Below are 57671 nucleotides of genomic sequence, written 5' to 3' on the forward strand. Positions count from 1 at the left end.
ATGCTGAGTATAAGGCCTGAAATGTTAATGTTTCCATTTGAAGCAGAAAGCATCTCCTATGCGGTCTGCAAGTATTTTGGCATCGAGACCGGAGAAAACAGCTTCGGCTATATTGCAAGCTGGAGCCAGGGCAAAGAGCTGAAAGAGCTGAGAGCCAGTTTGGAGACCATCAACAAGACCTCCGGCACTTTGATCTCCGACATTGAGCGCCACTATAAGGAAATCTGCAAAGAGCGTGGAATTGACCCCCATGCAAAGGCAGAGCCGGAAACCGCCCCGATAGAGCAGCCAACCGGCAATCTGACTTACTATGTGGCAGAGTGCATGGAGTTTCCAAACCTCGGAGAATACCACGATAACCTGTCTTTGGAGGAAGCGGTCCGCATCTATCAGGAGATTCCGGCAGAACGAATGAACGGGATCAAGGGCATTGGTTTTGAGCTGAAAGACGGAAGCGACTATGAAGGACCTTTTCCGATTTTGACCGGGCAGACCATTGACCTGGACACTATTCAGGCAATCGACTATTACCGTGACAATCCGCTGGTACAGAAAGCGGTAAAGGAACTGGCTGCGACCATGCCGGAAATGGAGGTACTGGGGGCGGATGCCAACCAGCAGGAGGCTTTGTTTCTGATCAACGATACTACCTATCTTCATATCCAACCTTGTGACAGCGGATGGGACTACACTCTTTACGATGCTGCGTCCATGAAAGAGCTGGATGGTGGTCAGCTGGATATGTCGGAGCTTTCCTGCATGAAGGCAGTTCTCCAGATTTGTGATGATAACGATCTGGACAGCACTTCGCTCAGACGCGCTCCCTTGTCTATGGTTGAGACCTTGCAGGAAGCGGCCTATCAGCAGATGCAGGCAGAGACCAGTCAGATGACTGCCTCTTCCCAGCTGCCGGAAGCGCAGGAGCAGGCACTGGATGAATACCCCATGCCGGATGAGCAGGTATCCACACCGGATATGCAGGAATATGGCTACACCTATGATGGGATGCTCCCTGTTACCAGAGAACGGGCGCTGGAACTGGATGCCGCCGGTTTGACCGTCTATGTGCTGTATGAGGACAATACGGAGAGCATGGTGTTTGACCCGCAGGAAATCATGGATCATGGCGGTCTTTTCGGTGTGGACCATGAGGAATGGGAGAAAAGCCCTCAGTTCCACGAAAAGGTCATGGAGCGTCAGGAACATCAGCAGGAACGCGAACAGGCATTTCTCTCCCAGAACAGAGATTGCTTTGCCATCTATCAGGTAAGTCGTGACGATCCGCAGAATGTGCGCTTTATGAATCTGGACTGGTTAAAGTCCCATAACATTTCCATAGACCGCAGCAATTATGACCTCATTTACACAGCTCCTCTGAGGGAGTCTGGCACTGTGCCGGAGCAGCTGGAAAAACTCTATCAGCAATTCAATCTGGAAAAGCCCGTGGACTTTCACAGTCCCTCCATGAGCGTCAGCGACATCGTTGCGATCAGACAGGACGGTAAGGTATCCTGTCATTACTGTGACAGTGTTGGTTTTACCCAGATCCCCGGATTCCTGCCAGAAAACCCGCTGAAAAATGCGGAAATGATGCTGGAGGACGATTACGGCATGATTGACGGTATCATCAACAATGGCGCAAAAGAACCCACGGTGGCAGAGCTGGAACAGCAGGCCCGAAGCGGTCAGCCCATTTCCCTGATGGAGTTGGCAGCCGCCACCCATCGGGAGGAACGGGAAAAGAAAAAGTCCGTCATGGAGCAGCTGAAAGGCCAGCCCAAGACAGAACACAAAAAGACAGCACCCAAAAAGAGTGCGGAAAGGGAGATTTGATATGGGAAACTTTACTTTTGAGGAAATGAACCTGATGTGCATTTACAATACCGGCAGCCGCACCGGGCTGATTGACAGTCTGCGTGAGATGCGCGGCGAGCTTTCGCCGGAGGAAACAGAGCTGAGAGAGTTGACCGACAGCGCCCTTACGAAGCTCTGTGCGATGACCGATGAGAAGTTTGCCGAACTGGAGCTGTACCCGGATTTTGACCAGTAAACAACATAACCGCAGGGATGGGGTGGCGATCTGCCACCCCACCTTTTTACCCCAAAACTGAAAGGAGGACAGAACACTATGCCAACCAAAGCTGAACTATATGCACAGATGGCGGACAAAGTGGCAACACAGCTCACGGGGAGCTGGCAGGAATGGGCAGGGTTTCTCACTACTGCTTCCCGCCTTTACAAGTACCCGTTCCATGAGCAGCTGATGATCTATGCCCAGCGACCGGACGCCACCGCCTGTGCGGAGTACGATTTGTGGAATGAAAAGATGGGCCGTTATGTAAGGCGCGGTTCCAAAGGGATTGCTCTGGTGGATGATTCCGGGGACAGACCTCGCCTGCGTTATGTCTTTGACATTTCCGACACCGGAACCCGTGAACATTCCCGCACTCCCTGGCTGTGGCAGTTGAAGGAGCGCTATCTGGATTCCGTGCAGGCCATGCTGGAGCGCACCTATGATGTTTCCGGTGAGGATCTTGCCGGACAGCTCACGGAGGTAGCCGGAAAACTGGCCGAGGAATACTGGACGGAGCATCAGCAGGACTTCTTCTATATCGTTGACGGTTCCTTTTTGGAGGAATATGATGAGTATAACATCGGAGTGCAGTTCAAGGCAGCCGCCACCGTCAGTATCACTTACGCTTTGATGTCTCGCTGCGGACTGGAGCCGGAACGCTACTTCGACCACGAAGATTTCATGGCGATCTTTGATTTCAACACCCCGTCCACCATCGGGGCGCTGGGAACAGCGGTCAGCCAGATCAACCAGCAGGTGCTGCGGCAGATCGGCGTTACCGTCCGAAATGCAGAGCGCGAAGCCAACCAAGAAAGGAGCAAGCAAGATGAACAATCCCATGACCTACATCCAGAACGGAGACTATCAGATTCCCGACCTGAAGCTGAGCCAGCAGCCGGAGAAACCCCTGGGCAAGTACGGCAGGATGAGGAAAACCTACCTGAAGGAACACCGTCCCATCCTCTACAACCAGATGTTGCTGAGCGAGAAGCTGTACCCGCACCTCATCGAGATCGACGAGACCGCCCAGAGCAGACTGGAACAGATGATGCTCCAGCTGGCGAAGGAAGCGGGAGCCACCGAGGAACTGAAAGCCAGCGATCCCATGAAGTGGGTGGGCCTGATGAACACCTGCAAAGCCCAGGCAGAGGAGATCCTGATGGCGGAGCTTATCAACAGCTGACCCTAAACCTGTTCCTCTCCGAAGCGGAGCAGATCCAATCCATAGATGAAGCAGAGAATGTAGCGCATACATCCTCTGCTTTTTCTTTTGCCCAAAATGATATTGACCATGTGCTGCGTTTGGGAGGCAATACAGATCGTCAGAGGGAGCGTGTGGTTGCAGCCTTTGAAAAGCAGAAAACCACCGCTGAGATTGCCGAGATACTGAAAACGCTGTACCACGGCGGCAACGGCCTTGGCAGCGTGAGCGTATGGTATGCCGAGGATGGCATCCATCTTTCCCACGGGAAGTCTGTCCGTTATGACAGGTCTGCCCAGGTCATTTCCTGGGAGAGTGCCGCAGAGCGCATCGGGGAACTTTTGGAAAGTGGCCAGTTTGCCTCCAATGTGGAGCTTGCAGAAGCGGCAGGCTATGAACGCTCCCTCCTTGCAGAAAAACTTTGGCATCTGTACCACGATTTCAGCGATAAAGCCAGAGATTCCGGGTATCTGTCCTGTCTGTCCGGTATTCAGAGAACCGGGTTCCCGGAAGAAACTGCATGGCTTGCCGAGCAGCTGAGTGACCCGGCTTTCCGCCAGACCCTCAAGGAAGAATACGCCGCCTTCTGGACTGCCTATCAGCAGGACCGTGACCTGTTGCGCTTTCATTACCATAGGCCAAGGGAAATTTGGGAGAACCTGAAGGATCTTGACCTGCCACGCAGAACTTTTTCTTCGGACCTTTCCCAAGTGCCAACCGTCCAGCATTTCATTACCGAGGATGAGATCGACGCCGCCATGACCGGCGGCAGCAGTTTTGCCGGAGGAAAGGGCCGTATCTATGCGTTCTTCATGGAAAACCATACGGATAAGGAAAAAGTGAGATTCCTTAAAGACGAGTATGGCATTGGCGGACGCTCTCATGCCCTGTCCGGTGCAACACACAGCGGCGAAGATCACGATGGGAAAGGACTGCACTATAAAAAGCAGGACTGCCCGGATGTTCACTTGAACTGGGAAAAGGTTGCCAAGCGCATTACTTCACTTGTCCAGAAAGGCCGCTATCTTACCGAACAGGAACAAGCGCAGTATGACAAGATCCAGGCTGAAAAGGATCTGGCAGAAGAAGATGCCATTCATGCCCAGCAGCCGGAGATAGAGGAAGAAACGCCAAAGCCTACCCTTCGGGAGCAGTTTGAGCAGTATAAGCCTGTGGTGACTGCCGCCATATCTGAGGATGTGGCATATCGAAATGCCTGCGGTCATTCCGACCGTGAAAATGCTGTCATCGAGGGCAATGCCGCTGTGCGCCGTGCGGTTCTTGGCTCTAAGGATATGGAGCTGATTCGGCTCTATTCCGATGTGCCGGAGTTCCGTCAGCGTCTGCACTGGGAAGTGATCGACGAGACCTATCCAAAGCTCCATGAGCTTCTGCGCCCTCTTTCTCAGGAGGATATTGATACCGCCCTTTGTGCATGGAACGGCAATATTGAGAGTAAACACGCTGTTGTCCGCTATATGAAAGACCATGCAAGAGAAAAAGATACCGCCGCATGGCTGGCTCAGGAATACGGCGGCAGTAACAGCAACAGCCTGTTCGTTGTCCGTGCCGGCAGCCCGGAGGAAACGCAGCTGCCCTGGCCGAAGGTACAGCGCAGGCTTGCCCAGCTCATTCAGGAGGACCGGTTCTATACCGAAGAAGAACAGGACCGTTTTGACGACATCGACCCAATCGCCATCCGGGAAGCTCTGGAAGAAAGAGGGATCGTCAACGGACAGGTGGCAGACCCGGAAAAACTGGACAATGCCCCGTTTATCCAACAGGTGATGTCAGATGCCGAGCAGATCGCAGATGCCGAGATAGAGCAGACTTCCGAAGTTTCCATTTCCGATGAGGAATATGACGCAGTTCGTCGCCCAATTTTGCAAAGAACCTCTTATGACCCAGCCGCCCCGGTCTATGCCGTGGGCGATACCGTGTATATCGAGGATGACGCCTATCAGATCACCGAGCTGCGGGAGGACACCGTACAGCTTCTGCCAACCGGGATGGTATATCCCATCTACCGGGCAGAGCGCAAAGAACAGTTCGAGCAGCTGCTTCGGGCAGACCGCCGCAATGCTTACTATACCGAGTTTCTTCCTATTGACCCGGACAAGGCAGATCAGGACTTGCGGGATGTATTGGCTCATGGACTGATGGATGAAGCGGATAAAAAGCAGATTTCCACGCTGCTGCAATCCGGCAGGAGCAACAGCGAGATCGCCTACTGGCTGAGCAGAGCCTATTCCGGTGAGATCGAGACACTGAATCTGGAGACCGGCGATATTGCCGATTACCGTACCACGGCACAGGGCATAGAACTGGAAGTCATGGATGCAGAGGAAAAGCGTCTGGCTGTGCTGTATTTCCGCTGGGATGAAGTTGCGCCTTTGCTGCGCGGGATGTATGCCCGTCAGCTGGATGGCTTTGGACAGGAACAGCCCCAACCGGCTGCCGAATCCCCGGCCTTCCATTCCGAGACCGTGGCCGTCTATCCGGGCGACAAGAACCATCTGCCTTATGATGTGGTGGTGGAACGGCTGCATATCGAGGAGCCGGAGCCGCCAGCCCCTGTGACAGAGCCGGAGAAAACCTTTGAGGAAGTGCTGGACGAACACCCGGTTTCCATTCAGGTCAATGGCCAGTGGCAGACCTTCCCCAATGCCAAAGCTGCCGAGGAAGCCTCCTATGAGGAATACAAGGCCAACCTGCGCCGCAATGCACAGAACTTCCGTATTACCGATGAGCATTTGGGTGAAGGCGGTCCGAAAGCCAAGTTCCAGGCAAATGTCAATGCGATTCGTTTGCTGAAAGAGCTGGAAGTTGCCGGACAGCAGGCAAGCCCTGAACAGCAGGAAGTCCTATCCCGCTATGTAGGCTGGGGAGGTCTTGCCGATGCCTTTGACCCGGAAAAACCGGCATGGGCTTTAGAGTATGCCCAGCTGAAAGAGCTGCTGACCCCGGAGGAATATGCCGCCGCCAGAGGTTCCACCCTCAACGCGCACTACACCAGTCCCACGGTAATCCGGGCCATCTATGAGACCGTGGGCCGCATGGGTTTTGAGACCGGCAACATCCTGGAGCCGTCCTGCGGTGTGGGCAATTTCTTCGGTATGCTGCCGGAAGAAATGCGAAACAGCCGTCTGTATGGCGTTGAGCTGGATTCCATCAGTGGACGGATTGCAAAGCAGCTCTACCCCAAGGCCGACATCACCGTGGCCGGGTTTGAGACCACCGACAGGCGAGATTTCTATGACCTTGCCATTGGTAATGTGCCTTTTGGCCAGTATCAGGTTCGAGATAAAGCCTATGACAAGCTGAATTTCAGCATCCACAACTACTTTTTTGCCAAAGCACTCGACCAGGTGCGTCCCGGCGGCGTGGTGGCTTTTGTAACCTCCCGCTATACCATGGACGCCAAGGATTCCACCGTGCGCCGCTATCTTGCCCAGCGTGCCGAGCTGCTGGGAGCTATCCGTTTGCCTAATGACGCGTTCAAAAAGAATGCCGGTGCCGAGGTGGTATCGGACATCATCTTCCTCCAAAAACGGGACCGCCCGCTGGACATCATGCCGGAATGGACTCAAACCGGACAGACGGAGGACGGATTTGCCATCAACCGGTATTTTATCGACCACCCGGAAATGGTGCTGGGCAGACAGGAGCCGGTAAGCACTGCTCATGGTATGGACTACACTGTGAATCCTATCGAGGGACTGGAGCTTTCCGACCAGCTGCATGATGCTGTGAAGTACATTCATGGGACTTATCAGGAGGCAGAGCTGCCGGAACTGGGCGAAGGCGAAGCTATTGACACCTCCATTCCTGCCGACCCCAATGTGAAGAACTATTCCTATGCCATTGTAGACGGGCAGGTGTACTACCGGGAAAACAGCCGTATGGTGCGCCCTGACCTCAACGCCACCGCCGAAGCCCGTGTAAAAGGTCTTGTGGAACTGCGTGATTGTGTGCAGGAACTGATCGACCTTCAGATGGATGCAGCGGTTCCGGACAGCACCATTCGGGAGAAGCAGGCGGAACTGAACAGCCTCTATGACAGCTTTTCTTCCCAATGCGGTCTCATCAATGACCGTGCAAACCGTCTGGCCTATGCAGACGATTCTTCCTATTACCTGCTCTGTGCGCTGGAAGTCATCGACGAGAACGGAAAGCTGGAACGCAAGGCAGATATGTTCACCAAGCGGACCATCAAGCCCCATCAGGCGGTGGCTGTGGTGGATACGGCAAGTGAAGCACTGGCGGTGTCCATCTCGGAAAAAGCCCGCGTGGATATGGACTATATGAGCCAGCTTACCGGAAAAACAAAAGAAGAACTGGCCGGAGAGCTGCAAGGCGTAATCTTCCGTGTACCGGGACAGCTGGAGAAAGACGGCACACCCCATTATGTGACTGCTGATGAATACCTCTCCGGCAATGTACGCCGCAAACTGCGTCAGGCGCAACGGGCTGCACAGCAGGACCCGGTTTATGCAGTCAATGTGGAAGCTCTTACCGCCGCCCAGCCCAAAGACCTGGATGCGTCGGAGATTGAGGTGCGTCTGGGCGCTACCTGGATCGACAAAGAGTACATCCAGCAGTTTATGTACGAGACCTTCAACACCCCGTTTTATCTCCAGCGCAGTATCGAGGTCAACTATTCGTCCTTTACCGCTGAATGGCAGATCAAGGGGAAATCTTCTGTATCCTACAACGATGTGGCAGCTTATACCACCTATGGGACCAGTCGTGCCAATGCCTACAAGATTTTAGAGGACAGCCTGAACCTGCGGGATGTCCGCATCTATGACACCATAGAGGACGCAGACGGAAAAGAGCGCCGCGTGCTGAACGCCAAGGAGACCACCCTGGCAGCTCAAAAACAGCAGGCGATCCGGGAAGCCTTTAGGGACTGGATCTGGAGAGACCCGGAACGCCGCCAGACTTTGGTGCGCCAGTACAACGAAGAAATGAACTCTACCCGTCCCCGCGAGTATGATGGCAGCCATATCACTTTTGGCGGCATGAACCCGGCCATTACCCTGCGGGAACACCAGAAAAGCGCCATCGCCCATGTGCTGTATGGAGGAAATACCCTGTTGGCACATGAAGTAGGCGCGGGCAAAACCTTTGAGATGGTGGCCGCTGCGATGGAAGCCAAACGCCTGGGCTTGTGCCAGAAATCTCTCTTTGTGGTTCCCAACCACCTGACTGAGCAGTGGGCATCGGAGTTTCTGCGCCTCTATCCTTCTGCCAACATCTTAGTCACAACCAAAAAGGACTTTGAGACCCATAACCGCAAGAAGTTCTGCGCCCGTATTGCGACCGGTGACTACGACGCCATCATCATGGGACACAGTCAGTTTGAGCGTATCCCCATCAGCCGGGAGCGTCAGGAAAGGCTTCTCTATGAGCAGATCGACGAGATCACCGAGGGTATCGCAGAGGTGCAGGCCAGCGGCGGTGAGCGTTTTACCGTCAAGCAGCTGGAGCGTACCAGAAAGTCGCTGGAAGCCAGACTGGAAAAGCTGCAAGCCGAGGGGCGAAAAGACGATGTGGTAACTTTTGAGCAGCTGGGTGTAGACCGGTTGTTCGTAGACGAGGCCCACAACTACAAGAACCTGTTTTTATACACAAAAATGCGGAATGTGGCTGGTCTTTCCACATCGGACGCGCAGAAATCCTCCGATATGTTTGCCAAGTGCCGCTATATGGATGAGATCACTGGAAACCGTGGCGTGATCTTTGCCACCGGCACACCGGTCAGCAACTCCATGACCGAGCTTTACACCATGCAGCGTTATCTTCAATATGAACGCCTGCAAGAGCTGAACATGACCCACTTCGACTGCTGGGCTTCCCGATTTGGGGAGACCGTCACAGCATTGGAGCTGGCACCGGAAGGCACCGGCTATCGGGCAAGAACGAGATTCAGCAAGTTCTTTAATCTGCCGGAGCTGATGAACCTGTTCAAAGAAGTGGCGGACATCAAGACCGCCGACCAACTGAATCTGCCTACCCCGGAGGTGGAATACCACAATGTTGTGGCGCAGCCCACCGAACATCAGCAGGAAATGGTCAAGGCCCTTTCGGAGCGCGCATCGCTGGTACACAGCGGAACCGTTGATCCGTCCCAGGACAATATGCTCAAAATTACCTCGGATGGCCGCAAGCTGGGGCTGGACCAGAGGATCGTCAACCAGATGCTGCCGGATGAACCTGGCACAAAGGTCAATCAGTGTGTGGAGAACATCATGCAGATCTGGCGGGATGGCGAAGCTGACAAGCTGACCCAGCTGGTGTTCTGTGATATTTCTACCCCGCAGGCAAAAGCTCCTGCAAGCAAGGCGGCGAAAACGCTGGATAATCCACTGCTTCACGCACTGGAAGGCGCTGTACCTCTGCCGGAGCAGGAACCGGCCTTTACGGTATATGACGATATTCGTCAGAAGCTCATTGCCCAGGGGATGCCTGCTGATCAGATCGCTTTTATCCATGAGGCCAATACCGAGGTGCGGAAAAAGGAGCTGTTCTCCAAAGTCCGTACCGGTCAGGTGCGTGTGCTTATGGGCAGCACCGCCAAGATGGGCGCAGGCACCAATGTGCAGGACCGTCTGGTGGCACTTCATGACCTGGACTGTCCGTGGAGACCGGGAGACCTTGCCCAGCGCAAGGGCCGTATCGAGCGCCAGGGCAACCAGAATCCCCTTGTCCATGTGTATCGCTATGTGACCGAGGGAACTTTCGACGCATACCTCTGGCAGACAGTGGAGAATAAGCAGAAATTCATCAGCCAGATCATGACTTCTAAATCGCCGGTGCGCTCCTGCGATGATGTGGATGAAACGGCGCTTTCCTTTGCCGAGATCAAGGCTCTGTGCGCCGGAGACCCCCGTATCAAAGAGCGTATGGATCTGGATGTGGAGGTATCCCGCCTGAAGCTGATGAAAGCCGACCACCAGAGTAAGCAGTACCGCTTGGAGGATCAGTTGCTCAAATATTTCCCGGAGGAGATTGAAAAGCACAAGGGCTTTATCAAAGGCTTTGAATCTGACCTGGAGGTTTTGGCAGCTCACCCGCACCCGGAGGACGGCTTTGCCGGTATGGAGATTCGTGGAGATCTGCTGACCGATAAGGAGAACGCCGGTGCTGCCCTTTTGGATGCCTGCAAGGAGGTCAAAACCTCCGATCCGGTGCAGATCGGCAGCTACCGGGGCTATGCCATGTCTGTGGAATTTTCCGCTTGGAAACAGGAATATACGCTCCTGCTAAAAGGACAGATGACCCACAGGGCAACCCTTGGTACAGACCCTCGCGGAAATCTTACCCGTATCGACAATGCCCTCGCCCAGATGCCGCAGCGTCTGGAGGCGGCAAAGGCCCAGATGGATAACCTCTATCAGCAGCAGGCTGCGGCAAAGGAGGAAGTTGGAAAGCCGTTCCTTTATGAAGAAGAACTAAAAAGCAAAAACGCCCGTCTGGTGGAGCTGGATACCCTGCTCAACATCGACGGAAAGGGACCGGCACACGATGAAGCTGTCGTTGCCAAAAGCACACGGCCTTCGGTATTGGACCATCTAAAACGCCCGGTGCCGCCCCGCAGTACAGACAAGAAGCCAAAACAGCATGAGGAGGTGCGATAACATGAATACCAACGATCTAAATACAGCCCTTTATGAAAAGATGGCTGCCGAACAGGACAAGTTCCGGGAATGGCTGAAAATCCAGCCCCCGGAAGAAGTCTTAAACCATGCCTATGAGTACACCATCCGCGAGGACATTGTGATGGCGATGGAGGAACTGGAGCTGACTGATGCCCAGGCTCAGGCACTTTTGGAATCTCCCTCTCCGCTGGCGGATGTGTACCGTTATTTTGAAAAGCTGGAGACCGGCTATATGGATGTGATCCGGGACAGTATTGAGAACCGTGCCGACGATGTGTGCAGAGCTAAAGAGGAACTGCGAACAACACCGGTCTATCCCCATTCTGCCGCCTATGCGAGAGAACATGGGGAGTTGGAGCAGTACCGGGCTTCCAACAATGCAAATCTCCAATGCAAGGAGTCCATTGAAGCGGCGGTGCGGGAACACTTCGACGGAATGTATCTCAGTCACGATGCGGCAAAGGGTGTGATCGAGATCTATGGCATGGAGCGTGTGGCTATGGTTCTGGCTAACACCGTCCAGCTTCAGGACTGGGATGGGCGCTACTCCCGACGCAACAAAGAATGGGCTAAGACCATTCCCAACGATAATCCCGAAACTGTCCGTTGTGGTTATGCCTTAAACAGCCACCCTGCTGTGCTGGATGGCTTTATTGATCTGGTGCGTGTAGAACAGCAGCGCAGCCGTACTCAGGGAGAAAAACTGCAACCGTCCCGCCCCTCAGTACGGGATAAGCTCAAACAGGAGCTGCCTGCCCATAAGCCTGCCGCCCCGAAGAAACGGGAGCCGGAGCGATAACTATGGCAAAGCGTAAGCGGGATATGCAATTAAACTTTAGAGTTTCAGCGGAGGAGCTTGCTGTGATTGAGCAAAAAATGTCTCAGTTTGGAACCTCCAACCGTGAAGCCTATCTAAGAAAAATGGCGCTGGATGGGTATGTAGTCAAGCTGGAGCTGCCGGAGCTGAAGGAGCTTGTTTCCCTGATGCGCCGAAACAGCAACAACTTAAACCAGCTGACCCGTAAAGTGCATGAGACTGGGCGGGTTTATGATGCTGACTTGGAGGATATATCCCAGCGGCAGGAACAGTTATGGGAGGGTTTGAAGGAAATCCTTACCCAGCTTTCCAAACTCTTATAACAGGGATAGATACTCCATTTGCGGAGGGAGGAACGGCATTACTTCGCTGCTCCTCTCTCCGCTTTTTCTTTTTATCGGTATCCTTGTCTTTTGCCTGCCCATGCCGGATAATATGATTAGAAAAGATACCAAGAACGCTGCAAGGAGGAAATAACATGAAGATTTTGAAAGGGCTTTTGATGATTATAACTGCACCGGTCATTTTGGTGCTGACGCTTTTTGTCTGGCTCTGCACGGGGCTGATCTACATATCCGGTCTGGTGCTTGGTCTGCTCAGCACTGTAATTGCTCTGCTTGGCGTGGCTGTGCTTATTACCTATTCCCCGCAAAATGGTGTGATTTTGCTGGTTATGGCATTTTTGATTAGCCCTATGGGGCTGCCGTTGGCTGCAATCTGGCTGATGGGTAAGGTGCAGAGTTTGAAATTTGCCATTCAGGATTGGATTTATGGATAAAAAATACGCAAAGCCACAAAATGCCAAACACCGTCTGTTAAATTTGGAAAGAGAAACTATATATCCACGACTTTACTTTTGAACTAATATTGAATATAATATTAGTACGAAAGGAAGTGACATGATGGGACAATTTGAACAGCTGGATCAGATGCTAACAGCACAAGAAGGAATGCTGCGAACATCACAGGTCGTATCCTCTGGAATTTCAAAGCCGGTATTTTATGATTATGTGCGTTCACGAGATTTGGATAGAGTTGCACATGGGATTTATCTGTCCAAAGATTCCTGGGTGGATGCCATGTATCTGCTTCATTTGCGATTTGAACAAGCAGTATTTTCACATGAAACAGCTTTATTTTTTCACGATCTGACAGACCGTGAACCAATAGAATATACAGTTACGGTCAAAACTGGATGCAATCCAAGCAAAATGAAAGCAGAAGGCATTCAAGTTTTTACGATTAAAGCAGACTTACATGATGTAGGACTTACAACAGCGAAAACTCCGTTCGGGCATACTGTGCCGGTTTATGATATGGAGCGAACGATCTGTGATTTGCTCAGAAGCCGTAGCAGAATTGAAATTCAGACCTTTCAGGGAGCACTGAAAGCGTATGCCCGTAGAAAAGATAAGAACCTGCGAGCTTTAATGCAATATGCCGGGATGTTCAAGGTGGAAAAAATTTTACGACAGTATTTGGAGGTACTTTTATGATAAAAACAGCAAGGCAGCTTAAAGATTTAATACGAAACCTTTCCAGAGAAAAATCCGCAGATGCTCAGATTTTAATGAGGAACTACATGATGGAGCGTTTTTTGGAGCGTATTTCTCTTTCTGAGTATCGTGATAAGTTTATCTTGAAGGGTGGTATGTTGGTAGCGGCTATGGTTGGATTGGATGCCCGCTCTACGATGGATTTGGATGCAACCATAAAGGGAGCTAATGTTAATGTGGAGGATATTGAGAATCTAATTTCATCAATCGTAACTGTTCCGATTGATGATGGTGTTAAATTTCAGCTGAAAAGTATTTCGGAGATTATGGATGAAGCAGAGTATCCGGGGATTCGTGTCAGCATGAGTACAACATTCGATGGTGTAGTGACCCCTTTGAAAATTGATATTTCTACGGGAGATGCAATCACTCCAAGAGAGGTTCGGTATTCATTCAAACTTATGCTGGAAGATCGCTCCATTGATATTTGGGCTTATAATTTAGAAACTGTGCTGGCAGAAAAACTGGAAACCATTATTACCAGAACCACAACCAATACCCGCATGAGAGATTTCTACGATATTTACATTTTAGAACAGCTGCATGGAACCACGCTGAACCCGAAAATTTTACATGATGCGCTTCTGGCAACTGCTCATAAACGGGGATCGGAGAAGTATCTTAACCAGGCTGAAGAAGTTTTTGACGAAGTGGAAAATGATTCGGTTATGCAAAAACTTTGGGAGGCATACCGTAAAAAGTTTTCTTATGCTTCTGATTTGGAATGGGATGTGATTATGAAAGCAATTCGCAGGTTATATGTTCTTTGCGAGAAGGGCATCAGCTTATGAAAAAGCATGGACACTATTGTAAAGTTTGTGGTGAATACAAAGCCAACGAAAAATTTTCAGGCAAAGGTCATGCATCCCACATTTGTAAATCCTGTGCTTCGCTACCAGCAGAAAAGCAGGCTGAACTGATGACACTGAATCGTCTTTTGAATCTTCCATGGAGGCTATCGAAAGAGCAGTTGTCCTGGCTGAAAAATCGACTAAAGGATAGGCGGCCTGATGTCCGTGCATTGGCGCAAGAGCAATATGAAATGAGATTTCCACCAAGACACTTAGAAGATGATGAGTTCAATTTTTTCGATGAAGAAAGTTTTATAGAATAGTGAAAGCGGTCTGCTATGGCAGGCCGTTTTCTTTTCGGGAAGGAGGTCTGACCTATGGCAACCACAAGAATCATGCCGCTTCATGTCGGCAAGGGCCGCACAGAAAGTCGGGCGATCAGTGACATCATCGACTATGTGGCCAACCCAAAGAAAACAGATGACGGCAGACTCATTACCGGCTATGCGTGTGACAGCCGGACTGTGGATGCGGAGTTCCTTCTGGCAAAGCGGCAGTACATTGCCGCTACCGGACGAGTGCGAGGTGCGGATGATGTGATTGCCTATCATGTGCGCCAGTCGTTCCGCCCCGGTGAGATCACTCCGGAAGAAGCGAACCGGCTGGGTGTGGAATTTGCCAAGCGATTCACCAAGGGCAATCATGCCTTTGTGGTCTGCACCCACATAGACAAGTCGCACATTCACAATCACATTATCTGGTCATCGGTCAGCTTAGAATATGACCGGAAATTCCGAAACTTTTGGGGCAGCACCAAGGCAGTCCGACAGTTAAGTGACACCATCTGCGTCGAAAACGGACTGTCCATTGTGGAGAATCCGAAACCTCACGGAAAGAGCTATAACAAGTGGCTGGGCGATCAGGCAAAGCCCTCTCACCGAGAGCTGCTGCGTGTAGCGATTGACAACGCATTATCACAAAGTCCTGCTAATTTTGAGGAACTGCTGAAGCTGCTGCAAGAGTCCGGCTGTGAAGTATCAAAGCGCGGAAAATCGTATCGTTTGAAACTCCCCGGCTGGGAGAAAGCCGCCCGAATGGACAGCCTGGGCGAAGGATATGGATTAGATGATTTGCAGGCGGTTCTCTCCGGGAAGAAAACGCATACCCCACGAAAGAAAATAGTTACACAGGCAGAGACGCAGAAGGTCAATCTGCTGGTGGACATTCAGGCAAAATTGCAGGCAGGAAAAGGTGCTGGCTATGCGCGATGGGCTAAAGTTTTCAATCTGAAGCAAATGGCGCAGACCATGAATTACCTGTCAGAGCATAACCTGCTGGAGTATGCGGTTTTGGAAGAAAAGGCTGCGGCCGCCACGGCACATCACAATGAGCTTTCGGCGCAAATTAAGGAGGCTGAAAAGCGTATGGCAGAGATCGCTGTTTTGCGTACTCACATCGTAAATTATGCCAAGACCCGTGAGGTCTATGTGGACTACCGCAAGGCCGGCTACTCTAAGAAATTCCGGGAGGAACATGAGGAAGAAATTCTGCTCCACCAGGCTGCTAAGAATGCCTTTGATGAGATGGGCGTCAAGAAGCTGCCCAAGGTCAAAGAGTTGCAGACGGAGTACGCGAAATTGCTGGAAGAAAAGAAAAAGACCTATGCCGAGTACCGGCGTTCCCGTGAAGAAATGCGGGAGCTTTTAACGGCAAAGGCTAATGTAGACCGAGTGCTGAAAATGGAGGTAGAACAGGATGTTGAAAAAGAAAAAGACCACGGCCAGCGGTAAGCTGGTCATGGTCAAAAGCGTTCGCAGAACGCGCAGCCACAGAATGAAATTCTGTGTTCAAAGGGGCTTGGGGGCGCTGCCCTCAACAAGCAGCTTGTGGCGAAATGGATAGCCACAAGCATTGCTTGCCACAATATGCTGCGCATAAAATGAAAAACTAACGACGGGACGCTTACTGCCTCCTATCGTTAGTTTTCTGTGTTTAAGCGACTTATAAAACCAATCAGCATAATCAGATCGTCATCTGACATCTTTCTCATTCCGTCCAAAGCCTTCTTGATAAGCTGAGGGTTATTTTCCTGTGCATCAAAAAATTGAAGCGGTGTGATTTCAAAATATTCACAGATGTTGAGAAACTGCTTCATAGACGGCATAGAACGCCCAGAAGAAATCGCCTGAATATAGCTTCTGTTCTGCCCTAACTCCATGCTCATCTGATATTCTGAAACGCCTTTTTTCAATCGTAATTCTGTGATTCGATTGCGGATAAATTCTTCGTCCATACGCTCACCTCTCTGCTCTTTTAGCATAGCAGAAAGCAATTCTTGATACTTCGTATGTGTTGTGTTATAATTTTATAATACAACCTTTATACGCATTATTATTTGCGTTATTTTTGCTTTATATGCGTAATCAAGGCAGTTATCAAGGGTGATTTATATGAATCAGTATGCCTGCGCCATTACCGGCCACCGACCAACAAGATTTTGCTTTGGATATAATGAGGAAGATCCCCTATGCCAAAAATTAAAAGAATGTCTCCTGGAGCAGTTTCGGATACTTCATGACGAGAAATTTGTCCGTACTTTTTTTGTCGGCGGTGCTCTTGGTGTGGATATGTGGGCTGGAGAACAGCTGCTGACATTGAGGGCACAAACGGGATACGAAGATATTAAAATTGTCGTTGTAGTTCCCTTCATCGGTTATGACTCTAAATGGCCGGATCAGAGTAGACATAGATTGAAAAAGCTGATCCAAAACGCAAACGATTCCATTGTTATTTCACATTCTGCGGATGTTTCCAGTTATAAAAAAAGGAATTACTATATGGTCGATCATGCAGAGTACCTCATCGGTGTGTTTGATAATCAGAAAAAGCTGCGTTCAGGCACAGCACAGACAGTCAACTATGCCTTACATCAGGGAAAAGTAATCACTCTGATCCATCCAGACACTATGGAGATAACAGCCCCTGCGCCTTAACAAATTCACAAAAATTTTTCATTAGCATTTCCAACAAAATATTTTCATTGAAGGGGTGCTGTGATATAATAAGATATAAAACTACGCTCAGAATAAATGGTGCCGCTATGAACAAATATATTGGACAGCAATTTGCTGCTTTAAGATACGAAAAAAATATTTTGGTTGTTGAAGAAACTACATCTGCTGGTGGATGCGGCTCCTTCAACGCGGCTTCTTCATGTCCTGCGTCAGCCTGTCTTTATGACAGTGCGGCGTGGGGCTTTTTTATTGCCTGAAAGGAGTATGAGAACATGAGTCTGAAATATACCTGCCCCAGCTGTGGAACCCCATTGGGTTATGAGGGATTGTGTTGGAAATGTAAGTGCGAGCAAGAACGGCAAGCTGCTCTGGCCTGGATGCCGGAACAAATTGTCGAAAAACAAAGAAACTTGATACAGAACATCCAGAGGCTGGCTGATATGGAGGACCCAGAGTTCGCCGACTTTTGGCAGCTGCTTGGCTACCATGATGCCATCACCCCGGAGATTCAGCGAGTGGCACTGGCCGCAGAGGTGTTCTGGCCCTGTGAGATCTATTATCATGCTCCCGCCGATGTGCGGGATGGTCTGATCCATGCGCTGTTGTCCGCAGAATATTCCAGCGCGGCCTCCAACCTGATGAGTTGCCTTGCTATGCAAGGAGATGACAAGGCAATGGAGACTCTGCTGGAGCTGGAGCGAAATCCCCGGCCCTGGCGCAAGGGCCTCTATGTAGACCCATCCAGCTATGCGCAGATCGGAGGCTGGACCTTCGACAAGGAGGGCCAGAAAATCCAGCTCAACTTCGATACCTGCTATCCTATGGTCAAAGGAACCACCAGCGAGAAATCTCCCGTCCGCATTGGCCGGGCACGGGAGGACACATGCCCCCACTGTGGCGGACGCATGGTGGACATGCTGGTGCTGGATGGCCGGGATGAGCGGCTGAAATTTCTGGGGTTGGATGGTATTCTGACTGCCACCTGCTGCCCCAACTGTGTGGGATTCTTGAAAGGTCCAGCCTTTAACAGTTTTACCCTGGATGGCGGCGTGGAAGTCTTTCCCTCCGAGCTCTTTGACGGGGCGGAGAAAACGGATTGCTATGTCAGTCCCGAGGACTACAAGGCCCTCACGGAAAATCCCTTTGTGCTGGGCGAAGCGCCCGTGCCCCTGTTTTACGGTGCGGCCTGCCAGGATGTGAACACGGTGGGTGGCTTTGCCAACTGGGTACAGGACGCGGAATATACGACCTGCCCCCACTGCGGGAAACCTATGAAATATCTGGCCCAGATCCAGTGGGATACGGTGTTTGACTGTGCGGAGGGCACGCTCTATGTGGAATTCTGCCCGGACTGCCATATCGTGTCCATGCAGCACCAGCAGACCTAAAAAAGTCGCACGGTATGAAAAGAGAAATACCAGCAGGTATTTGCGTAAGGAGGAAGTAGAATGAACAGCGAACAGATCACAGCATTTTTGCAAGAGCATTGGTACATTGCCTCGGTGCTCATCGGGGCCGTGATTTTAATTGGAGCAATCCGCAACTGGAACTGGCTCTGCGACCCCACTGGTACGCGGGATGCCCACCGCCACAGCAGAGGATACCGGCGGGTGGTGTTCTTTCTGTTGGGTGTCCTCCTGATTGTGGTGAGTATCTGGGGATTTGTGCTGAAGTTGAAATAGGAGGAGCAATCCCATGACCCAAGAAGAACAGATCCGACTCTATCGGCTGATGGAAAAACTCAACTGGTTTTTCCACCAAGAGATGCACTACCTGAATAGAGATATTGCGGAAAAGACCGCACGGGAGTGTTACCCGGAGATTCGGGATTTTACATACGATATTTTGTGGAACGACCTGCCCAGAGAGGTGCAGGGACAACTTATGAACGAGGATGAGACGCTATGAATACTACGATGACTTTAGAACAACTGCCTCCCAAGGGTGTAAAGCGAGAACAGGCCATTTTGGCGCTGGGCAAAGAGGAAGCAAACGGCGAACTGCTTCTCCAGCTTGTGAATACAGAAAAGGGCAAGTGCAAAACGGCTGCTCAAAAGGCTTTGGCGCAGCTGGAGTATGCCCCTGCTGCCCCACTGTGGGCCAAGCTGGTCAAGGGCAAATGGATGGGCAGCCATATCATGTCGGATGCCTGCTCGGATTGTGTATCGGAGCAGATTGCCCCAGTCATCCTGAAAACCCTCTCCCTGCTGTTGGATGAGGCGGATACAAAACCGCTGGAAGAGGGACAGGTGGAACAGATGAATTTCTGTTTTCATTTGATGCTGGGCAAAGCCTCCCCCAAGATGTTGGAGGTGTACCGTTTTCTGGCGGAAAATGCGGAACGGATCGGCCATCTCAAGCACACCCCCTTTTATGATGGTGACAAATGCACTACATGGCACATTTCCCAAGGACTGGGGCTCTATAAAGTAAAGCCAAAGGAAATGGAGAAGATTCCGGCTTTGATTCTGACCGCCTCCTTGATTCGAAACCCGGATACACGACTACAAGCACTGGCCGATGAACTATATGAACGCTATGGCGGCAGTTGGCTGATTCCAGTCTTTATGAAAGCAATTATCACCCAGCCCAAGGAACAGGTGTATGAAACCTATTCGCTCCTGCTGGGCACTCCCAAAGAAATCTACCTGTTCAATGCTCTGGGGATGCTGGATTACCGCTGTTATCCGGAGGACTGGATCTATGAACGCCTGGGGCCTGATGGAATGACTGCGTTCATCTTTTGGGGCTATGACCGCTACGGGTCCTATGACACGACCTTTATGTTTGAACGCTATGTGGAGCTGGATGAGCGGTGGCTTTTTGATCTGGCCAAAGACCCTGAAGGTCGAAAGCCTACGGTGACTTGGCAAAGTTACAACCGGAGTGGTGTTCTGTACGAAAGCTACGACGAAATGTTCATCAGTCTGCTGCCCCGCAAGGTGGAAAACCCGGAACTGAAGTGCGTTCTGCGGGACTACTTCCGCATCCGCAGCCAGAAAAAGAAAGTGGCTAAGAGCATCACCGTTTACCAGGATGCTGCGGAGCGATTCGGAGATTAAGCAGGAATGGAGCGACTGGTATGATCGGAACAGATGAAAACCGGGCAGTGCTCCATGTGGAGGTCATCTTCTGGAGCGGCAAACGAAAAATACCGCCCAGCCTGGTCAGCGGGAAGTAGGAGGACTTGCTATGAACGAAAAACTATTTCGCACCCAATTTAATCAAATGGAAACCACCGAGAAGCAGGCGCTGATGGAAAGCCTGGCTGCTCGTTATGATATGACCTTTCTCGGTCTACATACCTTTGACCGCTGGGGCCAGAACTGCACCACCGGCATCTTCAAGAAAGATGGCCGGGAGTTCGTCTTTGTCCCCGGCGATACCGTCACCCTGGGCTGGGAGCAGTTTGCCGTGGGACTGAATCAGGAGAGCCGGGAGGAATTAGAGTATCTGTTCCGGGAATGGGAAATGGAACCGCAGAACCCGGAGGAGATGATCCGGGAAAGTATGGCTCCCGTTCGGCAGGCGGCCATTGGCCCCATGCTGGTGGGCCGGGAGCTGGAGGAACTCTGCTGGGAGCCAGTCAAGATGGACGATCCCAGGCTGACCGCCCACCCTGACTGGCTGAAGGAATTTCGTGATTTTGCCTGGAGTGACAGCAGCAGTCTTACCTTGCATCAGTCGGCCCGCATTGAGCGGACGGAAAAGGGCTTTCAGATCTGCATCTATAACCGCACAGACTACGATGCGCTTCTTGCCGGGCTGGAAAAGCAGGGGCTTTCGCTGCCTACGGCGGACGAGTGGTCCTACCTGTGTGGCGGCGGGTGTCGGACCCTGTTCCCGTGGGGAGATGGGTTAGACTACTCCATGCGTCTGCGCTGGTTTGAGGACATGGATGAGGATGAGAACCGGCCCTATGACATGGAGGAACCCAACTTCTTCGGCCTGTCCATCGCCTACGATCCCTATATGCGGGAAGTGGTGCAGGCTGATAGACTTACCACCTGTGGCGGCGATGGCGGATGCAATATCTGCGGTGGGCTGGGCCCATTTCTCGGTTTCCTACCCTGTTCGCCCCACTGTAAGCCGGAAGTGCAGGAGGACAATGAACTAAACGGAGATTATGACTTTTATCGGCCTATCATTCGGCTGGAGAACCATGATTGACAATAGAAGCTTGATACAAAATAAAGAAAGAGAGGTGCCGACATGGGAGCATGGGGCATAAAAGCATTAGAGCGTGACGAAGGGCTGGATGTACTGGACATCCTCAAAAATGAATATGTACCGGAGCATCCGGTAATGGATCTGGGCGAGATGATCGAACTGATGAAAGAGGAAGTCATGCTGGGAGCTGACTTCTCACAAATCGACTTCCTCTTTGACAATACTGCGATGGCTCTGGCGGAGCTGTATTTCCAATGGAAGGATAATGGCAAGCTGGACTACGATTATGAAGAAGCTATATGGGATAAAGTCACCGGTTTCACAGCATCCAAAGAAGCCCTTGCTTTCCTGCTGCGGCAGCTCACCGACATCAAAAACGAGGTGCCGGACGAGGACGGCATCCGTGAGATTGTGGATCTTTGGAAGAACGAGGACAGCGGTGAGATCGCTCCTGTGTGGTCAGAGCATTTGGACTGGCTCATCAAGCGGCTGATCTCGGAACAGGAGGCATGACGCATGTATATCAAAAAATACTGGGGCAACTTTATCGGAGGCTCGGACGACAGCCTGAACCTTATGGCATTTTTGGAGGATCAGAAACAAGAGGAGATCCCCCTCAGCGAGATTTTCGCCAAGATTGGTCTGGACAAGCAGAACTGGGACTTCCGCCAGACCGTGGAGTATCTGGAGTTCACCCATTCGGACGGCGTGGAGATGGACTTCCACTTCGCCATTGATGTGGTCACCGACCTGGCCGCCATCCTGCTGGAGTGCAGCGTCAGTGGCAGTGTAAACCTTCAGGATCTGGACGAGTACAACACCCCCGCCCGCCGTATCCGCATCACTGCTACGCCGGAGGAGCACGAGGCCATGGACAAGGCCCTGGCGGACTTTGTCCATGCCCCGCTGGAATACGACATCAGCGAGATGATGGGCGAGGATGAGATCACGGATATGGCTTCTCAGGTGGAGATGCTGCGGACGGAGCTGTACGAAGCCTCTGGCCGCAACCGGAACTACCATGTAAAGGCGGAAGATGTAAAAGATCTGCTCCCCGACTGGGAGGGTGCCGATGGCTGTATCGCCACCAACCGCATCACAGTGGAGGGCTGCAAGGTTGGCTACTGCTACAGGGAGAAGCCGGACGGCGGCTGGGACAGTGGCTGGCGCTTCACCGCTGGTGACGAGAGCGAGGCGTACATGGACGACCCCAACAACGCCGGGATTTACAAGCTGAACACAATTTGCAACGACGATCCCGACATCATTCCTCTGCTGAACACCCCCGCCCCCTGCGCCTTTGAGCGGGATGAGAACGGAGTGTTCCAGCAGATCAAAAACTGGAAACCGGATGAGGACGAGGAGGACCCTGATATGGACATTTTGAAGCAGTGCCAGAAGTGGCATGAGGAGGACAAACACCTGAAAATCGTTGACGCGCTGGAGGCCATCCCCGCCGAGGAGCGTACCCCGGAAATTGATATGGAGCTGGCCTGCGCCTACAACAATCTGGCGGACCCCAGCGAGCCGGAGGGAAGGAAGCTGCTTCACCAGGCACTGGAACTGATGCAGTCCCATGAGGAGGAACTGGGAGATACTTATTCCTGGAATTTCCGTATGGGGTATGCCTATTATTATCTGGATCAGGAGGGCCGCGCTCTGCGGCATTTTGAAAAAGCTCTGGAACTGCATCCCGGTGATGATCCGAAGCTCAACACCCGACAGGACATGGAGGAACTAATTGACTCGTGCAAGAAGGGTATTTCTCTGCCTCAGTTCTCGGAGTGCTTCCGGGAAAGGACAGAGGACTGGTGGGAAACCTTTGCCGAGATGGAAGCAGAGCTGCGCCAGATGATGGACGAGGACAAAGACCATACCCGCGGCGCAGAACTCGTGGCCCAAATGCAGGAAACCCTGAATCTGGTTTTTGATGAAATCTCCTTCGAGATGGGCTTCAACGGCGAGAAGTACGAGCTGATCCTCACTCCGGAGGGTGACAAGGTCAAGCTGTTTGAGCTGGTCTACTTCCAGAAACACGCCTCCAAGGAGGTGCTGGAGCACTGGAACATCCTTGTGGGCCGTCAGCCCCTCCCGAACATCGGCCTGCGTACCGAGGACGGATGGAATATCTCTGGGGATGATGTGCAGATCTGGCTGGAGGAACAGGGTGAAAACAGCTTCGCCATCTCCGCTTACTGTGAAAAGCTGCTGCCTAAGCTTCAAGAGGAAGAAGGCCGGGCCTGGTGGATGCTCACTACCCTCACCGACCAAGTGCTGGGCGAGATCTCCCACATGAGATACATAGACAGCTTTGATGTGCTGGAGGAACCCAAGGCAGAGCCGTCCTTCCTCCTGTCCCAGCTGCCCGACAAACTGCGGGAGCAGGGCCTGGAGCTCTCCACCGACCCGGAAGCCTATCTGGAGAGCTACCTTGGTTACAAAATGGAACCCAAACAGGACCCGGACGCCGATTGGCGGCTGGATGTAATGGCCGGTTCCACCTGCTGTGTGCCGCTCATCAACGGCTATCTGAATGCCGACAATGATTTTATGGACGATCTCCATGCCGACGGCGCGGTGGCGGGCTTCTTCTGCTATCCCCTGGATACCCTGCGTGAGGAGGAAGGCAGTCAGAAAATTTTCGACTTCCGGGACAAACTGGAGGAAGTGCTCACCGGCGGGGATGGTTCGGAAGTGCTCACTCTCACCGGCGGGGCTACCGGCCTCTACTGTGGCTATGTGGACTTCATCGCCTGGGACATCCAAGAGGCGCTGAACATGGCGAAAGAGTTCTTTGAAGGCACGGACATCCCATGGGCCATCTTCCACACCTTCCGCCGTGAAGCCGGTTCTGTACCCCTAAAGCAACAAGATGATGGGACAGAAACTGAGAATCAGGATGACGAGTTGGACGAAACGCTGACGGGCATGGACTATATTCCTTACACCCAACAGAACGCCGAAGCATTCTTCGCTCAGTTGGAGCAGTGGAACGACGAGGATGAGTACACCCGCTGTATCCAGGCACTGAATGCCATCCCAGAGGACTGGAGGAACTATCGCACCGCCTACGCCTTGGCACGGGCGCTGGAAAACTACGCCATTATCGGGGACCATGACGAGGGCACCCCTCGCTATAAGGGAGACAAGGCCCTGTGCCGCGCCATCGAGGTGCTGGAGTCCGTCCGGGAGGAAGGCCAGGACAAGGCGGAGTGGAATATGCGGATGGCCTACGGCTATCAGTATCTCTATGGTCAGGAGGAAAAGGCCATTCCCTACGCCCAGCGGTGGGCAGAACTGGACCCAGAGGACGAAAATGCCTCGGCGGTGATTCAGGAGTGTAAGGCGGAGATCCGGAAACGCCAGCGCAGCCGGAAGAAGGCCAAATTCGTGCCCGGTGATACCCCCTTCGAGGGCTTCGACCTCACCAACTTCTGGGACGACAGTATGTATGCGCTGAAAGAGTATGTCAGCGATCCGCCTTCCGATGAGCTGATCGCCAGCGTGGAGGAGGAACTGGGCTATAAACTTCCTGCCGCCTATATCTGGCTGATGAAGCAGCACAACGGCGGCATTCCGGTGAATACCTGCTATCCCTGCGATGAGCCTACCTGTTGGGCAGATGACCATGTGGCTATCACCGGCATTTTCGGCATCGGGCGAGAAAAGAGCTGCTCTCTCTGCGGAGAGCTGGGCAGCCAGTTTATGATCGATGAGTGGGAGTATCCTGCCATCGGCGTGGCCATCTGCGACTGTCCAAGCGCCGGACACGATATGATTTTCCTGGACTACCGGGCTTGCGGTCCCCAGGGAGAGCCTGCGGTAGTCCATGTGGATCAGGAAAACGACTACAAGATCACCCATCTGGCAGACAGCTTTGAGGAATTTGTCCGCGGACTGGAGCATGAATCCCTCTATGATCCGGATGAAGATGTAGAGGATCTTGAGGATGACGCCGACGAGGAGAAAACTGACCGTAAGGGCTCCTTTGCCGGGTCTGTGCTCCTCTCCAAAGCGGAATGGGACAAGGAGCAGTTGATCCGGAATCTGCGGGAAGAATGGGGCATCGTAGATGAGGAGCCGGATGAGGGCGACGAAGATGATGAGAACAGCGATGACGCTGTGGTAATGCGGGTCGGCGGCATGATGCTGATCGTGACACTCTTCCACGGTCACATCCCGGACAATGAAGCAGAGATCAACGCCGAAAACAACTATATGTGGCCAGAGGCCGTAGAAGTGGCCAAAGCGCACAAGGCCCATATCATGGTGGCTGTGTTGGGCGAGGAGGAAAAACTGCTGGAACGAGGTAAGCTGTTCACCAAGGCGATGGCAGTGTGCTGCAAGCAGAAATACGCCACCGGTGTCTACACCAGCGGCGTGGTATTTGAGCCTCGTTTCTATGAGGGCCTTGCCGATATGCTCAAAAAGGACGAACTGCCCATCTTCAACTGGGTTTGGTTCGGCCTGTACCGGAGCGAGGGGGGCCTAAACGGCTACACCTACGGCATGGATGTGTTTGGCAAGGAGGAAATGGAGGTGTTGAACACCGACGCTGAGCCGGAGGAACTACGGGACTTTTTGGCAAGCCTTGCCTCCTATGTGCTGGCGTGTGATGTGACGCTGCAAGACGGCGAGACCATCGGTTTTTCTGCGGACGATAAGCACACCATCACCCGCAGCCCCGGCGTCTCTCTGCCAGAAGAACAGATGACCCTGAAGATCGGTTACGAGCCTATAAAGGGAGATCCAGAGGATGACAGCTGCGACCACTCAGACAATGATGACACGCAGGATGAGGAAGAATTCAGTAATCCCGAAGTCTACACCGAGGAGGAGATGGAAGCCGTCGAGGGGCACATTGAGCAGTATTTCGGCAAGTTCGAGAATGTGTTCCATGAGCTGGTTTCTCCCGACATCCATGTGGACATCTGCGTGGTGCCGCCCTCTGAGGAGCGGGACTACTGCACCCTGGTCACCATGGGCATGGGCGCTCACCGGATGAATGTGCCGGAGGAACTGGCGGAATATAAGCTGGAGCGGGCGGAGCTGGCCATTGCCCTGCCTGCGGACTGGAAGCTGGATCAGGAGTCCATGAAAGACGAAAAGTGGTACTGGCCCATCCGCCTGCTGAAATCCTTGGCCCGTCTGCCTATCAACTGTGACAGCTGGTTGGGGCATGGTCATACAGTGGAGAACCGGGAACCATTTGCAGACAACACCAAACTGTGTACTGCTACCCTGATCGGTCCTCAGGGTACGGAGGATGGCAGCGAGGTCTGCACTCTGCCGGGCGGCGAGGAGGTCAACTTCTATCAGGTCATTCCGCTTTATGAGGACGAGTTGGACTATAAACTGGAACATGATGTAGACGCTCTGCTGGACAAGATGGCGGGGATCAGCTTTGTGGTGAACCCCACCCGCCAGGATGCAATCACCCGTGGCACCCTTTCCAATGATGATTTTGACGGTGAGATGGACGATGCTTCCTATCATATCGAGAGCATTGAGGAGAAGGAACTGCCTATTGACCCCATCAATGCTTATAACCACATGGCCATCTACCTGCGCTGGTGTATGGAGCACGACCTGATGGGCGAGGACTTCTTGAAAGAATACAGCGAAGTGACCAAACAGGTCAAAGCTGATCCTGCCAATGTGGATCTGAGGGAGTTTATCCGGGATGAGCTGGACGGCTGTCTGTTCTCTGTGCTGTTCAATCAGCAAGGCCGTGCCTTTGCAGGCTATTACTACGGAGAGGGCGACAGCCCCTACTATCCTGCCGATGTTGACGACAACGCCCTCCGCTTCTTCGGCCCGGAGCGGTATCACTCTGATGAGTTCCAGGATGAAGCCTACCTGTTCATCCCCTTTGACGAGGACTACTATCAGGCTATGGCAGAGGTGATCGGGGAACGGTTTGAAAACTGGCAGGGACAGGACTTCGACGAGGACACGCTGGAGCCTTCCGAGGTTGCTCAGGCCATCATGGAGTATCTGGACTGCGAGTGTACCTATTTCCCATCCATGGCAGATGATGACCCCATCATGTCGGCATACAGCTACGCCCAGCGGCTGGGGGTACGGGAGGGCTTTGTTCCCGTGCTCATCAAGGCGGATGATGAAACGCTGTTGGAGTGTCTGGTGATGAACGCCGATCCGGAGCACAATGCGGACTTCTACGAATTTGACCTCAAAACAGTAGAGGAGTATCGAAAGAAGATGCTCTCCGCTCCCATCAAGGACGGAAAGGCGGTTCTGGAGGAATTGACCGGCCAGCGCAAGGAAGAAGCCGAGGACGATGACATGGACTGGGAGGCGGAAGTCCTGGGCGAGATGGAGGGCGGCTATGACAATGACCGCTTCTCCTGCTATTGGGATTCGGATAGCCACATGACCTATCCGCTCATTCTGGCCAAAATTCCGGTCAAGAACCCCTGGGAGATCTTCGCCTATCTGCCCTTTGGAAATTGGAATGAGTGCCCCGACACGCCGGACCTGATGGCAGTGGCGAAATACTGGTTCGAGCAGCATGGTGCCATCCCTGCCGCCATGAGCCACGATGAATTGGAGTTTGAACTTCCGACTCCGATCTCCAAGGAAAGAGCTATGGAAGTGGCTGTGGAGCAATATGGCTTCTGCCCAGATCTGGATCAGAATGAGGATGGAAGCATTGGCTCCTTGGCAGATGTCCTGTGGCAGTCCACTGTCTGGTATTTCTGGTGGGATTGATGGGAGGTGCGACCAATGACAGAATATCAGAAAACCTATATCGAACTAAAAAAACAGTTTGTTGCGACCAATGAAGGTCCAGACAATGTCCGCGCTCTATATACCTTCAAGGAAGAACTTGAGCAGAGTGAGGATCAGCAGGCCAAGGAAGTGCTGGTGGATGTATATGACCTGCTGGACTTTAAGAAGGACGCCTACGAACTGCTCTGCCAAATCGGAAATCGTTCCGATAAAAAGACCCTCAAGCGGCTGGGCACGCTGAAGGACTATGCGGAAAACTGGGGCAATCATTATGCCCTCCCCAAGCCCAAAACGCCGGAGGAAAAGCAGAAAGAGAAGGAACGGCAGGCCCAGCTGGGGCTGCCCGCCTTCCGGTATCACCCAAACCCTCTGGAAACTGGGGCTTTTGAGGAATCCGCAGACGGCGTTGTCTGCGACTGCTGTGGCAAGACGACCCATATTTTCTATACAGCCCCCTTTTACGCCGTGGAGGATATTGCATATCTGTGCCCAGAGTGCATCGCCAACGGCGAAGCAGCCCGGAAATATGACGGCTGCTTCCAGGACGATTGCTCTCTGGATAATGGTGTAGACGATCCAGAGAAGCTGGACGAGCTCATCCACCGAACTCCCGGCTACTCCGGTTGGCAGCAGGAATACTGGCGCGCCCACTGTGGCGACTACTGCGCCTACCTGGGCCATGTGGGTGCCAGAGAACTGCGGGCGCTGGGTGTGCTCGAGGAAGTGTTGGACGATCCCATGTGGGATGACGAACAGAAGAAAATGATTCAGGAATCCGTCAATGGCGGGCATCTGCAATGCTATCTGTTCCAGTGCCTCCACTGCGGAAAACACCTGGTCTGGATGGATTTTGATTGAGGTGGCAACATGGAGAAGAAGGATTTTCCCAAGGGAACCAAGCCCCGTGAGATCTTCGTCTATACCTGTGAGCGGATCGCGGAGCCTTTGAACCCGCTGGGCTACAAATACCGCAAGAGCAAAAATGACATCTACAAAAAAGACGGCATCTTTGTGTTCTCCTTTTACTTTTCCCCCTCCATCCGCTTTGGCTCCACCACTTTTACTGCCTTCTTCGATGTGAGTTCCCCGGTGATTGCCCAGTGGCGCAGTGAGCAGGAAGGGACGGAGGAAACCTATGATGGTATCGTGGGTACCTCCATCGCCCGGCTGACCCACCGGTATGATGACTTCCCCCGCTATGAGGTATCTACTCTGCTGGAGCGGGAACGCTCTATCCAGGAAATTTCCGGGCAGATCCAGGACTATGCACTACCATTCTTTGCCCGGTTTTCCAATCTGCCCAAGCTGCTGGACGATGTGGAACAGGAGGGGTTCTTCCCCCATCGGAAGGGGTTCGATGTCCCTAAGCGGAATCGGGAGTTCATCGAATGCTTCCGGGAGTATCTCCAAAAGCAGTAGGAATCAGCAGAAAGGAAACAACACCTATGTCAAACAGTAGAGTATCCACTTGGAGTGGAATCCGGAACAAATTGGAGAATGACTACCTGTGCCCGGCACTCCGGGGCCACATCCAGTATTTTGCCACCAGTTACAGCAAAAGCGCCGACCATGAGGGCCGGGCCGCCATTCGTGTGGACGGCGTGGAAGTGCTGCGGAGCAACTACTACACCTATTTTGAAAATGTGTGGACGAAATTTCATCACTTGCGCTCCACCACGCTGAAAGATCACGACTCCGCAAAAGAGGCCATCAATCAGGCTCATGCCTATGCGCTGGAGCAGGGCACCTTTGACCAAAAGGTGTTCTATGAGGCGTTTGGGATCTTTGACAACCAGAGCATCGAGAAAAGCCTTGTCAGCGAGAATCCCCTTGTCCGTATCTTTGCCCTTCTGGATCGCAGGCTTGGCAAGCGCCGCCTGCTGGCTTTGGAGGACTCCATGGAGCAGGAACTGGACTGGGTGCGGGCTTTCTATGTGATCCGGTTGCAGGCCGAAGGGCTGATGGAAGCGAATAACATTTAGGAGGAACCACCATGTCACAGATCGCGTCCTTTTATCTGATAAAAAATAACCAGCGGCAGGAGTTGTCCGACGGTGACTGCTCCGGCGCGGTCTATATGGCCATCTGGGACTGGTGTGAGAGCGAACTGGATCTGGATGTCCGTTTTCCTGCTCCCCAGACGGAAGACACCCTGGACTGCGCTCTGCTGGAGGGAGAGCTGGCGTCTCAACTGCTGGCAGCTCTGCGGGAGCAGGATCTCCCGGAGCTGGCCGCTGAAATTGCCCCGGACTGGGATCTGCCCACCGAGGCGGTGCAAAGCGGGCTTAATACGCTGCGCTCCCATCTGGAACTGGTGCAGGGCGATGCTGCTCTGCTGTATGAAATGACATGAGAACGGAGGGATACCATGCTGGCAAAGCGGTTTGAACACATTTTACATGATCTGGGCATGGCTGGGCTGGAACACCCTCTGTTCTACCATGCACCGGTGGGCATTCGTTTTAAGATCGGCGGGGAGGAACCAATCTATCTGGATAGGCGTGCGGCGAAGCTGAAAACCAACCCCGCTTATGTTCAGGGGGCGCTGGACCGAGCCGCCGCGATCTATCGGGCACTTCCGGCGGTGCCGGACCTTCTGCGGATCGACGGGTATCCCGATGAAGAACCCGCCGAGTCCCTGCTGACCGTTATCCGGCAGCGAGTGGGCCTCCCAGTTCCCGATGAACAACTTTCGGCCACAGAGCAGGATGAAGATGGGGATACCCATGCACAAGTGCAGTTTTACTGGGATCTCAGCAAGATCAGCTTTCAACCAGAGCTGCTTCTTCGGGAAATCATTCTGGGGGACATCGGCGGCTGGAACGGCTTTGTGTCCAGCGTCTATCTGGCTGGGCCGGGGCCGTTCCTCTACCATTTGTACGATGACCGTGGGCTGGATGTGCTGGGCGGCTCACAGAAGCTGCTATTGCCTCTCTATCATCAATTTCATGACTGGATTTTGGAATACGATCTGGAGAAGATTGACCAGATGTTCGCTCCAGCAAAAGAATGACTGCATAACAGAAAAGGAGACATTGCTATGGGACTTGATATTTACGCCGGGCCGCTGACCCGGTACTATTCTCACAACTGGAAAACTGTTGTTCAGCAGTGGGCGGAGGAAAACGGATACACCTTTAACCGCATCACCCCGGACGGGGAACCTGCTGATAACGAGGAAGAAATGTCCCCGGCTGAGGTCCAGGCGGCGGTGGAGAACTGGCGGGATCAGATCTTGAGCGCCATTTCTCAGCCGGGCCAGCCCCCCTACGCTCCCTGGCTTGAAGATAATGAGAAACCTTATTACACCGACAAGCCGGATTGGGATGCCTTCGGCGCTATGCTGCTGGTGGCCGCCTGTCGTACATACGAGGAACCGGTGCCTTCCACCGTGGAGAAGGACTGGATCTTCGGGGAGCATCCTCTGGTCGCCCGCCTTGCATCAGATGAGGAGCGGGTGTGGTCCCTGTTTCGTGGGGCTACCTGGTGGCTCCCTCTTTCTGACAGCTTTCTGTTCCAAGGGTCCTTGCCTACCGATGACACCGCCGCTATCGCCACCTTGGGCGGACTGCGGAAGGAGCTGGAAAAGCTGAACCAGCTGGCGTGGCAGGCCGATGAGGACACTATCCTTGGCTGGGCAGACACGGAGGGATACCCGGTAGACGGAACCGTAGACTCAGATGGACAGTACAGCAAGGCAGACATCCCGGAACACACCCAGTATGACACTCAATCCCTTGCCAAGTTTGCCTTCTCCATGTTCTGGCGGGCCATGCGGTTTGCCGAGGAGCAGCAGGTGCCTATCCTGCTTGACTATTAAAGAGAATTCGTCAGGGGGTGGAGACCGTGGAACAAAAACGGCCGGCAGATATAATTCAGGAACTTCTGGACTACCTGTGGAACGGCCTGGGCCTGGAGGAAAAGGGCTGGAAGCGTCTGAAAAAGGGCGACTTCAAAAAGAAAATGAAAAACGGGCTGACCTATCAGATCTGGTTTGACCGGAGCCGCTACAATTACATAGACTACGAAATCGGCCATGGGAATGTGGAGGTGGGCTTCAGCTGTATCATAAAGCAGGGAGATGACTACCTCTACTCTTTCAGAATTGAACCCACAACAGGCGGTTCATTCTTTCGGATGCTGACAGAGGACCTGCGGCTGAACACCGGGCTGCTGGACACCTTTCTGCCCCTGGTCAAAGCCAACTACCTCGACTTCATCGACCGCTTCGAGGCAGACCCCGTGGAGGCATTACAGCCGGTCTGCGCCCCCTTCACCGAGGCGGAGGACTACAGCTGGTTCATCTATGTGCGGGAGCAGATGGTGGAACGGTACGGAACGGCGGAGCAGATGGAGGAGTACCGCCGTCAGGCGGAATTGCGCGGAACGCCTGGACACAAGGCAAAGAACTGGATGGGTTCGATGTTGTTCCACCTCTCCCACGCCAATGATGTGGATCAAGCCTGGGCCTCAAGCCGCACCAGAGAGGAACTGGACCAGGTGGTGGAACCCTTTGTGCAGGCCAAGCGGCAGACAGGACAGTGGACACAGGAGGATGAGGCGGGCTATCAGCTCTACCGGCAGGAAACAGATCCGAAGAAGCGCACCTTTCGGGTATGGTATCTCATCGCCAACCCCCGCGGCCTGCCGAAAGAGTTTGTCCAGAAAGAGCTGGAGTTTCGGTGGAAACTGTTCCCAGAAAAGAAGGAGGAACCCAAATGAGCAATAAAGCTTTCCAGCAAAATCTGGACGACAAAAAAGGCCCCCAGCCCGGAGGTCCCTATCTCATTCAGATGCTGTTCAAAGAGCCGGTAGAAATGCCGGATAAAGAAAAAATGACTGCCATAATGGAGAAGCACATCGGATCAACAGAGTGCTTCTGTTATGATAAGAAAATGGCCGGCTTTGCCGCCCTGGATCATGTCGCGGAATTTCAGGACGGCAAGTGCCCGGTACAGCTGATGGTGATGAAATGCGACAAGTTCAAGGGCAAAGGCTTTGATGCCTTTCTGATGAGCCAGATGTGGGACTGCCAGGAGGACCGTGACCGGATCTTCCGGGAGTGCAAATATCAGGTGGTGGCCACCGATATGCTGACTGCGGCGCTTCCAGCGCTGGAGCGTGCCAACCTGGATGCCGACTTTCTGGAGGCTCTGGCAGAGCTGTACCCCACCTGTGAGGCGTTCTATTTCCAGAACTGCGGCAAGCTGTTTCTGGCAGAGGATGTGCGCTCCCATCAGATTGAGGGGCCGGATCGGTTCATCCGCTTTGGCGTCAATGTCCGTTTCTTCAACATCGAGGGCACGGAGGATATGCTCATCGACACGGTGGGCATGAGCACCCTGTTTTTGCCGGATCTCCAGTACCACTTCCACGGCATGGACCCCAACTGGGTGGTAAACCACGCCTATAATGCAGCGTCCTATATTCTGGAGCATGATAACCCCATTGAGGATGGGGAAACCATAGACGGCGTGGCGGATGGCCAGATGTGCCGGGAGATCCAGTGGAAGTGCCAATATGAAGATGCCTTGATCCAGCCGCCCAGAGGGGTGCTGGACATCAACATGGGAAACTATGCTTCGGGAGGACGCTGAATGAATGGCGTTGTGCTCCTGGTAGGCGGACTTCTGCTTGTGGCGGTGATCAAGCTGATTATAGATCGAAATTGGATCGGCCTGCTTCTCTGTGCTGTCGCCCTGCTTCTGGTCTTTGGGGCTGGACACCATACAAAATAGGCCATTTTAAGAATCGAGGAGGTGAAGTATGCAGAATTCAACAAATATGCGGATACTGGAATTACTCCGGTTTCTCTATGAGCGGACCGATGAAAACCATCCCGCCACAGTATCTGACATCATTGCCCATCTGAATGGAAAAGGAATTCAGGCAGTGCGGCAGACTGTTTACGCAGATACCAATGCGCTGATCGATGCGGGGATTGATATTGTGGTGGTTAAGAGTACCCAAAACCAATATTTTATGGGAAACCGCCTGTTTGAGTATCCAGAACTGAAAATGCTGACAGACGCAGTAGCATCCTCGAAGATCATTTCTGCCAAGAAGTCTGAGGAGCTGGTGCAGAAATTATGCCGTCTGACCAGTCTACATCAGGCAAAGCAGCTTCAAAAATTTGCTGCTTTATCCAGCCGTGTCAAACCGCATAATGAAAAGGTTTACTACATCATTGACAATATCCAAACAGCGATTGGAAACCATCAGCAAATTCGGTTCCAATACTATGAATATACTCAAGAAAAAAAGAAAATCTTAAAGCATGATGGATATTATTATGTCGTAAATCCTTATGCGCTTGAATGGAAAAATGACCATTACTATTTGATTGGATTTTCTCTGAAGCATCAGAAAATTGCTCACTTCCGTGTAGATCGGCTAACAAGTGTAGAAAATCTGGAAACTTACTTTATGCCGATAGAGGGATTTGATGTAGCCTCCTATACAAATAAAATGGTTGATATGTTTACATCGGAGTCATCGAAGGAAGTAACCCTTCTATGTGAAAACGAATTGATGAGAGTAATCATAGATCATTATGGAGAAGATGCTGCTGTTGATAGGTATGATGATACACACTTCACAGCCAAAATTGAAGTGAACCCCAGTGGAACTTTTTATGGCTGGATATTCAAATTCAAAGGGAAAATAAAAATTCTCTCTCCCAAAGAGTGCATTACGGAAATGCAGCAAATCGCTCAGGAATTTATATAGCGCAAAAGAGGTGTTATTGATTTTTAACACCTCTTTTCAAATGAAATTTTTATCCTTGAAGTGAACAGATGTTCGATATACAATATAAGCAAGATGTTCGCAGTTCGTCGAACAAATGAGAGGTGAATGCTGTGGGCAATATAACTTTTGGATCATTTATAGCCGAGAAACGCAAGGCGCACAAATTCAATTTACGCGATACAGCCAAGCATTTGAATATTGCTTACGGTTATCTGTGTGATATTGAGCAAAGCCGCCGTCCTGCACCCAATGGAGATTTTGTGGAACGCATCTCTGCCTTTCTGAATTTGGATAAATCAGAACATGAGTTGCTTTTGGATCTGGCTGCAAAATCACGCAATACAGTATCTGCTGATTTGCCAGACTATATCATGGAAAAAGATATTGTTCGGGCAGCCTTGCGTGTGGCAAAAGAAGTAGATGCTACCGATGAAGAATGGCAGACATTTATGAAAATGCTAAAGGAGCGTAAACGATAGGGGGGAGAGCTTTGTCAATTCCACAAATCCGTACAGAAGCAATCGAGGCAGTAGGGCGAAAAATCCTGATGGAATATGATCCCTCTCTGCTATCCGGGCAACCATGTCCTGTGCCAATCGAAACCATTATCGAGACAAAGTTTGATCTAATCCTGGAGTTTCATACACTAAGAAAAAACCCCAAGATATTAGGGGAAACAATTTTCGATGACGGTGCTGTTGTCTTATATGACCAGATACAGAGACAGTATCGAATGATTGCAGTAAGAGCCGGTACAATCTTAATTGATGAACGGCTTTGTGATCCGTCAAAATTAGGGCGGCTCCGTTTTACCTGTGCCCATGAGCTGGCTCATTGGGTACTACATAAGAAGTTGTACTCCGGTACTGGAGATGTTGCTGCTTATAACGGAAATGTTTCTTCCGACGAAAGTCATGGCATAATTGAGCGTCAGGCGGATACTCTGGCTTCTGCTCTGCTGATGCCTTTACCGCAGATCAAAAAATGTTTTTACCGGCTTAAAATAGGCCGGACAGATGAACAGCTCATTGCTGAAATGGCAAATATTTTTGAGGTTTCCAAGCAAGCAATGCAGATTCGTCTAAAATCCAGAAACCTGATATAACCAAATGGGGGAATAGAGAGAGGCACTGCCCTCTCTCACGCTCCTCTGCTATGCTATTTTGTACCTAATATGTTCGCAATATTGCGAACAAGGAGGGATGTTCTATGAGAAAAGAAAGCACAACAATCCAAAAATGTAACAGCAGGCTAACAGCTTTGGGGCTTAACAGCGACGCTGCGTTTCATAGAAGTAAGCTGATTCTAAAGATTTACCGTGATGTAGTCTGGGTTCTGAGTGAACGGGCAGAAGAATTACAAGAAACTGCTTGGATTATGGGAGAACAAGATATAGAGTCTGGCCTCTGCTATCTTGAAAATTTTGCACCAGATATTGAACTGCAAGCCTTTGAAGAAAAAGTTTGCTGCCTTGTTCAAAATCAAATGCTGGTCAATATTATTGACCGTGCACTCCTTCGTCTGAAACGGTATCCGGATCGAGGAGAACTTTACTATGAAATTTTGACTAAGCAATTTATCTATCGGTTCAACAGTACAGAGAAAGAATTGCTGGAAGAACTAAATATAGAGCGCAGTGTCTTTTATGACCGAAAACGAGAAGCCATCTATTTATTTTCTGTTTGCTTGTTTGGATATTCTATTCCAGAAGTCCTGGAGGAGCTGCCCCGACTAAATCCCGACTAAATCCCGACAAATCCCCGACCTAATCCCTACTCCCTTCCGACTTCCGACCTGCTATACTTGTTATAGTGGCAGGAATGCGCTAAATTGAATACTTTTCTACATAAGGCCCGGCATTAACCGGGCTTTTTTCATTCCTGCTGCAATATGGCGGCAGGAACATGGCTGGAGGTGAAAACACTTCCGGCCTTTTTCTTTGCCCGGTATTAGGAGGCCGGTATGCGCTGGGAGGCGTACATAGCAAAATATCCATGACACCGTTCAAATTCGCTGACTACCAAGAATTTGAACGGAGGAAAGGATATGACGAGAGTATTCATTTGGAAAAATAACAGCCCACAGGAATGGGAGGAAATCAGTTTTTCAGCGTTCAGTAAGGCACGCCGCAATGGTTGCTTTACTGGGCGCTTTTTTGTTGAAACAGTCAAAATGTTCCGTGATGAAGATGACCGCATTATCATGGAATGTTCTCGCAAAGATTTTGAAAAATACCAACAGGAGGACCGCCACAGCCGCTATCTCCAGGAACATGAGAAAAGTCGCTCTATATTCCCGGCTTCTCATGTGGGAGATCGTGACGGCACAGAGGAAGGTTATCAGGATACAGATTTGTTTGTGGATGAATCTGTTGATACTGCGGAACAAGCTATTCAGAATTTACTTCTTGAGGATTTACACCAAGCTCTATTGAAACTGAGTCCGGCAGAACGAGATTTTATATTGTCCTATTATGAAATGAAAATACCAAATGCAACTTGTTTAGCCCAACGATATGGTATTACTCGGCAAGCCGCAGATAAGCGATTGAAAAAAATTGAAGAAAAAATAAAAAAGTTGGTTGCGATTTTCTAAAAAAGTGGCAGTAGCAAGTGAGAGGGAAATCCTTTCACTTGCACCTTGACAACCTCATATACGAATCATTAAGTTTGATCCTCTTTGGGCGTAATAGCCGCTACATCAGCGGTATATTTTCTGAGAGCTGCCACTCGCATAACAGGCCAACCCATTTTTGCTGTATAGATGAGTTTTCGGTTTATCAGAAATATATCAGGCTGGAATACATCGGATGGCATCCGGTCATGGCATAACAAGGAGGAAAGCTCTCTTACAGCCATAGTCCGAGCGTGATAATAACCGTCGCAGGCCATGGGTAAGACCAAACGAAGTGGAGGTGAAACTCCTGAGAAGCAGGCCAGCCACCTGCGGCTTAATGATTACCCAAATCCCTGGGGTGTCGTGGACAAGTAAGGGATAAAACAGGCGCTAAATTGAAGGAGACTCTGTAATTTGCAGAGCCTCCTTCTTACATAATCAAATCTCAAAACATAGGAGGATGAACATGAAAGAAGATTGGATTTATAAGCGTGGGGATTTATATTATGCCAATTTGAACCCTTATTTTGGATCAGAGCAAGGCGGCACCCGTCCTGTCCTGGTTCTTCAAAACAATGTGGGGAATTTTTTCTGCCCCACTTTGATCGTAGCTCCACTCACCAGTAAATGGATTAAGAAAAAGGAGCTGCCCACACACTATGCACTGGAGAGCGTTCCAGAGCTTGGACTGAAATCTGTTGTTCTGCTGGAGCAAATTAAAACGATTGATAAAAGGCGTGTTTTATCGTACATTGGGCGCGTATCTCGCGAAGAAATGAGAGCGATTGATGATGCTCTGCAAGTTAGTTTAGATATTCATATTCCGGAGGAAATGGAGGCTCCGTAAGGCCACTTACCGGATAAAGGAGGCGTTTTTATGTTTGAAGCAAGAATTGCGGAATTGAACCGCTTTAATGAACAAAATCCTGTCAGCTATGACAAAAGAACCTATACGGTCGATGAGATTCAGGACATTTTGGGTATCAGTCGTCCCACAGCATATAATCTGGTAAAACAGGGTGTATTCCACAGCGTCAGAGTCGGCGGTCATATCCGCATTTCCAAAAAGAGCTTTGATGACTGGCTGGATCACGCAGATGAATGATTTGTCAAGGATGCCGATCTCCAAATCGACATCCTTAACTTTTTTTCTGCTTTCTCTTACAATGAGGCCATAGCAAGAAAAACTTTATAGAGGAGGCAAAAGCCATGCAAAAACAAAGAGTAAAGACCAGTATGTCTGTACCAGAGATGGGCAAAATGCTTGGGCTTGGTAAAGTAGAATCCTACTGGTTGGTTAAAAAGAACTATTTCAAAACAATTCAAGTGGCCGGACGAATGAGAGTTATGCTGGATAGCTTTGAAGATTGGTATGCCGGCCAGTTCCACTATAAAAAAGTGGATGGTACACCGCCCGGAGAGAAATGGAGGCATACTACGATGTCAGTTCCGGAAATGGCGGATCTTTTGGGGCTGAAATCTGGCACAGCTTATGACCTTGTTAAAAGGGGCTATTTTGAGACGACCTTGATTGATCGAAGAATTCGTATCATTACCAGCAGTTTTGAAGCCTGGTATCAAAAGCAAACTCATTATGTGAAAATCTCAGAAAGGAGCAATGAAAATGGCATCTATCGTGAAGCGTAAAAGCAAATATTCTGTGGTGTATGATTACACAGATGAAAACGGAAAACGCAGACAGCGTTGGGAAACCTTCAGCACAAATGCAGAAGCAAAAAAACGAAAAAAGCAAATTGAGTATGAGCAGGACTCTGGAACCTTCTTTATTCCTACGGCAAAGACCCTGAACGATCTGCTCGATGAATATATGTCCATCTATGGTGTAAATACCTGGGCAATGTCAACATATGAAAGCCGCCGTGGTCTGGCGAGAAACTACATAACTCCTATTATCGGAGATATGTTACTATCCGACATCACTCCAAGGATGATGGATAAGTATTACCGTGATCTGCTCTCTGTGAAAACGGTAAGCGTCAACAACCGCAAACCCACAAGCGAATATCTGACCCCGCATACAGTAAGAGAAATTCACAAGCTACTTCGCAGTGCCTTTAATCAGGCGGTGCGTTGGGAACTAATCAGCCGTAACCCTGTCCTGAATGCGACACTTCCCAAAGAAGAACATAAAGAACGGGATATATGGACTGCCGAAACGCTGAGCAAGGCTATGGAAGTCTGTGATGATCCTATCCTCTCCCTTGCCTTAAATCTGGCGTTCTCCTGCTCTTTACGCATTGGCGAAATGCTGGGCCTTACCTGGGACTGCATTGATATTGCACCACAGAGCATAGAAAATGGTTCAGCTTATATATTCGTCAACAAAGAGCTGCAACGGGTTACACGAGGTGCATTGGACGATTTGAGCGACAAAGGTGTTATTAAGAAGTTTCCACCTTGCATAGCCAGTACCCATACTGCTCTGGTCCTGAAAGAGCCTAAAACCAAAACCAGTATTCGCCGCGTGTACCTGCCGAAAACAGTTGCCTATATGCTGGTAGAGAGAAAAAAAGAAATTGATGAGCTGATGGATCTGTTTGGAGATGAATACATCGACAATAACCTGGTCTTTTGCTCCAGCAATGGCCGTCCGATGGAAAGTCAGGTGATTAACCGTGCTTTCAATAAACTTATCAAAGAAAACGGACTGCCTCATGTTGTGTTCCATTCTCTTCGCCACTCCAGCATCACCTACAAGCTGAAACTCAATGGCGGCGATATGAAATCAGTCCAGGGTGACTCTGGTCATGCTCAGGTTAAAATGGTTGCGGATGTCTATTCTCACATCATCGACGAGGATCGGTGCATAAACGCTCAGCGATTGGAGGAAGCTTTTTATTCCTCTAAGACTCCTGACCCTGTTGAAGATACAGAGCCTAAAACTGCGGATACTGCCGTCACTGAAAGTGATGAAAGTGATGCAGCGAAGATACTGGAACTGCTTAAAAATCCCGAAACTGCCGCACTGCTCAAGCAGCTGGCAAAAGCTTTATAAAGTCCCTCCCTCAGAAGAACGCCTCTCACTTTGTGAGAGGTTTTCTTCGTTTGAACCACTTTGCACAGTGACCAAACACTTTTTTTGTTAGCAAGGTTCTGAAAGCATTTTTGAGCGATGTTAGCAAATTCGCGATTTTGTTTGCAACTTCCTCTAATTTCTGCTAACAAATGTTTGCAAGTTCCTTTGGTAAAAATCGAACCTCTGACTTACCGCCTTTCTTAGCAAAAGGCCAAATCTCGTTAGCAAATGTTAGCAAACCAAGGTTTTTTGCAAAAAAGCCACAAAAGCCGCAGAAATAAGAAAAGCCGAAAACCCTGATAAATCAAAGGTTTTCGGCGTGTTTGCTGGCGTCCCTGGCGGGATTCGAACCCACGGCCTTTCGCTTAGGAGGCGAACGCTCTATCCTGCTGAGCTACAGAGACTTATATTAAATTGAGACTGGCAACGATCACTTTTCCCCGTAAGGCAGCTGGTAGAGCACAACCTTAGGAGGCGCTTGTTATATCCATTTAACTATGGGAACAAATTCCGTATTTTCGGGCTTTTCAGCCTTTCGGTCACGGTAACCAACTTTATGAACTCATCCACTTTCGTCTGGCGAATCCACAGAAACACGCAACTTAAAAAAGCTACGCTATATATCTTAACAAACAACACCCTGAAAGTCAAGACATCAAAGCTTCACTTTACACGAAAAGCTGTACTGAAAAGCTAAAAGCCATCGCGCACAGTCCGTAATCTGAGATTCTGTGCCCTGATGGCTTTTATTTTATAACCTATTTTATTCCCTGTTTTCTTATAATGTCTTCCAGCTTCAGAGTCCCTTGCATCCAGATCTGTCCTTTAAAACGACGGCCCGGCTGTGGTTCACCTAAGAGGTCCTTACTGTTGATGCAGACCACAAACTCCAGATCGTGGCTCTCAATCTTCATACGATAAATTTCCTCTTTTGTGTAAATATTTCGGATTTTTTCAACTTCTTCAATTTCTCCGATGACAGAATACTGGTCACATTCCACTCCGCAAGGCATGAAACAGGAGTCTATAATAGAGTAGAGATCCTCCTTCATGGCTCTTCTGGAAATCTGGGAGTAAAGATCGATATCCTCGATGGTCAAACTCTCCATGGCGTCCTCATCCCCATTTTTTGCGGCCTCAATCAGACTGTTGCGGTTTTTCGCAGCAACCTTTGCCTTTTGGATCTGTTTCTGGCTCTTCTTGATCGGAAGAAGGATCTTTCCACCGATGGACATCCCGGAAAAGCAGACGGAACTAATCTTGGAGTGATGTTCTTTATCCAACATTCTTTCCCTAAATTCCAGAAAATTCTGGATGTAGAAGATCAATGTGATACCGACCTTATTCTCATCCACCATGCCGGAGTAAGTCTCTTTCTCCGTATGTCTCTGAACGGAACACTCTTCCGTGGATCCGATTATATGGCTCTCCTGATACGGGAAGTAAAACTCCCGCTCGAAATTCCCCTCTTCGTTCAGTTCTCCGATGATTGAAATTCCAAGGCCCGGAGCAACTTCTGTACGCATTTCGCAGACATTGCTCTCCTCGTCGACCTGAACACATCGTGTCATTGACGGCTGCCGTTCCAGCAAATCCAGCAATTTTTCAATATCTTTTTTCTTTGTATACATGCTGAAACCAGCTGCACGTAAAAATTTATGCATATGGATCAATAATCTCCTTTATTATCCTCACCGTCGGGATCATATGACAGAGCATCAAAATTCCCGATGGTATCTGTCTCAATCTCAACTTCTTCTACATCGTATGCGTCAGCATACTTTTTTACACGTTCTTCCTCATTCTCACGGCGCTCTGCCTGACGTTTTCTCAATTCCTTCATGCGCTCGCTCTTTTTGCGCTCACTGCTCGGAACCTCGATATCCTGCTCTCCTGAGCCGCTTTTTAACTCTTTCTTCTTGCTGTTTGCGGCCTTTTCCTTCATTGCGAGGCGCTCATCCATCGTCGGACGTTTTACGTATCCCAGCGCCTGCTCCAGCGCTTCCTGCTCTTCACCGCCAAGGAGAACCTCTGTCGCACCTTCCTCTACCTCTTTTAAGTAGATATAACAGCCCTCACGGCTGTGTACAACGTCCAGTATGAAACCACTGTTCTTGTTGTCTAACATTGCGATAACAAAGCTTAGATTGCCGCCCATGCCCTTGAATGCATTGTACTTAACATATCCGAATTTCTGGAATGAGGACTTGATCTGCCTGGAAAGCTGTTTCATTGCATCCTTGCTGGAGCGATCTTTTTCCTGCAGCTCCTCCATCTCATCCATGATATCCATGATCGTATCTTCCAGTGTCTCTGCGTCTTTTCCTCGCATGAAGATATCATATCTTCGGTACAGTTTATTGAGCTTTACAATACAAATGATCACCACGATCAATAACACCAATGACAGGATTGAAAATCCGACGATCAGTACCATTGGATCGATGGGGATACTGTATAACATACTGTTTTCCATTTTCTGTTTTCTGTCCTTCCGTTTGTGTCTGTGCTTTTCGTTTGATTTATTACACTCTTAAAGACTCCATAAGTTCGATCAGACGTTCTAACTCTTCCTGGGAATAATACTCGATCTCGATCCTACCCTTATTTTTATCCTTCTGGTTGATAACGACCTTCGTACCCATGATAGACTTTAATTTGTCTTCCACCTGCCGGTAGATGAGATCGATATCCGGTCCCTTTTCCGGTTTCTTTTCTTTCGGCGGACGGTTCATCATCTTGACAAGTTTTTCCACGTCACGTACGCTTAATTTTTCCTCGATGATTTTTGCAGCTACCTGATACTGGCGTTCACCTTCTTCAAGTCCCAGGAGTGCTCTCGCGTGCCCGCTGGAAATCTTTCCCTCTGCCAGCATATCCTGCACACGAATATCAAGTTTCAGAAGGCGCATGCTGTTTGTAATCGTCGCACGATTCTTGGATACACGATTTGCAATCTCCTCCTGCGTGAGATGAAACTCCTGAATCAGTTGCTGGAATGCCTGTGCTTCTTCGATCGGATTTAAATCAGCACGCTGTACATTCTCAATCAAAGCGATCTCCATAGTCTGCTGCTTATCATACTCACGGATCAATACAGGAACATCTGTGACTCCGGCAAGTTTTGCCGCGCGCCAACGACGCTCACCGGCTATGATCTCATAATGATTTCCCTTTTTTTGGACAATCAGTGGCTGTAAGATTCCATATTGTTTGATAGAATCCGCCAGCTCCTGAAGGCTTTCCTCATCAAAATTTTTTCTCGGCTGCTCGCTGTTCGGTTCAATCAGGTTGAGCTTCAACGTCTGCTCTATCGGCTTTTCCACGATCTTTTCGACCGGTTTTTCTACGATTTTCTCGACAATTTTCTCGACCGGCTTCTCGACGATCTTCTCAACAATTTTTTCCACCGGTTTCTCGACGATCTTTTCGACTACGATCGTTTCAGCATTCGTGCCCGTCTTTGCTGTTTTACTGCTGTCCGTCTTTTTCCCTGTTCCATCTTTTTCCGTATTTTTCGTGGTGCCCTGATTTACCATCAGGTGGTCTTTTCTCTCACTTCTGCTCACTTTTTCTGCAGCGTTCTCTTTCGTAGTTGTGACTTCTTCCCCGAAGAACGCGCCTAAACCTTTACCTAATCCACGCTTCGCCATTATATTTCTTCTCCTCTGCTGATGACTTCCGCTGCTAAAAGTCTGTAGCTCTCCGCTCCTGATGATCGGCTGTCATAAAGATTGATCGGCATGCCGTAGCTCGGTGCCTCAGCCAGTCTGACATTTCGCGGAATAATTGTCTTATAAATATTTTCATTCAAGTGTTCTTTTACGTTCTCTACAACTTCCAGAGACAGATTTGTTCTGGAATCATACATTGTAAAAACAACGCCCTCTACTTCCAAAGATGGATTCAGCTTTTTCTGAACAAGATTTACCGTTTTTAATACCTGACTTAATCCCTCCAGGGCATAGTATTCACACTGGATCGGGACAAGAACTGTATTGGCCGCAGTCAGTGCGTTAATCGTGAGAAGGTTCAGGGACGGAGGACAGTCAATGATAATAAAATCATACTTTCCGTCTAACAGTTCCATATTTTTCTTGAGAATGCTCTCCTTTTCTTCCATATCAAGAAGCTCAATCTCTGCTCCGGCAAGGTCCACATCCGACGGCATCACGTCCAGACGTTCCTGCACACTTGGATTGATACACTCATCCACGGTGCATTCTCCCATCAGCAGTTCGTATACAGTATTGTCAATATTTCCTTTTTCCAATCCAAGTCCACTTGTTGTATTTCCCTGTGGATCAAAGTCCACAGTCAACACCCTCTGTCCTGCTTCAGCCAGGCAGGCGGATAAATTGATTGCAGTCGTCGTCTTTCCGACACCACCCTTTTGATTTGTAATTGCAATAATACGTCCCATACCTCTATCCTTTCTGCAGGTCAGCTCTACTTTTATTATCCTGTAATTATTTCGCATATCAGTCTGGTTTAGCTCATTTTAACCATATTTACTGATTTTCTCTATCATTTGAATCTTGATAATCTTTCCCATCCGATCATTAGCGAAACTTAGTATAACACAATTTTTCTTATTTTCCTATTGCTTTACCTTATAAAATTAAAAATGTTTCACGTGAAACATTTTTGCAAATCATACAAGCATCATTTTATGTTTCACGTGAAACATTTATCTTCAGAAACATTTCACATTTTCGCCTGTTGTATCTCATTACCAATTATATTATAATATAATAAGGAGTTGTCAAATAGGAATATAGTCATGAAACCACTATTCTCCTCTCTCAATCCCTTGAAACTGTATTTCTATAACATCATCATCTAAACCCGAGGTGAACTATGAAAGCTAAAAATAAAATCATCACTGCTATTCTCCTCTCAGCCGGTGCAACAGTCGGAACAGCACTGATTAACAAATATATCAAGATGTCTGCCATTTCAAGAAATCTTCTTGCTCAGCCGGAACCGCGCTGCTGTCGTTGGAGACTTGGCAATATCTACTATACAAAAACCGGCACTGGTAAACCACTTCTTCTCGTACATGACCTGACTCACGCGTCCAGCAGCTGTGAGTGGGATTCTCTGATTCCACTTTTAAAAGAGCACTATACTGTCTACACCATAGATCTTTTAGGTTGCGGACGTTCAGAGAAGCCAAATTTAACTTACACAAATTTTCTCTATGTGCAGTTGTTAAACGATTTTGTAAAATCCGAGATTGGACGCCGCACAAACATTCTTGCTACCGGTGCGTCCGCTCCTATCGTGACAATGGCTTGCGGATACAATCCGGATCTTTTCGAGCAGATGATGTTTATCAATCCGGATTCTCTGCTCTCCTGCAGCCACATACCAGGAAAATCCGCAAGGTATTATAAGTTTATCCTTGATCTTCCGATCATTGGTACACTGCTCTACAACTTTGCGTCCGCAAGAAGTATTATCTCCAGAACCTTCTCTGAAAGCTACTTCTATAATCCTTATGATGTTAACCCGCATTACATCGACAAATATCACGAGTCCGCCCACCTTGGTGACTCCCCGAAATCCGTCTACGCCAGTGTCCAGTGTAATTATACAAAATGTAATATTACAAAGACTCTGGAAAAAATTGACAACAGTATTTACATCCTCGGCGGCGAAGCTGAGCAGGATATCGATCTGATCATAAAAGAATATACAAAATGTAACCCGGCCATTGAGTCCAGTACAATTCCAAACACCAAACATCTTCCTCAAATTGAGAACCCTGAAGAAGTCAGTTCCACGGTCCAGATGTTCTTCAACTAACACTTCAAATCAGATCTGTTAAAATGTTTCACGTGAAACATTTCTTCGGTGTTTGCAAAGATGCCACTACTTTCTAAACAGTAGCGGCATCTTTTTTGATTTTTTAGTACCTGTTCTGTAGATCTGCGCATTTGCCGCGCTGACTGTAAGCTAAGGAAGCATAGACTTGAAGGCACAAGAATCCATCCGCGGAGCTGCTCTGGAATGGAATTTGCGCTTAACTGTGAGGGGACTGAACAGTTACAAGTAACTTTTATCAAGAGTTAATTTTCAGAAATTCTTCTTAACTTCAAAAGATGTTGACGTCTTCTCGACCGAGATATACCACATCGATCAATATTTTATCTTCAGGTCTATCATTTACGACGGCCGGTACATCAAGTACATTATGCGGTACTCCTGCTGTGCATGATAAATCTTTATTCATTACGATGATTCAGTGCATCAATTGCACATATCTCCCGAATAGTCATAAATCTTCCATCAACTCTGATTTATTTACGTGTTACAGGACTCTTGTTAATTTTAGTTTAAAGTTTTCGTAACTGTTCAGAACCCAGTTAGTTGAAAATGATATCAGGGGTTCCGTTCAGTGCTTCGCGGATAGCTGTGAAAGCATTTATTCCGTGCTTGCGAGCTGATCCGATATAACTCATAATTGTAAGATATTCCTGTGCACCTTCTTCATTTCGGAAGCATCCAGAGACTTTGGTTTTTACTTTTACCATTCTCAGATCACGTTCCGCCTGATTATTATCAAATGGTACACAGAGATTCTTTATAAACAGGCAGACTGATTCCTTGTAATTATACAGTCTGCAGATCAAATTTAATACTTTGCTCTTTTTCTTGCGACCGCGCTTTTTTGCAGGAGTTTCGGGGAATGGATTTTCCCCATATGCAGTTTTGATAATGGAATCATACTCCATATCAAATTTATGGCGGTGATAGTAGCTGACCTCATCCTTATCTAAAAGAAGTGCTTTATCTCGCACCTTTTTCATATCGAGCAGAAGCTTCTTAAAACGGACTGCCCATGTCTGCTCCGGATGATTTTCAATCACACCGTTTAATTCCCTGAGAAGATGCGCACAGCAGATGGCATGTGTCACATTTTGATACTTCCAGTAAGAACTCCAGCAGTCATGCATAATGATCCCGTTGGCATGCGGCAGTACATTCGCAGCATCCATGCCAGCCTGACCACGTTTCTGATTTATGGTCAGATATGTGTAATTCTGATCGGATGCAACGTGAACCCAGCAGGTTTTTCCATCTACGCGGCTACCAGTCTCATCACAATGGATCAGTCCGAGCGTAATCATTTTCAGACGGATTTGCTCATAAGTATCTTTCAGTGATTCCGCACAGCGGGTTACCATGTTTTTGATGGTTCCCGTTGCTAATGGAATATTAAACACACTGGACAGGATTTCATGAGTGCGATTGATGCTGACTGCACCAACCGTATTGAAAGCCACAACCATCGCCTGAAGATTTTTGCCATACTGGACAGTTGCTTTTATGTTTTTAGGAAATGATCCTGTTTTTACGCCACCATGCAACGGGCATTCGCGCACTTCAATAAGATTGTGCGCAGTGACATCTACAGTCACAACCGCATCAATCTCATGACGGGTTTCTTTTATACAAGCCTTATCCAGACATTTCTCGCGATAAGGACATCCGTTACAGTCAAAATGCATATGTTCCATGGTGTGATCCGGATTGGAGATGACAGAAAGATGGACACCATTGTGACCTTGCTGAGCGCCCTGCTTTTTCCCGGAAGATTCACGAAGGCTTCGGTTCTTTTTTACCGCAGGTTTCTTAAGACCGTCAGAGGAAGGTGGCTTGGAACTGTTTTTGGAGTTTTTGTTTAGTTGTTCTTTCAGCTCTTTGATGGTTTGATTCAGCTCGGCAATTGTAGCTGTTAATGTGCTGTTTTGCTTCGTGAGAAAATCAATCTGTGCCATAAGCTGGTGAACGAATTCTTCTGTGATGTTAACGGGCATTCAAACCACCTTCTTTCCGCTGGATTTTGCATTTTTATTATAGCGGAAACGCTGTAAAAAAGCGAATCTGTCGAAAAATCCATTCGGCAAAATGACGGTGGATAAGTATTAAATTTGAAGGTGCAAATGCTTACAAATATATTCAATATCGCCTCCAAAGAGGAAAATGAAGCGGATAAAAGGTAGGTAGTTAAGGATTATCCACAAGACTGATATACAAGTAAAAATTCATCACTTTTATCCACAGAGTAACAGCAAATCAGAGTAAAAAAGATTTTTCGATTCTTTGTTTTGCACAATAACTGGCAACGAACCCGAAGGGGGTTCTGAACAGTTACAAGTTTTCAATTATACATTCTGTCTTGGATAAAAAATTTTGTCGGAAGTCTGCTTATTATAAAGTGCTTTTTTCGTCCAAATCAGCATATAGTGAATCATCATGCTTCTTTGTTTTACAAATATGAAAACCAAAAATGTCATGACTTAATTGTAACAATTTTGGGAATTCTTCAGTTCAGATGTTTCACGTGAAACATTTCCTGACTTTTCTGCTCGCCCTTCGAATGTGTAAAAAAAGAACCTCACGATCCATACTCACAAGATCCTGAAGTTCTTTCCTTTTCTTACTATTCTGTTTTTCTTTACTTTAACGGTTCCTTCCCCGGAAGTCCCGCTTTTCTCGGATATTTCTTCGCTGTGATCGCCATCTTCTTTACCGGAACAAAGGTGCGTTCCACGTCCGTCTCCGGAAGAACCTTTACGATAATATCCTTCATCTCTCCGCCAAGCTGCTTCACAGCAGATCTCGCCTGGGCAATCTCCTCGTCAGCTTTTCCGGATTTATACGGGATAAAATATCCGCCCTTTTTCACAAACGGGATACAGTACTCGGAAAGGGTGGACATATTTGCCACCGCCCGGGATACGCAGATGTCGTACTGTTCCCGGTATTTCGCATCGCGTCCGTAGTCCTCGGCACGTCCATGGACAGCCGTAATATCCGTAAGTCCCAGTGCCTCTATCACCTCATTTAAGAATCCCACTCTCTTATTTAAAGAATCAAGCAGTGTGACCTTCAGTCCCGGAAACGCAATCTTTAACGGAATTCCCGGAAATCCTGCACCCGTACCCACATCGATACAGCTGTATTCTGCGGATCCGTCAAGCTTTAACCCAAGCTCCGGCGCAGCCAGAACAAGCAGAAGGCTGTCCACAAAATGCTTCGTGATCACATCGGAAAGCTCTGTGATCGCCGTGAGGTTCATCACCTTATTCTTCTCGATCAGCATCTCATAATATTTAAAAAACTGCTCTTTCTGCTGATCCGAAAGCTCGATTCCAAGATCCGCGCAGCCCTGATCCAATAATTTTACAAATTCATCTGTCATCAAATTATTTCCTTCCCATCTGCTCTAAATGCACCATCAGGACAGAGATATCTGCCGGTGAAACGCCGGAAATTCTCGATGCCTGTCCGATATTCTCCGGCTTATAGAGATTCAGCTTCTGGACAGCCTCTCTTCTTAAACTGTTTACCGTTGTATAGTCGAGATCCGCCGGGATTTTTCTTCCCTCAAGCTTCTTAAACTGTGCCACCTGCTGCTTCTGTCTGCGGATATATCCGTCATATTTCAGATTTATGTCAACCTGTTCCCGCACATCCGCCGGAAGCTCCGGCCTCTTTTCATCTAACTCCGCCAGCATCCCATAATTTAATTCTGGTCTCTTAATGAGCTCCGCCAGTGTACTTCCGGACTTTAACGCCGTACTTCCATGAGCCTCCAGGAACGTCTGAACCTTCTCGTTCGCACCGATATTCGTCTTCTCGAGACGTGCGATCTCCGCCTCAATGGCCTTTTCTTTCCAAAGTACATACTCGTACTGTTCATCGGATACAAGACCGATCTCATGTCCGATCCCGCGAAGTCTGAGATCCGCATTGTCCTGACGCAGGAGCAGACGGTACTCCGCTCTCGATGTCATCATGCGGTACGGCTCATGATTTTCCTTTGTCACAAGGTCATCGATAAGGACCCCGATATACGCCTGGGAACGATCAAGAACCACCGCGCTCTTCTCCTGCAGTTTTCTCGCCGCGTTCACACCGGCCATAAAGCCCTGAACGGCTGCCTCCTCATATCCGGAGCTTCCGTTAAACTGGCCGCCGGAGAACAGTCCGTCAATATTTTTAAACTCCAGGGACGCCTTTAACTGTCTCGGATTGATGCAATCATACTCAATTGCATATGCATTTCGAACAATTTTGATATTTTCCAGTCCCGGAACCGTCCGGTACATGGCATACTGAACATCCTCCGGCAGGGAGCTGGACATTCCGCCGAGGTACATCTCATTCGTGTAGAGTCCCTCCGGCTCCACAAACACCTGATGACGCTCCTTATCCGGGAATTTTACGACCTTATCCTCGATGGACGGGCAGTATCTCGGACCGGTTCCCTCGATGGCACCGGAGAATAATGGGGAACGTTCCAGGTTGTTCCGGATGATCTCATGGGTCTTCTCATTCGTATACGTCAGCCAGCAGGAGATCTGTTCCTTCTGTATCGACTCCGGATCCGTAGAAAATGAGAACGGAACGACCCGCTTATCTCCAAACTGCTCTTCCATTTTGGAGAAATCGATACTTCTCTTATCCGCTCTCGCCGGTGTTCCCGTCTTAAAACGGTACATTTCGATTCCGTTCGCCTTTAAGGAATCTGTCAGATGGTTCGCCGCCTGCAGACCATTCGGTCCCGTCGGGTTGCTCACATCGCCGTAAATACATCTTGCACGGAGATAAACACCTGTAGCAAGAACCACCTCACGGCACCTATAGACCGCGCCGGAGTAGGTTTTTACACCCACGATCCGCTTTTTCACCGGATAACTGCTCTCCTGCTGCCCCTCATGCTCCCTCTTAAAGGTTCCGTACTCGCCCGGGATTTCCTCCGTGAGGATCTCAGCAATCTCCGCCTGTCGGATCGTCAGATGATCCGTGTTCTCCAGGACGCGGCGCATGGATCTCGTGTACTCCTGCTTGTCCGCCTGAGCACGCAGGGAGTGGACCGCAGGTCCCTTGGATTCATTCAACATCTTCGACTGGATAAACGTTTTATCAATATTTTTGCCCATCTCACCGCCGAGGGCATCCAGCTCACGGACAAGATGTCCCTTGGAACTTCCTCCGACGTTCGGGTTGCATGGCATCAGGGCAATGCTGTCCACGCTGACCGTAAACATGATCGTCTCAAACCCAAGTCTCGCTGCCGCAAGCGCCGCCTCGCATCCCGCATGGCCCGCGCCGACAACTACAATATCATATGTCTCCTCTACTACCGGCATTTTATTTCCTCTTTTCTTGTCAATTCCCTACTGTCTCTTCTATACTCCCAGCAGAATCTCCCATAAAAAACGTTCCGATCCGCCAATTTCTTTCCACCATAATCTTACTTACCCATACAGAACTTGCTGAATATCTCATTCACCAGGTCATCCTCCACAGACTCCCCGACAATAAGACCTAACTTCTCATAGGCATCCATCAGATCGATCGAATAAAAATCCTCCGGCATGCCGTTCTCTATACTGTTCTCCACCATGGACATGCTCTCGAAAGCGTCCTTTAAAGCCTTCACATGGCGCACATTCGTGATCATAACCTGGTCGTTGAAGTCGATCTCACCTTCATAGAATAAGGACTTTATCTCCTCTTCCAGGAGGTCGATTCCCGTCTCCTCCTTCGCGGAGATTCCGATCACCTTATGCCCGGACCGCTTCTCCACCTCATCCGCGGATACTACCGGCTCCAGGTCGCTCTTATTTAAGAGTACCACTGACTTCCGTTCCTTAATAAAGTCCATGATCTGATAGTCGTTCTCATCCAGCTTCCTCGATCCATCTACAACGTAGATGATGAGATCCGCCTTCTTCGCCTCTTCCATGGCCCGGGAAACGCCGATCTTCTCCACCACATCCTCTGTATCCCGGATTCCCGCAGTGTCCACAACATTCAGGCTGATTCCCTGAAGATAGATATGTTCCTCAAGGATATCTCTCGTCGTTCCCGCCACATCCGTAACAATGGCGCGATCCTCGCCAACTAAAACATTCATCAGGGACGATTTTCCGGCATTCGGCTTTCCTAAAATAACAGTCTTTACGCCCTCAGAAACCACCCGTCCATTGGAGGAAGAACAGATCAGCTTCTCAAGCTTCTTCTTCACAGAAAGAACAACTTTAAGCAATTTTTCCCCGTATCCGTCAAGGGAAATATGTTCCGGATCGTCAAGCGCCGACTCGATAAAGGCAATCTCATAGATAATCTGTTCCCGGATCTCATGGATCTCCTTCGATACACTTCCCCGAAGCTGGCTCACAGAGGACTGCAGCGCATATTCATTTTTCGCGTTGATCACGTCGATGACCGCCTCCGCCTGGGAGAGGTCGATCCTGCCGTTTAAGAACGCCCGTTTCGTAAATTCACCCGGCTCTGCCAGTCTCGCCCCGGCCTTTAAGACTGTCTCCAGGATCCGTCTCGTGACCAGCATTCCGCCGTGACAATCGATCTCCACGGTATCTTCCGCTGTGTAGCTCCGTGGTCCTCGCATAAGCATCAAAAGGACCTCATCCACAGCCTCATCCCCGTCATAAACGTATCCGTAATGGATCGTATGGCTCTCCGCCTCAGAAAGCTTTTTCTTTCCAGGTTCCCGAAAGACCTTTTCCGCGACTTCAACCGCGTTCTCACCGCTGATCCTCACGATTCCGATTCCTGAATTTCCCATCGCCGTGGCGATCGCTGCAATCGTATCTGTATATTCCATAATCTCCATCCTGTCACTCACGCCTGCTGACTTAAAACATCAAGCTGAATGATCTTCTATTTTCTGGCTCCGCAAGTCCTGTAAACTCACGGAAATTCACACAATTAATCACCCTATCATAGCACAAAGGGGCTGCCATAGGCAACCCCCTCTATCACGATATCTGCAACTATTCAGCACCTTCCTGGTTACCTTTGTTTCCAGACAAAATCAGCCATGCGTTCCCGCACAGTGCGGCGCATGGCTGATCTGTGAATTATTATTCCTGACTGCTGCTGCGATAGCTATTCTCAGAACCAGCGGTTCTTTCGCGTCTCTCGTATCTCGGTCTTCTCTCTCTGCGCTCTTCCTTCTTTAACGCGATCACAACATGGCGGAACGGCTCCTCACCTTCGCTCTTTGTGAATACGTATTTATCGTTCTGGAGTGCGGAGTGGATGATCCGTCTCTCATACGGATTCATCGGCTCTAAGGAAACCGGACGTCTTGTCCGCTTTACCTTGTAAGCGATATTCTTTGCGAGAGTCTCCAGTGTTTCTTTTCTTCTCTCTCTGTAATTTTCGGTATCCAGCTTGACTCTTAAGTAGTCCTCAGATTCCTTATTTACAACAAGGCTTACAAGATACTGAAGGGAATCGAGTGTCTGTCCTCTCTTGCCGATGAGAAGTCCCATCTCCTCGCCGGTCAGGTTGACATCCATCTCCTTTTCCTCTTCATTCATTTTCACTTCCACATCAACAGCAAGGCCCATTGCGTCGAAAACGGAATTCAGGAAATCTACGGCCTTATCGTCAACGGTCTCGATCTTCTTCGCGCGGATCACTGCCGGCTTGGAACCAAAGAGTCCGCCAAGAACTCCGGCACTTCCTTTTTCCACGACCTCGTACTGAATCCGATCACTGCTCACACCGAGCTGCAGGGATGCCTGTGTGATTGCATCTTCCACAGTTTTCGCAGTCACTGTAATCATTTCCATAACAGAACCCCCTTATTATTTTCGCTTGTCATGTGCCTCATTGTACTTCTGGACCATCGCTGCCTTGGAAGCGAGACTTCCCGGTTTCGCGTTGGTGTTGTAGTACTTGCTGGACTCCTCGATCTGTTTCGCGATCTTTTCCTTCTTAACTTCCTCAGCAGCTTTTTCCTTCTCCTCCTCAGCCTTGATCGCCTTTAAGGATGCGGTAGCGTTCTGAGTTACCTTAGCCGGCGGAAGTCCCTGTTTCGCACGTTTCTTATTTACCTTTTCCAGGTTCTTTGCGATCATATCGTCGATGTTTACCTTATCCATGTACGCGTTAACGATGAGCTGCTGGATAATTGTAACAACGCTGGTCGCGATCCAGTAGATACCAAGACCTGCCGGCATCGTGATACAGATGAACGCGGAGAATAACGGCATTGTCGTTGTCATAGTCTTCATGGACTGGGCCATCGGATTCTCTGCATCTGCGGATGTGGACGGCTGATTTCCGCTCATGAGCTTTGTGCTGAACCACTGGGACACTGCCGCAAGAACCGGGATGATCCATGCGAAGGACGGTACCCAGCCCGGTGCCTCTGCCATATTTAAACCGAGGAACGTGTTCATTCTCTCGACAACAGCAGCATTCTGGCCGATCACATCAGAGATTGCCGGGAACAGTGCCTGAAGCTCTCCCCACTGGGATGTGGAGAATTTATAGAGCATGTCTACAAGACGGTTTGCATTTGTGAAATCAAACTTGTCTAATTTTCCGCCGCAGGCGGTTGCGATATTTGTGATTTCCTGTAACTTCTGAGCATAGTCAGCCTGTCCCATCAACGGAGTGACAACGTTGTCGAAATAAACGCGGACAGACGGAACGTATGCCGGAATATTGTAGATGACACGGTACAGTGCAAGAAGGATCGGCATCTGGATCAACAGTGGAAGACATCCGCCTGTCATGCTTGTGCCGTACTTCTCGTAAACAGCCTGAATCTCCACGTTCTGACGCTGCATGGACTCCTGATCCGACTTTCCTTTATACTTCTTCTGGATCGCCTGGATCTCCGGATTCATGACAGACATGAGTTTTGTGGTTTTCTGCTGTTTGATCGTGAGCGGTATCATCAGTGTTTTCATTACGATCGTAAACAGAATGATGCACAGACCTACGTTGAACACGCCGAAGCTGCTCGTAAATCTGAAGAGGATGTCCATGACATAGCCAAGGACAGTCGCGATCGGTCCCAGAATGGAACCAGCCTTCGTCAAAACCATATCTTACCTCCTGGGTTTTTTACGGGACTGGATCATAACCGCCTTTTGCAAACGGGTGACATCTCAAAATCCGCCTGCAAGCAAGATAAGCACCTTTTATAGCGCCGTATTTTCTGATTGCTTCCATGGCGTACTGGGAGCAGGTAGGCGTATAAATACAGTGAGGGCCGATACAGGGAGAGATAAACTTCCTGTAAATCTTAATCAGACCAATCAGAACCCATTTCATAAACCACTCACTTCGATTCTTTTAAAATGTTATGAAGCCCGCATAAGTGCAGAAAAGCACTCTCAATCTTGTCGAAATTTTTGTCTTTTGCCGCAGCACGTGCGACAACAATGATGTCTTTTCCTTCTTCTAATATGTCCTTATTTAACCGGAAGCTTTCGCGGACAAGTCTCGCGAACCGATGCCTTACAACGCTGTTTCCGACCTTTTTGCTGGCGGAAATTCCGATTCTCGTGTCCTCCCGTCCCGAATCCATCACGTACATGACCAGATATTTGTTTGCGTAGGACTTCCCTCCCCGGTAAACCGTCTGGAAATCCTGATTTTTCTTTAACGAATTGAACCTTTTCATTCAATACCTCTGCAAAACTAAGTCGATAAAGCCGTAAAAATCCCGCATAACAAAAAAGAGCATCCAAAAGTTTTCCTAAACTTCCGGATACTCTCTTGGTTCATTAAGCAGATAATCTAGCTCTACCTTTTGCTCTTCTGGCAGCTAAAACTTTTCTACCGCCTGCTGTTGCCATTCTCGCTCTGAAACCATGAACTCTTTTTCTCTGAGTGTTCTTCGGCTGAAATGTCATCTTCATAAACCCGGCACCTCCTCTTACTCTAAATTCAAGTACCTTCTCATGTACATATAAACTAAGACATATTGAAGCATCGTATCGATTATATAAAAATTGCCGCCCTTCGTCAAGACTAAATTTCAAAAAAATCCTTAAAACATGGGGATTTCTCCCATATGATTTTTCCTTTTTTTCGCTGTATATCCACATTCTGCTTTTTGCATGGAACGTTACTTTTCGGTCTTTCAGTAATAAAAAAGGGGAACAGCGTTTCGCTATCCCCCATAAAATGTATGTATTGATTTTATGTCACTATATTTAGTATCTCTTCATTATATTATGATGTTGGGGTCAAAAGCTTTTGACCCCTCTGATACCGAATTGCTCTGCACTGCGTGCTCCCGCAATTCTCAAAAACATTCGTAATTCGCTCATTTTTCTATGAAAAATGGCTACTTACTCATGTTTTTGGCGGGTCCCAAGGTCAAAAATTCTCCTGCAAGCAAGCTTGCGTCGAACTTCTGACCTTTTGACCCTGGTATCATATTATAGAAGCTGCAGCGTTATTATTTTCCGCTGCTCTCATTTTTTATACCTGATCTTCTTCCGGAAGCTGCCACACCACGCTTCTGAAAGGTATTCCTATATAACCGGCTCTTTCCGATCAGCCGTTATCTTTCATGATTTTAAACAGAACCTTCGTGATGGCCGTCGTAAGGATACCTGCGACGATCGCCTCCGGGATACCAAATCCCAGGATGATTCCCAGGATCACATCGTAGATGTGCTCCACTGCCTTGTTGGACGCAGCCGCGTAGCTCTGTCCGAAGAAGATATAAATTCCGTTCATGACAAGCAGTGTGTTTGTCATAGCTCCTGCGATACCAGCCACCCAGAGGGCAACGGTCTGGCTGCCTTTGATTCCGTGAGCTGCTTTCATGATCAGCTTATAAACAAAATAAGCAACGATGCCGATGCATACACGCGGCACGATGGCGATCACGGCGCTCCACATGTTTCCGCTGTATCCGCCGATCGTAACGAACGGGCTGAATACGAAGGAGGTCACTCCCGGGGCAATGGTCGCTTTTACAAGGCTGGTCACACCAAATACCAGTCCTAAGTAAGCGCCGTACTTCGGTCCAAGGATGATCGCTCCGATGATGACCGGGACGTGGATGATCGTTGCGTTCATAAAGCCTAACGGAATGTAACCGAGAAACGGTACGACCGACATGGCGATGATGATCGCAGTGAAGATCCCGGCGAGGGACATGTCCAGAACTTTCTTTTCAATTTTCATTTTTCTTTTTCCTCCTGCTACTGTTCTCTTGCGAGATACAATGCAATATAGTCACGTCTTGCATTATAGCGTGTCAGCGTGATGCCGTCAAATTCTTTCTCTAAAATTTTCCATTTATTTTTACTTTTCAATTTTACTTCCTACAATATAATTCCTGTTGTCGCCTTCTTTCTCCCGATCTCACCCTTTTTTCTCCCCTGCTGCCTTAATTTTTTTCGGTTTTTCATTTTTCCCTC

Annotated in this window: 55 protein-coding genes and 1 tRNA gene; 39 read left to right on the plus strand and 17 right to left on the minus strand. The window is 49.4% G+C overall.

Annotated elements, in window-relative coordinates; all coding sequences use genetic code 11:
* Both DW826_RS11180 and DW826_RS11185 read left to right on the plus strand, forming a co-directional pair.
* The coding region (locus DW826_RS11180) for a YodL domain-containing protein (protein WP_117552754.1) at nt 1-1833 on the plus strand (1833 nt) is incomplete at its 5' end.
* Nucleotide 1834: 1 nt separating this feature from the next.
* Nucleotides 1835-2050: a transposon-transfer assisting family protein gene (locus DW826_RS11185; RefSeq protein ID WP_003526257.1), complete on the plus strand. Its 216-nt coding sequence runs from the start codon at nt 1835-1837 to the stop codon at nt 2048-2050.
* Between the two features lie 96 nt (nt 2051-2146).
* Here the strand turns inward: DW826_RS11185 and DW826_RS18645 are convergent, their stop codons facing one another.
* A complete protein-coding gene (locus DW826_RS18645; RefSeq protein WP_242994091.1) occupies nt 2147-2914 on the minus strand; it encodes a hypothetical protein in 768 nt (255 codons plus the stop codon).
* Here DW826_RS18645 and DW826_RS18650 point away from each other — a divergent pair.
* From DW826_RS18650 to DW826_RS11225, 9 genes are all read left to right on the plus strand, one after another.
* The gene (locus tag DW826_RS18650; RefSeq protein ID WP_118615424.1) at nt 2901-3257 is read left to right on the plus strand and encodes a TnpV protein; all 357 of its coding nucleotides are present in this window, start codon (nt 2901-2903) and stop codon (nt 3255-3257) included. The genes DW826_RS18645 and DW826_RS18650 overlap by 14 nt on opposite strands.
* Nucleotides 3258-4753: 1496 nt before the next feature.
* Nucleotides 4754-10918 carry an SNF2-related protein gene (locus DW826_RS11190; RefSeq protein WP_347472349.1) on the plus strand — a complete coding sequence of 2055 codons (6165 nt, stop codon included), beginning with the start codon at nt 4754-4756 and terminating at the stop codon, nt 10916-10918.
* Between the two features lies 1 nt (nt 10919).
* The gene (locus DW826_RS11195) at nt 10920-11738 is read left to right on the plus strand and encodes a DUF3849 domain-containing protein (RefSeq protein WP_117552756.1); all 819 of its coding nucleotides are present in this window, start codon (nt 10920-10922) and stop codon (nt 11736-11738) included.
* Nucleotides 11739-11740: 2 nt separating this feature from the next.
* The gene (gene mobC / locus DW826_RS11200) at nt 11741-12079 is read left to right on the plus strand and encodes a plasmid mobilization relaxosome protein MobC (RefSeq protein ID WP_117552757.1); all 339 of its coding nucleotides are present in this window, start codon (nt 11741-11743) and stop codon (nt 12077-12079) included.
* A gap of 155 nt (nt 12080-12234) precedes the next feature.
* Nucleotides 12235-12534: a CD1845 family protein gene (locus tag DW826_RS11205; protein WP_117552758.1), complete on the plus strand. Its 300-nt coding sequence runs from the start codon at nt 12235-12237 to the stop codon at nt 12532-12534.
* 121 nt (nt 12535-12655) lie between these two features.
* Nucleotides 12656-13252 carry a type IV toxin-antitoxin system AbiEi family antitoxin domain-containing protein gene (locus tag DW826_RS11210; protein ID WP_002595843.1) on the plus strand — a complete coding sequence of 199 codons (597 nt, stop codon included), beginning with the start codon at nt 12656-12658 and terminating at the stop codon, nt 13250-13252.
* On the plus strand, nt 13249-14103 hold the full coding sequence (locus DW826_RS11215; RefSeq protein ID WP_002595844.1) for a nucleotidyl transferase AbiEii/AbiGii toxin family protein: 855 nt from the start codon (nt 13249-13251) through the stop codon (nt 14101-14103). Before DW826_RS11210 ends, DW826_RS11215 begins: the two co-directional genes overlap by 4 nt.
* Nucleotides 14100-14426 carry a hypothetical protein gene (locus tag DW826_RS11220; protein ID WP_006773027.1) on the plus strand — a complete coding sequence of 109 codons (327 nt, stop codon included), beginning with the start codon at nt 14100-14102 and terminating at the stop codon, nt 14424-14426. The genes DW826_RS11215 and DW826_RS11220 overlap by 4 nt, the downstream gene beginning before the upstream one ends.
* Nucleotides 14427-14480: 54 nt before the next feature.
* Nucleotides 14481-15893 carry a relaxase/mobilization nuclease domain-containing protein gene (locus DW826_RS11225; RefSeq protein ID WP_006059595.1) on the plus strand — a complete coding sequence of 471 codons (1413 nt, stop codon included), beginning with the start codon at nt 14481-14483 and terminating at the stop codon, nt 15891-15893.
* Nucleotides 15894-16081: 188 nt separating this feature from the next.
* Here the strand turns inward: DW826_RS11225 and DW826_RS11230 are convergent, their stop codons facing one another.
* A complete protein-coding gene (locus DW826_RS11230) occupies nt 16082-16396 on the minus strand; it encodes a helix-turn-helix transcriptional regulator (protein ID WP_002576937.1) in 315 nt (104 codons plus the stop codon).
* A 157-nt stretch (nt 16397-16553) separates the two neighbouring features.
* Between DW826_RS11230 and DW826_RS11235 the strand changes: the two genes are divergently transcribed.
* The 27 genes from DW826_RS11235 (at nt 16554) to DW826_RS11360 (ending at nt 40422) form a co-directional block, all read left to right on the plus strand.
* Entirely contained in the window at nt 16554-17096 is a 543-nt protein-coding gene (locus DW826_RS11235) for an SLOG family protein (protein ID WP_006059597.1), read from the plus strand.
* A gap of 107 nt (nt 17097-17203) precedes the next feature.
* Nucleotides 17204-17374: a hypothetical protein gene (locus DW826_RS18250; RefSeq protein WP_008723379.1), complete on the plus strand. Its 171-nt coding sequence runs from the start codon at nt 17204-17206 to the stop codon at nt 17372-17374.
* A 15-nt stretch (nt 17375-17389) separates the two neighbouring features.
* Nucleotides 17390-18505 carry a hypothetical protein gene (locus DW826_RS11240; RefSeq protein WP_024724971.1) on the plus strand — a complete coding sequence of 372 codons (1116 nt, stop codon included), beginning with the start codon at nt 17390-17392 and terminating at the stop codon, nt 18503-18505.
* Between the two features lie 60 nt (nt 18506-18565).
* Complete coding sequence (locus DW826_RS11245; RefSeq protein ID WP_002576934.1) at nt 18566-18799, plus strand: immunity 17 family protein; 234 nt, start codon at nt 18566-18568, stop codon at nt 18797-18799.
* A gap of 13 nt (nt 18800-18812) precedes the next feature.
* Nucleotides 18813-19025 (plus strand): hypothetical protein, encoded by a 213-nt coding sequence (locus tag DW826_RS11250; protein WP_008982527.1) that lies wholly within the window; start codon nt 18813-18815, stop codon nt 19023-19025.
* Nucleotides 19022-20179 (plus strand): hypothetical protein, encoded by a 1158-nt coding sequence (locus DW826_RS11255; RefSeq protein ID WP_024724970.1) that lies wholly within the window; start codon nt 19022-19024, stop codon nt 20177-20179. Before DW826_RS11250 ends, DW826_RS11255 begins: the two co-directional genes overlap by 4 nt.
* A gap of 130 nt (nt 20180-20309) precedes the next feature.
* Nucleotides 20310-21287: a hypothetical protein gene (locus DW826_RS11260; protein WP_024724969.1), complete on the plus strand. Its 978-nt coding sequence runs from the start codon at nt 20310-20312 to the stop codon at nt 21285-21287.
* A gap of 42 nt (nt 21288-21329) precedes the next feature.
* A complete protein-coding gene (locus DW826_RS11265) occupies nt 21330-21800 on the plus strand; it encodes a DUF4259 domain-containing protein (RefSeq protein WP_006059608.1) in 471 nt (156 codons plus the stop codon).
* Between the two features lie 3 nt (nt 21801-21803).
* Nucleotides 21804-28019 carry a DUF2185 domain-containing protein gene (locus DW826_RS11270; RefSeq protein WP_117552759.1) on the plus strand — a complete coding sequence of 2072 codons (6216 nt, stop codon included), beginning with the start codon at nt 21804-21806 and terminating at the stop codon, nt 28017-28019.
* Nucleotides 28020-28034: 15 nt separating this feature from the next.
* Nucleotides 28035-28898, plus strand: a complete 864-nt coding sequence (locus DW826_RS11275) for a CbrC family protein (RefSeq protein WP_117552760.1) — start codon at nt 28035-28037, stop codon at nt 28896-28898.
* Between the two features lie 9 nt (nt 28899-28907).
* Complete coding sequence (locus tag DW826_RS11280; protein WP_006059611.1) at nt 28908-29459, plus strand: DUF4304 domain-containing protein; 552 nt, start codon at nt 28908-28910, stop codon at nt 29457-29459.
* A 26-nt stretch (nt 29460-29485) separates the two neighbouring features.
* Complete coding sequence (locus tag DW826_RS11285; protein ID WP_006059612.1) at nt 29486-30022, plus strand: hypothetical protein; 537 nt, start codon at nt 29486-29488, stop codon at nt 30020-30022.
* A gap of 11 nt (nt 30023-30033) precedes the next feature.
* Nucleotides 30034-30393: a hypothetical protein gene (locus tag DW826_RS11290; RefSeq protein WP_006059613.1), complete on the plus strand. Its 360-nt coding sequence runs from the start codon at nt 30034-30036 to the stop codon at nt 30391-30393.
* A gap of 15 nt (nt 30394-30408) precedes the next feature.
* Nucleotides 30409-31053, plus strand: coding sequence for a DUF3885 domain-containing protein (locus DW826_RS11295; protein ID WP_008723402.1), 645 nt, complete (start codon nt 30409-30411; stop codon nt 31051-31053).
* A gap of 27 nt (nt 31054-31080) precedes the next feature.
* Nucleotides 31081-31860 (plus strand): hypothetical protein, encoded by a 780-nt coding sequence (locus tag DW826_RS11300; RefSeq protein ID WP_117552761.1) that lies wholly within the window; start codon nt 31081-31083, stop codon nt 31858-31860.
* A gap of 26 nt (nt 31861-31886) precedes the next feature.
* Nucleotides 31887-32762: a hypothetical protein gene (locus DW826_RS11305; RefSeq protein ID WP_007862356.1), complete on the plus strand. Its 876-nt coding sequence runs from the start codon at nt 31887-31889 to the stop codon at nt 32760-32762.
* Nucleotides 32759-33637, plus strand: a complete 879-nt coding sequence (locus DW826_RS11310) for a DUF4261 domain-containing protein (protein ID WP_008723407.1) — start codon at nt 32759-32761, stop codon at nt 33635-33637. The genes DW826_RS11305 and DW826_RS11310 overlap by 4 nt, the downstream gene beginning before the upstream one ends.
* Nucleotides 33638-33778, plus strand: a complete 141-nt coding sequence (locus DW826_RS18255; protein WP_006059618.1) for a hypothetical protein — start codon at nt 33638-33640, stop codon at nt 33776-33778.
* A 28-nt stretch (nt 33779-33806) separates the two neighbouring features.
* Nucleotides 33807-34769: a WYL domain-containing protein gene (locus DW826_RS11315; protein WP_006773000.1), complete on the plus strand. Its 963-nt coding sequence runs from the start codon at nt 33807-33809 to the stop codon at nt 34767-34769.
* Between the two features lie 131 nt (nt 34770-34900).
* Nucleotides 34901-35269, plus strand: a complete 369-nt coding sequence (locus DW826_RS11320; protein WP_002569119.1) for a helix-turn-helix transcriptional regulator — start codon at nt 34901-34903, stop codon at nt 35267-35269.
* A gap of 11 nt (nt 35270-35280) precedes the next feature.
* Entirely contained in the window at nt 35281-35895 is a 615-nt protein-coding gene (locus DW826_RS11325; RefSeq protein ID WP_002592912.1) for an ImmA/IrrE family metallo-endopeptidase, read from the plus strand.
* Between the two features lie 104 nt (nt 35896-35999).
* On the plus strand, nt 36000-36536 hold the full coding sequence (locus DW826_RS11330; protein ID WP_002592913.1) for a hypothetical protein: 537 nt from the start codon (nt 36000-36002) through the stop codon (nt 36534-36536).
* A gap of 300 nt (nt 36537-36836) precedes the next feature.
* Nucleotides 36837-37385 carry a sigma-70 family RNA polymerase sigma factor gene (locus DW826_RS11335; RefSeq protein WP_006059623.1) on the plus strand — a complete coding sequence of 183 codons (549 nt, stop codon included), beginning with the start codon at nt 36837-36839 and terminating at the stop codon, nt 37383-37385.
* Nucleotides 37386-37872: 487 nt separating this feature from the next.
* A complete protein-coding gene (locus tag DW826_RS11345; protein ID WP_002569115.1) occupies nt 37873-38253 on the plus strand; it encodes a type II toxin-antitoxin system PemK/MazF family toxin in 381 nt (126 codons plus the stop codon).
* Between the two features lie 30 nt (nt 38254-38283).
* A complete protein-coding gene (locus tag DW826_RS11350) occupies nt 38284-38511 on the plus strand; it encodes a helix-turn-helix domain-containing protein (protein ID WP_002569114.1) in 228 nt (75 codons plus the stop codon).
* A 104-nt stretch (nt 38512-38615) separates the two neighbouring features.
* Nucleotides 38616-39053: a helix-turn-helix domain-containing protein gene (locus DW826_RS11355; protein ID WP_002569113.1), complete on the plus strand. Its 438-nt coding sequence runs from the start codon at nt 38616-38618 to the stop codon at nt 39051-39053.
* A complete protein-coding gene (locus DW826_RS11360; protein WP_007862346.1) occupies nt 39031-40422 on the plus strand; it encodes a tyrosine-type recombinase/integrase in 1392 nt (463 codons plus the stop codon). Before DW826_RS11355 ends, DW826_RS11360 begins: the two co-directional genes overlap by 23 nt.
* Before the next feature lie 348 nt (nt 40423-40770).
* On the opposite strand, the gene DW826_RS11365 is transcribed toward DW826_RS11360, so the two are convergent.
* The 5 genes from DW826_RS11365 to DW826_RS11385 all read right to left on the minus strand — a co-directional run bounded on the left by DW826_RS11365 (nt 40771) and on the right by DW826_RS11385 (nt 44866).
* A tRNA-Arg gene (locus tag DW826_RS11365) sits at nt 40771-40847 on the minus strand.
* A gap of 354 nt (nt 40848-41201) precedes the next feature.
* Nucleotides 41202-42107, minus strand: coding sequence for a DUF3881 family protein (locus DW826_RS11370; protein ID WP_117552762.1), 906 nt, complete (start codon nt 42105-42107; stop codon nt 41202-41204).
* Nucleotides 42108-42112: 5 nt separating this feature from the next.
* Entirely contained in the window at nt 42113-42907 is a 795-nt protein-coding gene (locus tag DW826_RS18975; RefSeq protein WP_347472347.1) for a DUF4446 family protein, read from the minus strand.
* Nucleotides 42908-42968: 61 nt separating this feature from the next.
* Complete coding sequence (locus DW826_RS11380) at nt 42969-44096, minus strand: ParB/RepB/Spo0J family partition protein (protein ID WP_117552764.1); 1128 nt, start codon at nt 44094-44096, stop codon at nt 42969-42971.
* On the minus strand, nt 44096-44866 hold the full coding sequence (locus DW826_RS11385; protein WP_015552797.1) for an AAA family ATPase: 771 nt from the start codon (nt 44864-44866) through the stop codon (nt 44096-44098). Before DW826_RS11385 ends, DW826_RS11380 begins: the two co-directional genes overlap by 1 nt.
* A gap of 437 nt (nt 44867-45303) precedes the next feature.
* Here DW826_RS11385 and DW826_RS11390 point away from each other — a divergent pair, with 437 nt between their 5' ends.
* Entirely contained in the window at nt 45304-46254 is a 951-nt protein-coding gene (locus DW826_RS11390; RefSeq protein ID WP_117515748.1) for an alpha/beta hydrolase, read from the plus strand.
* 560 nt (nt 46255-46814) lie between these two features.
* Here the strand turns inward: DW826_RS11390 and DW826_RS11395 are convergent.
* The 10 genes from DW826_RS11395 to DW826_RS11440 all read right to left on the minus strand — a co-directional run bounded on the left by DW826_RS11395 (nt 46815) and on the right by DW826_RS11440 (nt 57435).
* Nucleotides 46815-48269 (minus strand): IS66 family transposase, encoded by a 1455-nt coding sequence (locus DW826_RS11395; RefSeq protein ID WP_117552765.1) that lies wholly within the window; start codon nt 48267-48269, stop codon nt 46815-46817.
* Nucleotides 48270-48910: 641 nt separating this feature from the next.
* Nucleotides 48911-49657 (minus strand): 16S rRNA (guanine(527)-N(7))-methyltransferase RsmG, encoded by a 747-nt coding sequence (gene rsmG, locus DW826_RS11400; protein ID WP_117552766.1) that lies wholly within the window; start codon nt 49655-49657, stop codon nt 48911-48913.
* Nucleotides 49658-49661: 4 nt separating this feature from the next.
* Entirely contained in the window at nt 49662-51611 is a 1950-nt protein-coding gene (gene mnmG / locus DW826_RS11405) for a tRNA uridine-5-carboxymethylaminomethyl(34) synthesis enzyme MnmG (protein WP_117552767.1), read from the minus strand.
* 104 nt (nt 51612-51715) lie between these two features.
* On the minus strand, nt 51716-53092 hold the full coding sequence (mnmE, locus tag DW826_RS11410) for a tRNA uridine-5-carboxymethylaminomethyl(34) synthesis GTPase MnmE (RefSeq protein WP_117505292.1): 1377 nt from the start codon (nt 53090-53092) through the stop codon (nt 51716-51718).
* Between the two features lie 259 nt (nt 53093-53351).
* Nucleotides 53352-54068, minus strand: coding sequence for an RNA-binding cell elongation regulator Jag/EloR (gene jag, locus DW826_RS11415; protein ID WP_117471082.1), 717 nt, complete (start codon nt 54066-54068; stop codon nt 53352-53354).
* Between the two features lie 15 nt (nt 54069-54083).
* Nucleotides 54084-55334, minus strand: a complete 1251-nt coding sequence (locus DW826_RS11420) for a YidC/Oxa1 family membrane protein insertase (protein ID WP_117471081.1) — start codon at nt 55332-55334, stop codon at nt 54084-54086.
* 19 nt (nt 55335-55353) lie between these two features.
* On the minus strand, nt 55354-55563 hold the full coding sequence (gene yidD, locus DW826_RS11425; RefSeq protein ID WP_117471080.1) for a membrane protein insertion efficiency factor YidD: 210 nt from the start codon (nt 55561-55563) through the stop codon (nt 55354-55356).
* A 7-nt stretch (nt 55564-55570) separates the two neighbouring features.
* Nucleotides 55571-55915 (minus strand): ribonuclease P protein component, encoded by a 345-nt coding sequence (rnpA, locus tag DW826_RS11430; protein ID WP_021904730.1) that lies wholly within the window; start codon nt 55913-55915, stop codon nt 55571-55573.
* 103 nt (nt 55916-56018) lie between these two features.
* Complete coding sequence (gene rpmH, locus DW826_RS11435; protein ID WP_015552758.1) at nt 56019-56153, minus strand: 50S ribosomal protein L34; 135 nt, start codon at nt 56151-56153, stop codon at nt 56019-56021.
* A 643-nt stretch (nt 56154-56796) separates the two neighbouring features.
* A complete protein-coding gene (locus DW826_RS11440) occupies nt 56797-57435 on the minus strand; it encodes an ECF transporter S component (protein ID WP_015552757.1) in 639 nt (212 codons plus the stop codon).
* Nucleotides 57436-57671 lie beyond the last annotated feature (236 nt).

It is taken from the genome of Clostridium sp. AM34-11AC (assembly GCF_003435375.1).
GTDB classification, from domain to species: domain Bacteria; phylum Bacillota; class Clostridia; order Lachnospirales; family Lachnospiraceae; genus Pilosibacter; species Pilosibacter fragilis.

Coding starts and splice junctions, on each gene's coding strand:
- DW826_RS11395 (WP_117552765.1), bottom strand. CDS start 48,269: ATGCCCGTTAACATCACAGAAGAATTCGTTCACCAGCTTATGGCACAG.
- DW826_RS11440 (WP_015552757.1), bottom strand. CDS start 57,435: ATGAAAATTGAAAAGAAAGTTCTGGACATGTCCCTCGCCGGGATCTTC.
- DW826_RS11245 (WP_002576934.1), top strand. CDS start 18,566: ATGAACAGCGAACAGATCACAGCATTTTTGCAAGAGCATTGGTACATT.
- DW826_RS11205 (WP_117552758.1), top strand. CDS start 12,235: ATGAAGATTTTGAAAGGGCTTTTGATGATTATAACTGCACCGGTCATT.
- DW826_RS11420 (WP_117471081.1), bottom strand. CDS start 55,334: ATGGTTTTGACGAAGGCTGGTTCCATTCTGGGACCGATCGCGACTGTC.
- DW826_RS11315 (WP_006773000.1), top strand. CDS start 33,807: ATGCAGAATTCAACAAATATGCGGATACTGGAATTACTCCGGTTTCTC.
- DW826_RS11210 (WP_002595843.1), top strand. CDS start 12,656: ATGATGGGACAATTTGAACAGCTGGATCAGATGCTAACAGCACAAGAA.
- jag (WP_117471082.1), bottom strand. CDS start 54,068: ATGGAAATGATTACAGTGACTGCGAAAACTGTGGAAGATGCAATCACA.
- DW826_RS11240 (WP_024724971.1), top strand. CDS start 17,390: ATGAGTCTGAAATATACCTGCCCCAGCTGTGGAACCCCATTGGGTTAT.
- DW826_RS18645 (WP_242994091.1), bottom strand. CDS start 2,914: ATGGGATTGTTCATCTTGCTTGCTCCTTTCTTGGTTGGCTTCGCGCTC.
- yidD (WP_117471080.1), bottom strand. CDS start 55,563: ATGAAATGGGTTCTGATTGGTCTGATTAAGATTTACAGGAAGTTTATC.
- DW826_RS11260 (WP_024724969.1), top strand. CDS start 20,310: ATGAACGAAAAACTATTTCGCACCCAATTTAATCAAATGGAAACCACC.
- DW826_RS11285 (WP_006059612.1), top strand. CDS start 29,486: ATGTCAAACAGTAGAGTATCCACTTGGAGTGGAATCCGGAACAAATTG.
- DW826_RS11350 (WP_002569114.1), top strand. CDS start 38,284: ATGTTTGAAGCAAGAATTGCGGAATTGAACCGCTTTAATGAACAAAAT.
- DW826_RS11300 (WP_117552761.1), top strand. CDS start 31,081: ATGGGACTTGATATTTACGCCGGGCCGCTGACCCGGTACTATTCTCAC.
- DW826_RS11220 (WP_006773027.1), top strand. CDS start 14,100: ATGAAAAAGCATGGACACTATTGTAAAGTTTGTGGTGAATACAAAGCC.
- DW826_RS11335 (WP_006059623.1), top strand. CDS start 36,837: ATGACGAGAGTATTCATTTGGAAAAATAACAGCCCACAGGAATGGGAG.
- DW826_RS11190 (WP_347472349.1), top strand. CDS start 4,754: ATGAAAGACCATGCAAGAGAAAAAGATACCGCCGCATGGCTGGCTCAG.
- DW826_RS11295 (WP_008723402.1), top strand. CDS start 30,409: ATGCTGGCAAAGCGGTTTGAACACATTTTACATGATCTGGGCATGGCT.
- DW826_RS11385 (WP_015552797.1), bottom strand. CDS start 44,866: ATGGGACGTATTATTGCAATTACAAATCAAAAGGGTGGTGTCGGAAAG.
- DW826_RS11360 (WP_007862346.1), top strand. CDS start 39,031: ATGGCATCTATCGTGAAGCGTAAAAGCAAATATTCTGTGGTGTATGAT.
- DW826_RS11345 (WP_002569115.1), top strand. CDS start 37,873: ATGAAAGAAGATTGGATTTATAAGCGTGGGGATTTATATTATGCCAAT.
- DW826_RS18255 (WP_006059618.1), top strand. CDS start 33,638: ATGAATGGCGTTGTGCTCCTGGTAGGCGGACTTCTGCTTGTGGCGGTG.
- DW826_RS18975 (WP_347472347.1), bottom strand. CDS start 42,907: ATGTTATACAGTATCCCCATCGATCCAATGGTACTGATCGTCGGATTT.
- mnmE (WP_117505292.1), bottom strand. CDS start 53,092: ATGGAATATACAGATACGATTGCAGCGATCGCCACGGCGATGGGAAAT.
- DW826_RS11390 (WP_117515748.1), top strand. CDS start 45,304: ATGAAAGCTAAAAATAAAATCATCACTGCTATTCTCCTCTCAGCCGGT.
- DW826_RS11380 (WP_117552764.1), bottom strand. CDS start 44,096: ATGGCGAAGCGTGGATTAGGTAAAGGTTTAGGCGCGTTCTTCGGGGAA.
- DW826_RS11280 (WP_006059611.1), top strand. CDS start 28,908: ATGGAGAAGAAGGATTTTCCCAAGGGAACCAAGCCCCGTGAGATCTTC.
- DW826_RS11235 (WP_006059597.1), top strand. CDS start 16,554: ATGAATCAGTATGCCTGCGCCATTACCGGCCACCGACCAACAAGATTT.
- rpmH (WP_015552758.1), bottom strand. CDS start 56,153: ATGAAGATGACATTTCAGCCGAAGAACACTCAGAGAAAAAGAGTTCAT.
- rnpA (WP_021904730.1), bottom strand. CDS start 55,915: ATGAAAAGGTTCAATTCGTTAAAGAAAAATCAGGATTTCCAGACGGTT.
- DW826_RS11265 (WP_006059608.1), top strand. CDS start 21,330: ATGGGAGCATGGGGCATAAAAGCATTAGAGCGTGACGAAGGGCTGGAT.
- DW826_RS11250 (WP_008982527.1), top strand. CDS start 18,813: ATGACCCAAGAAGAACAGATCCGACTCTATCGGCTGATGGAAAAACTC.
- rsmG (WP_117552766.1), bottom strand. CDS start 49,657: ATGACAGATGAATTTGTAAAATTATTGGATCAGGGCTGCGCGGATCTT.
- DW826_RS11290 (WP_006059613.1), top strand. CDS start 30,034: ATGTCACAGATCGCGTCCTTTTATCTGATAAAAAATAACCAGCGGCAG.
- DW826_RS18650 (WP_118615424.1), top strand. CDS start 2,901: ATGAACAATCCCATGACCTACATCCAGAACGGAGACTATCAGATTCCC.
- DW826_RS11215 (WP_002595844.1), top strand. CDS start 13,249: ATGATAAAAACAGCAAGGCAGCTTAAAGATTTAATACGAAACCTTTCC.
- DW826_RS11230 (WP_002576937.1), bottom strand. CDS start 16,396: ATGGACGAAGAATTTATCCGCAATCGAATCACAGAATTACGATTGAAA.
- DW826_RS11310 (WP_008723407.1), top strand. CDS start 32,759: ATGAGCAATAAAGCTTTCCAGCAAAATCTGGACGACAAAAAAGGCCCC.
- DW826_RS11370 (WP_117552762.1), bottom strand. CDS start 42,107: ATGCATAAATTTTTACGTGCAGCTGGTTTCAGCATGTATACAAAGAAA.
- DW826_RS11225 (WP_006059595.1), top strand. CDS start 14,481: ATGGCAACCACAAGAATCATGCCGCTTCATGTCGGCAAGGGCCGCACA.
- DW826_RS11255 (WP_024724970.1), top strand. CDS start 19,022: ATGAATACTACGATGACTTTAGAACAACTGCCTCCCAAGGGTGTAAAG.
- DW826_RS11355 (WP_002569113.1), top strand. CDS start 38,616: ATGCAAAAACAAAGAGTAAAGACCAGTATGTCTGTACCAGAGATGGGC.
- DW826_RS11195 (WP_117552756.1), top strand. CDS start 10,920: ATGAATACCAACGATCTAAATACAGCCCTTTATGAAAAGATGGCTGCC.
- mobC (WP_117552757.1), top strand. CDS start 11,741: ATGGCAAAGCGTAAGCGGGATATGCAATTAAACTTTAGAGTTTCAGCG.
- DW826_RS11270 (WP_117552759.1), top strand. CDS start 21,804: ATGTATATCAAAAAATACTGGGGCAACTTTATCGGAGGCTCGGACGAC.
- mnmG (WP_117552767.1), bottom strand. CDS start 51,611: ATGCCGGTAGTAGAGGAGACATATGATATTGTAGTTGTCGGCGCGGGC.
- DW826_RS11275 (WP_117552760.1), top strand. CDS start 28,035: ATGACAGAATATCAGAAAACCTATATCGAACTAAAAAAACAGTTTGTT.
- DW826_RS11185 (WP_003526257.1), top strand. CDS start 1,835: ATGGGAAACTTTACTTTTGAGGAAATGAACCTGATGTGCATTTACAAT.
- DW826_RS11330 (WP_002592913.1), top strand. CDS start 36,000: ATGAGAAAAGAAAGCACAACAATCCAAAAATGTAACAGCAGGCTAACA.
- DW826_RS18250 (WP_008723379.1), top strand. CDS start 17,204: ATGAACAAATATATTGGACAGCAATTTGCTGCTTTAAGATACGAAAAA.